This window comes from Spongiibacter sp., assembly GCF_984394615.1.
This window is the reverse complement of the sequence record NZ_CFHTQA010000002.1, coordinates 113,369-159,104: the sequence shown is the minus strand read 5'-3', so window position 1 is coordinate 159,104 and position 45,736 is coordinate 113,369. Positions and strand designations below refer to the sequence as shown.

The 45,736-nt window shown below is 56.7% G+C and carries 40 protein-coding genes (1 of these 40 only partly in view); 12 read left to right on the top strand and 28 right to left on the bottom strand.

Features of this window, described 5'->3' with window-relative positions; translation table 11 throughout:
* Both AC5DB9_RS01835 and AC5DB9_RS01830 read left to right on the top strand, forming a co-directional pair.
* Positions 1 to 490: Fic family protein (locus tag AC5DB9_RS01835; RefSeq protein WP_483151430.1), on the top strand; the 490-nt coding region annotated here is incomplete at its 5' end.
* Between the two features lie 157 nt (positions 491 to 647).
* Positions 648 to 1,550 (top strand): GIY-YIG nuclease family protein, encoded by a 903-nt coding sequence (locus AC5DB9_RS01830; protein ID WP_272991121.1) that lies wholly within the window; start codon positions 648 to 650, stop codon positions 1,548 to 1,550.
* A 361-nt stretch (positions 1,551 to 1,911) separates the two neighbouring features.
* Here the strand turns inward: AC5DB9_RS01830 and AC5DB9_RS01825 are convergent, their stop codons facing one another.
* From AC5DB9_RS01825 to AC5DB9_RS01725, 21 genes are all read right to left on the bottom strand, one after another.
* Entirely contained in the window at positions 1,912 to 3,006 is a 1,095-nt protein-coding gene (locus AC5DB9_RS01825) for a putative urea ABC transporter substrate-binding protein (RefSeq protein WP_272991122.1), read from the bottom strand.
* Between the two features lie 17 nt (positions 3,007 to 3,023).
* Positions 3,024 to 3,971, bottom strand: coding sequence for a hypothetical protein (locus tag AC5DB9_RS01820; protein WP_272991120.1), 948 nt, complete (start codon positions 3,969 to 3,971; stop codon positions 3,024 to 3,026).
* A 10-nt stretch (positions 3,972 to 3,981) separates the two neighbouring features.
* Positions 3,982 to 5,013: an isopenicillin N synthase family dioxygenase gene (locus AC5DB9_RS01815; protein WP_272991119.1), complete on the bottom strand. Its 1,032-nt coding sequence runs from the start codon at positions 5,011 to 5,013 to the stop codon at positions 3,982 to 3,984.
* A gap of 357 nt (positions 5,014 to 5,370) precedes the next feature.
* Entirely contained in the window at positions 5,371 to 5,544 is a 174-nt protein-coding gene (locus AC5DB9_RS01810; protein ID WP_272991117.1) for a hypothetical protein, read from the bottom strand.
* Positions 5,545 to 5,791: 247 nt separating this feature from the next.
* Complete coding sequence (locus AC5DB9_RS01805; protein ID WP_022959297.1) at positions 5,792 to 6,745, bottom strand: ketopantoate reductase family protein; 954 nt, start codon at positions 6,743 to 6,745, stop codon at positions 5,792 to 5,794.
* A gap of 2 nt (positions 6,746 to 6,747) precedes the next feature.
* Positions 6,748 to 7,386 (bottom strand): hypothetical protein, encoded by a 639-nt coding sequence (locus AC5DB9_RS01800; protein ID WP_272991116.1) that lies wholly within the window; start codon positions 7,384 to 7,386, stop codon positions 6,748 to 6,750.
* Between the two features lie 41 nt (positions 7,387 to 7,427).
* Positions 7,428 to 7,619, bottom strand: coding sequence for a 2-hydroxymuconate tautomerase (gene thmT, locus AC5DB9_RS01795; RefSeq protein WP_022959295.1), 192 nt, complete (start codon positions 7,617 to 7,619; stop codon positions 7,428 to 7,430).
* An 11-nt stretch (positions 7,620 to 7,630) separates the two neighbouring features.
* The gene (gene dmpH / locus AC5DB9_RS01790; protein WP_272991115.1) at positions 7,631 to 8,425 is read right to left on the bottom strand and encodes a 2-oxo-3-hexenedioate decarboxylase; all 795 of its coding nucleotides are present in this window, start codon (positions 8,423 to 8,425) and stop codon (positions 7,631 to 7,633) included.
* A gap of 5 nt (positions 8,426 to 8,430) precedes the next feature.
* On the bottom strand, positions 8,431 to 9,459 hold the full coding sequence (dmpG, locus tag AC5DB9_RS01785; protein WP_272991114.1) for a 4-hydroxy-2-oxovalerate aldolase: 1,029 nt from the start codon (positions 9,457 to 9,459) through the stop codon (positions 8,431 to 8,433).
* A 10-nt stretch (positions 9,460 to 9,469) separates the two neighbouring features.
* On the bottom strand, positions 9,470 to 10,405 hold the full coding sequence (locus AC5DB9_RS01780) for an acetaldehyde dehydrogenase (acetylating) (protein WP_272991112.1): 936 nt from the start codon (positions 10,403 to 10,405) through the stop codon (positions 9,470 to 9,472).
* Positions 10,406 to 10,434: 29 nt separating this feature from the next.
* On the bottom strand, positions 10,435 to 11,220 hold the full coding sequence (dmpE, locus tag AC5DB9_RS01775) for a 2-oxopent-4-enoate hydratase (RefSeq protein ID WP_022959291.1): 786 nt from the start codon (positions 11,218 to 11,220) through the stop codon (positions 10,435 to 10,437).
* Complete coding sequence (locus AC5DB9_RS01770) at positions 11,220 to 12,077, bottom strand: alpha/beta fold hydrolase (protein WP_272991111.1); 858 nt, start codon at positions 12,075 to 12,077, stop codon at positions 11,220 to 11,222. Before AC5DB9_RS01770 ends, dmpE begins: the two co-directional genes overlap by 1 nt.
* Positions 12,078 to 12,084: 7 nt before the next feature.
* Entirely contained in the window at positions 12,085 to 13,545 is a 1,461-nt protein-coding gene (locus tag AC5DB9_RS01765) for a 2-hydroxymuconic semialdehyde dehydrogenase (protein WP_272991109.1), read from the bottom strand.
* Between the two features lie 28 nt (positions 13,546 to 13,573).
* On the bottom strand, positions 13,574 to 14,497 hold the full coding sequence (locus AC5DB9_RS01760; protein ID WP_272991107.1) for a catechol 2,3-dioxygenase: 924 nt from the start codon (positions 14,495 to 14,497) through the stop codon (positions 13,574 to 13,576).
* A 5-nt stretch (positions 14,498 to 14,502) separates the two neighbouring features.
* A complete protein-coding gene (locus tag AC5DB9_RS01755) occupies positions 14,503 to 14,835 on the bottom strand; it encodes a 2Fe-2S iron-sulfur cluster-binding protein (RefSeq protein WP_022959287.1) in 333 nt (110 codons plus the stop codon).
* Between the two features lie 11 nt (positions 14,836 to 14,846).
* Entirely contained in the window at positions 14,847 to 15,908 is a 1,062-nt protein-coding gene (locus AC5DB9_RS01750) for an NADH:ubiquinone reductase (Na(+)-transporting) subunit F (RefSeq protein ID WP_272991103.1), read from the bottom strand.
* A 10-nt stretch (positions 15,909 to 15,918) separates the two neighbouring features.
* Positions 15,919 to 16,278 carry a phenol hydroxylase subunit P4 gene (locus AC5DB9_RS01745; protein WP_022959285.1) on the bottom strand — a complete coding sequence of 120 codons (360 nt, stop codon included), beginning with the start codon at positions 16,276 to 16,278 and terminating at the stop codon, positions 15,919 to 15,921.
* Positions 16,279 to 16,341: 63 nt separating this feature from the next.
* On the bottom strand, positions 16,342 to 17,889 hold the full coding sequence (locus AC5DB9_RS01740) for an aromatic/alkene/methane monooxygenase hydroxylase/oxygenase subunit alpha (protein ID WP_273009004.1): 1,548 nt from the start codon (positions 17,887 to 17,889) through the stop codon (positions 16,342 to 16,344).
* 14 nt (positions 17,890 to 17,903) lie between these two features.
* Positions 17,904 to 18,173, bottom strand: coding sequence for an MmoB/DmpM family protein (locus tag AC5DB9_RS01735; protein ID WP_022959283.1), 270 nt, complete (start codon positions 18,171 to 18,173; stop codon positions 17,904 to 17,906).
* On the bottom strand, positions 18,170 to 19,171 hold the full coding sequence (locus tag AC5DB9_RS01730; RefSeq protein ID WP_272991097.1) for an aromatic/alkene monooxygenase hydroxylase subunit beta: 1,002 nt from the start codon (positions 19,169 to 19,171) through the stop codon (positions 18,170 to 18,172). The genes AC5DB9_RS01735 and AC5DB9_RS01730 overlap by 4 nt, the downstream gene beginning before the upstream one ends.
* 38 nt (positions 19,172 to 19,209) lie before the next feature.
* A complete protein-coding gene (locus AC5DB9_RS01725) occupies positions 19,210 to 19,488 on the bottom strand; it encodes a phenol hydroxylase subunit (protein WP_272991095.1) in 279 nt (92 codons plus the stop codon).
* Between the two features lie 357 nt (positions 19,489 to 19,845).
* On the opposite strand from AC5DB9_RS01725, the gene AC5DB9_RS01720 reads away from it, so the two are divergent.
* From AC5DB9_RS01720 to AC5DB9_RS01690, 7 genes are all read left to right on the top strand, one after another.
* The gene (locus AC5DB9_RS01720) at positions 19,846 to 21,543 is read left to right on the top strand and encodes a sigma-54-dependent Fis family transcriptional regulator (RefSeq protein WP_272991093.1); all 1,698 of its coding nucleotides are present in this window, start codon (positions 19,846 to 19,848) and stop codon (positions 21,541 to 21,543) included.
* Between the two features lie 230 nt (positions 21,544 to 21,773).
* Positions 21,774 to 22,760 (top strand): WD40/YVTN/BNR-like repeat-containing protein, encoded by a 987-nt coding sequence (locus tag AC5DB9_RS01715; protein WP_272991091.1) that lies wholly within the window; start codon positions 21,774 to 21,776, stop codon positions 22,758 to 22,760.
* A gap of 15 nt (positions 22,761 to 22,775) precedes the next feature.
* Positions 22,776 to 25,211, top strand: a complete 2,436-nt coding sequence (locus tag AC5DB9_RS01710) for an efflux RND transporter permease subunit (RefSeq protein WP_272991089.1) — start codon at positions 22,776 to 22,778, stop codon at positions 25,209 to 25,211.
* 54 nt (positions 25,212 to 25,265) lie between these two features.
* Positions 25,266 to 27,194: a DUF1302 family protein gene (locus tag AC5DB9_RS01705; RefSeq protein ID WP_272991087.1), complete on the top strand. Its 1,929-nt coding sequence runs from the start codon at positions 25,266 to 25,268 to the stop codon at positions 27,192 to 27,194.
* A 19-nt stretch (positions 27,195 to 27,213) separates the two neighbouring features.
* The gene (locus tag AC5DB9_RS01700; protein WP_273009005.1) at positions 27,214 to 28,536 is read left to right on the top strand and encodes a DUF1329 domain-containing protein; all 1,323 of its coding nucleotides are present in this window, start codon (positions 27,214 to 27,216) and stop codon (positions 28,534 to 28,536) included.
* 160 nt (positions 28,537 to 28,696) lie between these two features.
* The gene (locus AC5DB9_RS01695; RefSeq protein ID WP_273009006.1) at positions 28,697 to 29,281 is read left to right on the top strand and encodes an antibiotic biosynthesis monooxygenase; all 585 of its coding nucleotides are present in this window, start codon (positions 28,697 to 28,699) and stop codon (positions 29,279 to 29,281) included.
* Positions 29,282 to 29,364: 83 nt separating this feature from the next.
* Complete coding sequence (locus AC5DB9_RS01690; RefSeq protein WP_272994527.1) at positions 29,365 to 30,393, top strand: helix-turn-helix domain-containing protein; 1,029 nt, start codon at positions 29,365 to 29,367, stop codon at positions 30,391 to 30,393.
* Between the two features lie 2 nt (positions 30,394 to 30,395).
* Here AC5DB9_RS01690 and AC5DB9_RS01685 read toward each other — a convergent pair whose 3' ends face one another.
* The 5 genes from AC5DB9_RS01685 to AC5DB9_RS01665 form a co-directional block, all read right to left on the bottom strand.
* Positions 30,396 to 31,334 carry an alpha/beta fold hydrolase gene (locus AC5DB9_RS01685; RefSeq protein ID WP_272994526.1) on the bottom strand — a complete coding sequence of 313 codons (939 nt, stop codon included), beginning with the start codon at positions 31,332 to 31,334 and terminating at the stop codon, positions 30,396 to 30,398.
* 25 nt (positions 31,335 to 31,359) lie between these two features.
* Positions 31,360 to 32,172 (bottom strand): SDR family NAD(P)-dependent oxidoreductase, encoded by an 813-nt coding sequence (locus AC5DB9_RS01680; RefSeq protein WP_272994525.1) that lies wholly within the window; start codon positions 32,170 to 32,172, stop codon positions 31,360 to 31,362.
* On the bottom strand, positions 32,169 to 33,680 hold the full coding sequence (locus tag AC5DB9_RS01675) for a flavin-containing monooxygenase (RefSeq protein ID WP_272994523.1): 1,512 nt from the start codon (positions 33,678 to 33,680) through the stop codon (positions 32,169 to 32,171). The genes AC5DB9_RS01680 and AC5DB9_RS01675 overlap by 4 nt, the downstream gene beginning before the upstream one ends.
* 139 nt (positions 33,681 to 33,819) lie before the next feature.
* Entirely contained in the window at positions 33,820 to 34,827 is a 1,008-nt protein-coding gene (locus AC5DB9_RS01670) for a TIGR03617 family F420-dependent LLM class oxidoreductase (protein ID WP_272994522.1), read from the bottom strand.
* A gap of 29 nt (positions 34,828 to 34,856) precedes the next feature.
* Positions 34,857 to 37,256 (bottom strand): PEP/pyruvate-binding domain-containing protein, encoded by a 2,400-nt coding sequence (locus tag AC5DB9_RS01665; RefSeq protein ID WP_272994521.1) that lies wholly within the window; start codon positions 37,254 to 37,256, stop codon positions 34,857 to 34,859.
* A 135-nt stretch (positions 37,257 to 37,391) separates the two neighbouring features.
* Here AC5DB9_RS01665 and AC5DB9_RS01660 point away from each other — a divergent pair, with 135 nt between their 5' ends.
* The 3 genes from AC5DB9_RS01660 to AC5DB9_RS01650 all read left to right on the top strand — a co-directional run bounded on the left by AC5DB9_RS01660 (position 37,392) and on the right by AC5DB9_RS01650 (position 44,249).
* Entirely contained in the window at positions 37,392 to 38,051 is a 660-nt protein-coding gene (locus AC5DB9_RS01660; RefSeq protein ID WP_022959268.1) for a TetR/AcrR family transcriptional regulator, read from the top strand.
* 77 nt (positions 38,052 to 38,128) lie between these two features.
* Positions 38,129 to 40,081, top strand: coding sequence for an NAD nucleotidase (gene nadN / locus AC5DB9_RS01655; RefSeq protein WP_272994520.1), 1,953 nt, complete (start codon positions 38,129 to 38,131; stop codon positions 40,079 to 40,081).
* Positions 40,082 to 40,628: 547 nt separating this feature from the next.
* The gene (locus AC5DB9_RS01650) at positions 40,629 to 44,249 is read left to right on the top strand and encodes a PAS domain-containing protein (RefSeq protein WP_272994518.1); all 3,621 of its coding nucleotides are present in this window, start codon (positions 40,629 to 40,631) and stop codon (positions 44,247 to 44,249) included.
* A 46-nt stretch (positions 44,250 to 44,295) separates the two neighbouring features.
* Here AC5DB9_RS01650 and AC5DB9_RS01645 read toward each other — a convergent pair whose 3' ends face one another.
* Both AC5DB9_RS01645 and AC5DB9_RS01640 read right to left on the bottom strand, forming a co-directional pair.
* Positions 44,296 to 44,709, bottom strand: coding sequence for a DUF6491 family protein (locus AC5DB9_RS01645; RefSeq protein WP_272994516.1), 414 nt, complete (start codon positions 44,707 to 44,709; stop codon positions 44,296 to 44,298).
* A gap of 62 nt (positions 44,710 to 44,771) precedes the next feature.
* Positions 44,772 to 45,736, bottom strand: partial view of a cytochrome P450 gene (locus tag AC5DB9_RS01640; protein ID WP_272994515.1) — the 3' portion only. The gene runs 283 nt beyond the window's last position; the window shows 965 of its 1,248 coding nt (coding positions 284–1,248); its start codon lies off the right edge, out of view; the stop codon is at positions 44,772 to 44,774.

Sequence of the window (45,736 nt, the reverse complement as noted above, 5' to 3'; positions counted from 1 at the left end):
TCATCAGCTAATTCTCTCAAGAAAGTTAGCCTCCGATAAACCCGGGGGGATTCACATCGTGCAGAACAAGGCCGATTACTACCGGCTACTGCTGGGGGTGACAAGGGAGCAGAACTGGGAAGAATGGATTCTGTACATGCTGGCTGCGGTAGAGCAGACCTCACAGTGGACGACAGCCAAAATTGGGGCCACTCGGGAGTTAATGGAGCACACCGGGCAGCACCTACAGGCCGAACTACCCAAGATTTACAGTCACGAGTTGGTACAAATCATCTTCCAACAGCCCTACTGCCGCATCCAGAACCTTGTGGAAGCAGGCATAGCCAAAAGGCAGACGGCTTCGGTCTATCTCAAACAGCTCTGTGATGTCGGGGTATTGGAAGAACGACAAGTGGGTAAGGAAAAGCTGTTTATTCACCCTAAACTGGTGCAGCTGTTAAGCCAGGACAGCAACGCAGTAACTGGGTATGAGGGCTCTAGGAACGCATAATTTTTGCGAGATAATTTTCAGCCCAGCAAGCCCCCCATATTACTCTGACGACCGGTATAGAAATAGGTGCGCTGCCAACAGACGAGCCCTCCTGCAGCACTTAATTACCAAGGTACACTAGCACGCGCTCTACACAAATAAGGATACAGGACACGACATGGACATAGGCAAGACGATCCGAATATACCTAGCGTCAGGCTCAGTTTCAGGCATACGTCACGCAGAGATCGTCAACTGGACAGGGCAAGCAATCTCATCGCCAAGGACTACGGTAAAAGCACTTAACGCATGGGAAGAAGCACACAAGCCAGGCGTGTATTTCCTGTTCGGTGATGATCCAGAGACTAGCCAGCCAGCCGTGTATATTGGGGAGGCTGAATCTGTATACGATCGCCTCTTGAATCATCTTGCCAATAAAGACTTCTGGAACGAGGTCACACTGATCACAAGCAAGGACGAAAACCTAACCAAGTCACACGTCAAGTATCTCGAGTCAAAGCTTATACGCCTTGCCAAGGCTGCAGGCCGCGAGCCACTTTTGAACAGCACGGAGCCCCAAGAGCCAACGCTACCCCGTGGCGACAGAGCCTCTATGGACGAGTTTGTTATCAATATAAGGACGCTCTTAGGGACACTAGGCCACAAAACGCTAGAACCACTGGGCACACCGTCCTTCAACACCACGACAGACGCCAAGCCTCCCTCCGCAACCGCCGAAGAAACTCAACAAAGTCAGTCGATGGAAGTACAACTAAAGGTCAACAACATATCAGCACATGGTCTTGTGACGAATGAAGGGCTTGTTGTGCTTGAGGGGTCCGAATTCTGCCAAGAAACTAAGCCCAGTTTATCAGAGGGATACCGAAAGCTTCGCCAACGACTGATCGACAACTCAGTCGTAGCCACCACACCCAACAGCACGCAATATAAATTCGTGAAGAGATATGTATTTTCAAGCCCCTCTCAAGCAGCAGCCGTCATTGTTGGAACATCAATCAACGGCAGATGGAATTGGAAGCTCGCCGATGGACGCTCTATCAAGGAATACGAGGAAGGGTAACCAATCCTGTCTCGACTCAGGCGGTAGTCTAGTGGCACGCCGTGGATATGATATTAAAATTAGAAGTTGTACAGCCTAGCAAGGCAGGCAATAAAGTCTACGCGAGCTTTTCAAGAAGACTGAAACCTAGTAGTGGAGTACGATTAAGGGACTTGAATGTAGTATTGAAACCCCTCGTACCGGTGGTTCGATTCCGCCTCTGGGCGCCACTCTTCTTCCCCCCAGTTTCTCATAACTCACGCCCCCTCAATCCGCCCGTATTTTGCTGCGACTTGCCGGCGCAATATCGCTTTCCCTGAGCCAAATAAAAAAGCCCCGAGAGCTTAACCCCCGAGGCTTGTGTTATTCGACGACGCAGGGCTTAAAGCTTGCCGTCAGCTGCCATTTTCACGTAGCTGGCATCGAAGTGCAGTTTGATATTGCTGTTGTCGCCCAGCACCGAGCCATCAGAAAAGCTCATACCCACCACGTCAGGGCTGGGACTGGCTTCACCGAGCAGGCCTTTGTCGAAGGAGAACTGACGGACTTTGTCCATCACCACGGGCAGTTCGTCGCTGCTGGCAAATTTGTAGGCATCAGCGGGACTGTAGAAGAGCATGGTGTCATCCAACTGGGCATCGTAGCCTGCCAGATCGGTACCCGCCTGCTCAGCCATGTAGCTGCGCGCGGCGATGGCCTCGGCGGAGTCGCCCTGCATCAGCGCAAGGGTTTCAAACCATGCGCCGACCAACGCTTTGCCGAAGGCCGGATTGGCTTTGAGGGTTTCGGTGTTGGCGGCCATCATGTCGATAATTTCGCCGGGGATTTGCTTGGAGGTAAAGACTTCAATCGCGTCTTCGGCATTGTCGAGGATAATACCGAGCTGCGGATTCCATACCGCAGCGGCGGTCACGTCGTCAGTCATGAAGGACGATACGGCGTCGGCATCCGAGGTGTTCACCACCGTTACGTCGCGCTCAGACATACCATTCATATCCAGTGCGCGGGCAAGGAAGTAATGGGAAACAGACAGTTCCACCAGATTTACCTGGCGGCCTTTGATATCGGCAATGCTCTTGGCGTCTTTCAGTACCAGGCCATCGTTGCCATTGGAGTAATCCCCCAGAATCAGGCCGGTGGTTTCCACGCCGAAGGCGGCCGGGATAGTCAGGGCGTCCATATTGGTCATGGCGCAGGCGTCAAATTTGCCGGCCGTAAACTGGTTGATGGATTCGATGTAGTCGTTCATCTGCACGACTTCAATTTCGATGCCGTATTTGTCGGCCCACTTTTTGATAATGCCTTTATCGGTGGCATAGGCCCAAGGCATCCAACCGGAATAAATCGACCAGGCAACCTTAAAGGACTTTTTCTCCTCGGCGTGGACAGCACCAACACCCATTGCACACACCATCAGGCACAGGGCGGCTGCCAGTCGCTTTCGACTGTTTTTCATTCGCGTAACAAACTTCTTCATCATTTGACCTCTCGGCATCAGTAACAGGGTTGGGTATAGCGACACAGGGTTTCTCGCTCGCGCTCAAACCACTGGTTTGCCTGTGCGCTTGTCTGAGTGAATTGTGGGAAGGCGCAGGTCGCCTCCAGAGTGTCGATGGCAAATCGCCGCTCCATGGTAGTGCCGTCTTTTTGCGTATAACGCTGTGTGAGCTCGCGACCATTGGCAGCCACTGAAAAGCCGTCCAACGACAACAGTGCCTGCCCTTGTCGCGCAGGGCAGGTGCTTAGCTCAACGGTATAGCCTTGAGCCGACGAGCCACTGGCGACGGAGGTTTCGAAATTGAACAGCTGCCCCAGCGCAGCGGCATCGCCCGCCGCCTGTTCAGCTTTCTCGCGCAGGGCATTGTCTTTTTCGGCGCGAATCGGATCGGGCCGCGCCAGCACCAGCGCTGCATAGTCGCCACAGATGATGAGACCACCATCGCGGGAATACCGTTCTCCCGTGCTCAGGCTTTTCTCTTCCAACAGCCGCAGGCCAATCAAGGGGCCGGGGTGACTGGGTTGGAGCCGCCAGTCCTCGACGTAAACATTGCTGGGGCAGAATTCCATCATGCAGTTGCCCACCCGTTTTAAATAGGCGGGCTCCTGCCAGCGGCCGTGAAGCTGCAAGGCCTTTTCGTTCTGCCATGACAGGGTTTCGCCATTCCATACACTGTCGGCCACCCAGCCTTCGTAGTTGCCCAAGGCGCGCAGCTCTGCCGCGCTGTAATCCTCCCAGGCTTTGGCCGCCACCTGCTCGGCGGCCTCCGGCAGGCGCAAGTCGATAGTGAAGTTGCGACTTTGCAACCAGCAGACGTGGGTGCGGGTATCCGTATCGCCATTGGCAAAGCTGATGCTGCGGCGCTTGAAATAGCCCAGCATCCAGTCGGGTACACCGCGTTCTGGGCGGTACTGATGATGTTGCAGAAGTTCAGCTAAATGCATGCTCCGCTCCCTATTGTCCGTGATAGCCGAAGCTATCCACGCTGCGCGCATTCTCGGGCAGGCAAATTTCGCCACTCGCCAGACGCTGCTTTAAATAGGAAAAGGTTTGAATGGTTTGAGCGTAGAGATGATCGCCGCATTTCAGGCTGCCGTAGTCGCGATCTTCCCGGCCTTTGGGGAGGGACGCAATCGGCGAAATCTCTGCGTCATAGTCGCAGGCGCAAAACAGCGGAAAGGAATAGCGCTCTTCCTGCACCTTCCGTACCCGGTGCGAGGTAGCCACGAACTGTCCGTTGCTTAGCACTTCGAGCATGTCGCCAATATTGATCACAAAGGCGTTGTCTTTCAGTGGCACATCAATCCACTCTCCCGCGCCATTCAGCACTTCCAGGCCGGGAGCCGTTGGCATGAGAATGGTGAAGCACTCGTAGTCGGTGTGCGCGCCAATGCCAGGGCGGTCGTGAACGACATTTTCGTTGTAGGGGTAGTGAATCATCCGCAACTGACTGGGCGGGTGATTCACCATGCGGCTCAACGCGTCTTCTTCGAGGTTCAGCGCCAGCGCAAAACCGCGGAACAAGGCATCCGCCACGTGGAGCGCCGCCTGATAATAGGCCTGCACGTCGTCCTTAAAGCTCGGCGCATCTGGCCATTGCGTGGGCCCCAGCATGGGACGACGACCGAGTTCGGCGCGGTAGTCGTAATTGATATCGTAGGCTTCTTTGCAATCGGCAACGCCATCACCGAAGCGCTCCTCACCTTCAGGTACGTAGCCGCTGTGGTTCTCCGACTGGCCGATGTAAAAGCGCATTTTGTCGTCCAGCGGCTGGGCAAAATAGGCCTTGGCCTGCTCGATCAAACGCATTTGCAGGGCGGGACTGACACCGTGGCCGGTGATGTATAAAAAGCCAACGTCGCGTGCCGCGCGGCTCAGCTCATTGGCCACCGCCAATCGGCACAACGGGTCATCACTGAAAAGACCGCCGATATCGACGGTGGGTAGCTGGGTAAAGGCAGAGTGTGGCGAGGATTTGTCTGACACTTTGGCAACCTCCTGAATAATGTTGAATATTCAAAATGTCGCCTGGTCGTCCAGACAAAGAAACGGCACTGACCGCTCCGGGTCGTCCCGGATACTTCTTGCCCTAGCTAGAGCAAGGCCTGTACCAACACCTGAAAATAAACCTAAGAGATTGAGCAGCAAGCAATTATTGGAAAGGCGCGAAAAGCCGGGAACAGTTCAATAGGTGCCATTGCAGTGCACGGGAATATAGCAGCGCACCACAAAAGGATCGTTTTCTACGGGCTGCGCTACGGAAAAACCTGCACCACGGCACCGGCCTGGCACAAAAAAGGGCGGCCTAGAGCCACCCTTATTGCTTGAGCGGATGGGACCAACTCAGCAGACTTTCACTCGACGATGGGTATTGGCCACAATCTTGACCTTACACTTTGCACCATTATCGAGCTCAGAAACCGCATTGGACTGACGGTTTTGCTGATCGGGTGTCGACGCACAGCCCACTGAAAGCACCGCCAGCAACAACACCGTCATCATGGAGAAAGAACGCATAACTACCTCATTTACTGATATAAGAAAACGTTCCGAACGCCCTGCTCTCGCCATCATGGGCCTATTGGGTTGTCGTCCGGCTGCGACAACACCCTGTCGACGCACCAAATAAGATCATATGTCCCAAAATATAACATCTGGCGCACTATATCTGAACAAAGCTCTTCCGAAACGATACGGTGTCAGCGTGGACGTCTCTACCCAGGATGCAACAACGAGCTTCTCCAATACCTAAGCAGCGGAGAAACTAGAGCGAAACATCAGCGTTACGCTGCCTAAGCAGAGACATTACAGTCGCGGTGTAGACAGGCTCCTGCCCCAGCACTCGGCAGCGCTCGACCACTGCACCGCAGATGGCGTCTATCTCCAGCGGTCGCTGTTTTTCAACGTCCACCAGCATAGAGGTTTTGATAGCGTTAAACCGGCTGATAAGTTCAAACATCTCGTCGCGGTCACAGGCAGTAAGGTTAACGCCGTCGGCAGCGGAGGCTATAACCACTTCATCCATCATACCCAGCACAATACGGCTAAATTCGGCGTGATGAGTAAGCTGACGAGTATCCAGCCCTGTAAGGGCAGAAAGGGGGTTTACGCCGTTGTTAATAATCAATTTACGCCACAATGCGTGGCGAATGTCGCCACTTATATCAGCGGGGATTCCCGCGACATCAAAGGCGCTCTTCATCCTACCCAGCAGCGGCATGCGACGGTCTGCCACATTGGTATAGTGCGGCCAACAGCCCATCACCACCCTGGCCTCCCCCTCGGCGCTGATCACACCAGGGGCGACAATATGCCCACCGATTTTCACTGCAAGGCCGCCCAGTGTGCGTTCATTGCCGAGCTGTGCAGCAATAACCCCCTCATTGTCCACACCATTTTGCAGCGATAGTACCGGCACTGCCGCATTTGCCAGCCAGCCGTCAAGCGCCGCCATGACCGCCGCCGTGGCGCCCGCCTTGATCGCCAGCACAATGACGTCGAAATCCTCGGCACGGTATGCCCGAATCAATGTGGACTGATCCACTGCCAGCAGCCCTTGATGCAGCTCACCGCCTTCCCACTTCAGCCTGAGTCCGCGCGCCTGTATCGCAGCGAGATGTTCGCCACGTGCAGTTACCATCACCTGATCACCTGCGGCAGCGAGCCGGGCGGCGTAGTATCCACCAATCCCCCCCGCTCCCAGAATCAACCAGCGCATCACTAAAACCAGCCGCAGCCGTTAAAGGCTCGCTGACTGTCGGCGGGGGCACTGCCGAAAAGATGCGAGGGCGCCAAACGACCGGATATGCCGACCGCTATGTATATGAGATCGCGAACCAGATCGCCGGGCAACGACGTGCACTTCCCTGACGGCATTTTTAGCCCCTTCAATCGCTGCAAAGCCGACTGCACATCCCGATGCCCTGTCAGGTTTTCGCGACTGCCCTGACGGTCGAGACAGACAACGGCTACACCGTCCTCCACCCCTTGGGCAATATGCTCACCCAATCTTATGTATTCCTCAGCAGGTCTCCCCGGTGGCAAGCGCAATTCCATCACTGACACCTGCCTTTTTGGAAGCAGAGAACCGGCCAGCAAGGTCAGGCTCGAGGAGATGTATCTGTCCATCTCCACATCAATACCTGCCGCTGCGCACTTGGTTTTAAGCCGCGATGCATAGGGCCCGCCCTCGCCGCCATGGCAGATTTTGACGGAATATCCCAAATCACTTTGCGAAACGAAGAGCAACGCTTCAACCTCGCCAAGCGGTGCAAAGACCTGATGAAGCGGCGAGCGGCCATTGCTGCTCAGCAGAACTTCCATGCTGGATGACAGGTAAATCACCGGCACTCTCTGCATACGCCGCTCGCCCTTCTGGTTTTAGTGTTACGGAGCGCCGTTCAGCGCCCCAGTTGCTTGGCCGACTGCCCGGCGATCCCGAAGTGTTGCTTGGGCATTTCGGTAATCATCACGCGGATGCGCTCCACCGGCGCGTCCAGCGAGCGCGACATGGCCTCTGTCACTTCGCGGATCAGCGTTTCCTTTTGCTCATCGCTGCGACCTTCAATAATGTAAAGCTGTGCTATTGGCATACCCGCTCTCCTTATTCAAAACGTGCCGAGACTGAACCCAGCCCCTGATAACGCACGCAAATATTATCGCCCGCTTCAACAGCAATCGCTGCGGTAATTCCGCCGGTCATAATGAAGCTGCCCGCGGGAATATGCTCGCCGCGCTCGGCCAGCAGGTTTGCCAGCATGGCAACGCTGGATGCAGGGTGCCCCAGCACAGCAGCACCGGCACCAACTTCAACAATTTCACCGTTTTTCTCAACGACCACACCGAGGGTTTTCAGATCGACATCTGCCACATCGGCCATCTGCCCGCCGGTAATGAAGCGCGTTGACGAGGCGTTATCGGCCACCACGCTGACCAAATCGAACTTGAAGTTCTCGTAGCGCGAGTCGATCACTTCCACAGCGGGAATCACGAAGTCGGTGGCCGCCAGTACGTCGCCGATGTGACAACCCGGCCCTTCCAGCGGCGCCTTGGTGACAAAGGCAATCTCCGCCTCAATTTTCGGGTGAATCAGTTCTTTGGTGTTCACCACACCGCCGTCGGGCACGCTGAAGTAGTCGGCCAGAAAACCGTAAATTGGCGTTTCCACACCCATCTGCGCCATTTTGGCCCAGGAGGTCAGGCCCATTTTCAGGCCGATAACCTTGTTGCCACGCGCTTCTTTGCGACGGCGGATTTCCCACTGTACGTCGTAGGCATCCTCGAAATTCATCTCTGGATACTGATTGGTCACTTTGCTGATGTCATGGGCCTGCAACTCGGCATTCTCGATGTGCTCTGCAAGCGCCATCATTTGCTCGTTAGTCAGTGTTCTTGTCATTTGAATTAACCCTCTTGCGCGGCGAGGAGGTCCAGCGCCACATCCACAATCATGTCTTCCTGACCACCCACCATCCGGCGGCGGCCAAGCTCAACCAAAATATCCACAGTCTTCAGACCGTATTTCTTCGCCGCCACTTCCGAGTGACGCAGGAAGCTGGAGTAAACCCCCGCATAGCCCAGGGCCAGCGTTTCGCGGTCTACCCGTACCGGGCGGTCCTGCAGGGGACGCACAATGTCGTCGGCCGCATCCATCAGGGCGTAGATGTCGGTGCCGTGTTCCCAGCCCATTTTGTCGAAGGCGGCAATGCACACTTCCAGCGGGGCATTACCGGCACCCGCACCCATGCCCGCCAGGCTGGCATCCACCCGGTCGCAGCCTTCTTCTACCGCAACAATGGAGTTGGCCACGCCCAGCGCGAGGTTGTGGTGGGCGTGAATGCCGGTCAGGGTGTCGGGCTTGAGGACGTCTTTGAGGGCGCGGAAGCGGGCGCGGATGTCGTTCATGTTCATGGCACCCCCGGAGTCCACGACGTAGAGGCAGGTCGCGCCGTAGTCTTCCATCAGCTTGGCCTGCTGCGCCAAGCCCTGCGGGGTTTGCATGTGGCTCATCATCAGGAAGCCGACGGTGTCCATGTCCAGTTTGCGGGCGTGTTCAATGTGCTGGCGGGAGACATCGGCTTCGGTGCAGTGGGTGGCGACCCGCACGATGCGGGCACCGGCGTTGTAGGCGGCGTCGAGGTCGTGAACGGTGCCGATGCCGGGCAGCAGCAGGGTGGCGATCTGGGCGTGTTCAACCACTTCGGCCACGGCTTCAATCCACTCCAGGTCGGTGTGGGCGCCAAAGCCGTAGTTGAAGCTGGAGCCTTGCAGGCCGTCGCCGTGGGCCACTTCGATGCTATCGACCTTGGCCTGGTCGAGGGCGCGGGCGATGTCCTGCACATTTTTCAGGGAGTATTGGTGGCGAATGGCGTGGCTGCCGTCGCGCAGGGTCACGTCGGAGATATACAGCTTTTTGCCGGGAGTAAATGTCATGGTGTGCTCCTCAGTTGACCAGCGATTCGGCGATGCGCTCAGCGGTACCCATTGCCGCCGAGGTCATGATGTCGAGGTTGCCTGCGTAGGCAGGCAGGTAGTGGGCGGCGCCTTCCACTTCAAGGAAGATGGAGGTTTTCAGGCCACTGAAGCGGCCGAGGCCGGGCACGTTCATGGGCTGGTCGACGGGAATGTCGTCAAACTGGACTTTCTGTTTGAGGCGATAGCCGGGGACATAGCTGTTCACCGCCGCGACCATGGCTTCCACGGAGGCTTCCACTTCGGCTTTGTCGGCGGCCTCGGAGAGCACGTACACAGTGTCGCGCATCAGCAGCGGTGGCTCGGCGGGATTGAGAATGATGATGGCCTTGCCTTTTTGGGCGCCGCCCACCACTTCAATGGCCTTGGAGGTGGTTTCGGTAAATTCGTCGATGTTGGCGCGGGTGCCCGGCCCGGCCGACTTGCTGGAGATGGAGGCCACAATCTCGGCGTAGTGGACCTTGGCAATGCGCGATACCGCGGCCACCATCGGAATGGTGGCCTGGCCGCCACACGTCACCATGTTGACGTTACCCTCACCCAGATGTTGTTCCAGGTTAACCACCGGCACGCAGTAGGGGCCGATAGCTGCCGGGGTCAGGTCGATGATTTTAAGATTCGGTTTGCGGCTGCGCAGAAACACTTCGTTGTGCATGTGCGCCTTGGCCGAGGTGGCATCAAACACGATGTCGATGTCGGCAAACGTCGGCATGTTCACCAGTCCCTCCACCCCTTCGTGGGTGGTGGCCACGCCCATGCGGGCGGCGCGGGCCAGGCCGTCGGAGTCGGGGTCGATACCGACCATCGCGCCCATTTCCAGGAACTGCCCCTTGCGCAGAATCTTGATCATCAGGTCGGTGCCGATGTTGCCCGAGCCGATGATTGCGGCTTTGAGTTTCTTGCTCATAATACGTCCTCGATAGATTGCCAGCGGCCTTACACAAACCGCACGGAGGCGCTGCCGATACCACCAATGTCCACCCGCAGGCTGTCACCCGCCTGCACCGGCTCCAGAGGCACCAGCGAACCTGACAGAATCACTTCGCCAGCCTTGAGGGAAATACCGAATTCGCCCAGCGTGTTTGCCAGCCAGGCCACACAGTTCACCGGCGAGCCCAGCGCGGCACCGCCAGCGCCGGTGCTGATGAGCGCACCGTTCTTTTCCACCACCATGCCGCAGGTAACAAGATCAACCTTGCGTGGCGATACCGCTTCGTCGCCCAGCACAAACAAGCCGCATGAGGCGTTGTCGGCCACAGTGTCCTGAATGGCAATATTCCAGTCCTTGATGCGGGAATCGACAATCTCGAAGCAAGGCATCACGCACTCGGTAGCCGCCAGTACATCGGCGTTAGTCACGCCCGGTCCGCTCAGGTCTTTCTTCAGGATGAAGGCAATTTCGCCCTCGGCACGCGGCGCGATAAGACGCTCGCTGATCGGCATCACTTCACCGCTGTTAAACACCATGTCGTCAGTCAGATAGCCAAAATCCGGCTGATGTACGTTCAGCATGGTTTGCACCGCCTTGCTGGTGACACCGATTTTTTTGCCGATGACCCGTGCGCCCGCCGCTTGACGTCGCTCCAGCATACGCAGGGAAATGTGGTAAGCATCTTCAATGCTGATGTCTTCACCACGGCTGGTCAGAGGTGAGACCGCTTCACGGGCGAGCATCGCCTCGTAGAGTTCATCACCGAGTAACTGAATTTTTGACGGCTCCATCAAGCCCCTCCTGTCGCCGTGTTATCGGCTTCGTTAAGAAAATCATTCACCAGCCGCGCAAAGCGGTCGGCGTGTTCGATCTGAGTCCAGTGTCCGCAGCGCCCGAACACATGCAGCTGAGCGCGGTCAATCAGTTCGGCCAGCCGCAGCGAGGCGCTGAGCGGAATCACCTCATCCTCGCGTCCGTGCAGAATCAGCGTGTCGTGGGGCAGTGCGCGAATGGCCTCTTCCGGGCTGCCGAGCGCATCCACCCAGCGTTGGCGCGGCGCTGGAAACATCGCCGCAAAAGACTCCTGAAAGCCGGGGCGAATACTGGCCTGATAACGCAGCTCAGCCAGCTCGTCAGTTACCAGACTGCGATCATAGGCAAACACGTCGAGCAGCTTGCGCATGGCCTCCAGCGACGGTTCATAACCCCATACGGCATCCAGTCCGGCGGTAAGCGGAAAGCTCACCCCCACCGACCCCATCAGCACCAGTCGGCGCACCCGCTGCGGGTGCGCAATAGCCAGTGCCAGTGCCAGTCCACCACCAAAGGAATTACCGATCAGATCCACCTGTTCCAGTCCCAGCGTATCCATTACGCCGATGGCATGGTCCACCCAGCGCTGGCGGTTGTAGACGCCATCTGCCGGGCGCTCGCTGTAACCAAAGCCGAGCATGTCGGGGGCAATAACGCGGCGCGATGTTGCCAGCGACGGCATGACCAGTCGCCAGTTGGCCCAGGCGGTAACGCCGGGGCCGGAGCCGTGAATCAGCATCACAGGAAAGCCTTCGCCCACATCATGCAGATTGGTGCGATAACCCGCCGCGCTGATTTCCCGGCCCATTTCAGGGCTTTCTATGGCAGCACTCATAGGTACCTCACAACTTGATGCACACGTTTTTCATTTCGGTGTAGAACTCCAGCGAGTGAACCCCACCCTCGCGGCCGATCCCCGACTGCTTGCTGCCACCGAACGGTGTGCGCAGGTCGCGCAGGAACCAGCTGTTCACCCAGACGATGCCCGCTTCAACCTGTCCGGCAACGCGGTGGGCGCGGCTGACGTTCTCTGTCCAGATTGCCGATGCCAGACCGTAGGGCAGGCTGTTCGCCAGGGCGATGGCCTCTTCTTCGGTGTCGAAGGGGCGAACGTGGCAGCAGGGGCCGAATATTTCTTCGGTGACAACGGCGGAGTCATCCGGCAGGCCTGTCCAGATCGTCGGCTGCACCCAGGCGCCTCCCGCCAACGCGGCGGGCATATCCGGCACGCCACCACCCGTAACGACCGTAGCGCCGTCTTCTACCGCTTTCTGGTAGTAAGACATCACCTTGTCGCGGTGTTTGTGGCTGACCAGCGGGCCGAGGTTGGCAGCCGCGTCCTCCGGCGGGCCAATTTTCAGCCCCTCCGCCGCCGCTTTCAGCCGGGTGACAAACTCGTCAAAAATGGCGCGCTCAACATAGACGCGCTCGGTGCCCAGACACACCTGGCCGCAGTTGGCAAAGGCGGAGCGCATCGTACCTTCGATGGCCTTGTCCATATCGCAGTCGGCAAATACCAGCCCGGCGTTTTTACCACCCAGCTCCAGCGAAATATCGCGAATGCCTCTGGAAGCCGATTTCATAATGACTTCGCCGGTGGTGGTTTCGCCGGTAAAGGTAAACCCATCCACATCCGGGTGCTCGGTTAGAAACGCGCCCGCCGAATCGCCGCCAAAGCCGTGAACCACGTTGTACACGCCTGCGGGCACACCAGCTTCGTTCATCACCTCACCCAACAGCGCGGTGGTGGTGGGGGTTTCCTCCGAGGGCTTCACAACCACGGTGTTACCGCAGGCCAGTGCCGGACCGACCTTCCAGGTCATCAGCAGCAGCGGCAGGTTCCAGGGACTGATCACACCGATCACGCCCTTGGGACGACGCACGGCATAGTTGAGCGCGCCGGTGCCGTCGGGGGTCGCCATCTCGAAGGACTCTGTCGGCACGTTCTTCACCATGTCGGCAAACACTTTGAAGTTGGCTGCGCCGCGGGGAATATCGATATGGCTGGCCATCGATCGGGGTTTGCCGGTATCGCGGCACTCGGCCTCCAGAAACTCCTCGAAGCGGGCGTTAATGCCGTCGGCCACCTTGTGCAGAATCCGGATGCGTTCATCCAGAGTCATTCGCCCCCAGGGGCCGTGCAGGGCCGCGCGGGCCGCTTTCACAGCGGCATCCACTTCCTCGCGCCCGGCCTCGTGAACCCGGCTGATCAGCTCGCCGTTGGCCGGGTTCACATTGTCGAACAGCTGCCCGCTGGCGGAGCCGACATACTGTCCGTTGATGAAATGCTTAACGTCATTCATTACTGAATAATCCTGTGCTGGTTCTTGATCAGGTGAGTACGGTCAGGAATCGCTCGTTCAACTGGCGGTCGTGATAGAAGATCGCCTTGCCCAGTTGCTCCGCCTGCCAGGTGGTGGGCTTGTGATCGGGGTAGATGTAGTCACCGCCGCAGAACACTTCGTTGCGGTTGCCCGAAGAGTCGAAGAAGTAAATGGTTTTGCCGTGGGTCAGGCCGTGGCGGGTGGGGCCGATATCAATCGAGGTATCGGTCATGGTAATCAGATCAGCCGCGCGCAGAATGTCTTCCCAGGTTTCGAGGAAGAACGACGCATGGTGGAACATGCCTTTTTCCTCGTGGTGGATAAACGCCACATCGTGCGCCTTGGTAGACAGGGTCAGGAACTGGGCAATGCGGTTGCCATCCGGTTCCAGTACCTGCTCGGCCAGATAAAAGCCCAGTACGTCCACAAACAGATCGTAGGTGGCCTGCAACTCGGGGCCATACAGCAGGCAGTGGTCAAAACGCAACGCTTTCATGCCTTTCAAACCACGCGGCCAGGCCTCGGGGTTGATCTCGCTCACGCCCCACTTACCCAGATATTTCTTCTCACAGAACAGCTCAAAGCTGTGGCCTGAGGGCGATACAAAACGCACCCGGCGCCCGCAGTCTTTCAAGTCGCCTGCCGGCACCTGTTCCAGTTCGACACCATAGGCTTCGAGGTCGCGCTCCAGTTGCTGCAGGCTGGCTTCGTCTACCACCTTGAAGCCCATAAAATCCATGCCCGGTTCGTCAGCCGGACGCAGGACTACCGAAAACTTGTCTACTTCAGTCCAGGCTTTCAGATACACCCGGCCCTGTTCGTCGCGGTCGGTCTCGATCAGCCCCAACAACTCCGTGTAGTGTTTGACTGCCGCATCCATATCAAGGACGCGAATTTGAACGTGCCCAGGGCGCATTACACCTTTTTTCATATCAGTTACCTCAACGCTTTTATTGTTGTGTGTTTCTCAAAGGACGCCGCCGCTTGGGGACGGCACTCAATAATCAGATCAGTCAGCGGGTAGACGCGGCAGGCCAGCACTTCGCCCTGCTCCACAGCCTCGGGAGGAGCGTGAACCCGACTCATTTTTCCGCACTCGAACTGGCCCTCCAGCACCTTGACCTTGCAGAAGCCACAGCCACCGCCCCGACAACCTACCGGCACGCAGCGCATACCGTTTTGCTCCATTGCCTTGAGCACGCTCTGCGCCGCCTCGCAGTCAAAGCTCTGGCCGCTGCACTGTTCTAAAACGCGAAATACTCTGCCCATGACGGCTCCCGCTATATCTTCTTGAACAGGGCTGAACGCTGGGCTTCACCCGCGCCATCAGCGGCGGTCAGGAAGCGCTCCATGAAAATGTCGCGCTCGAACAACCGCCCCTGCATCAGCGCGGTAATCGCGGCATCAATCATGGGCGGCGGGCCACAGAGGTAAGCTTTATGACCGGCAAAGCGGCCATCGAAATGCGCCTTGGCGGCCTCGTGAACAAAGCCTCGCTGCCCATCCCAATCGTCGCCGTCAGCCACATCGCTAAGAGCGGGCACATAGGTGAAGTTGTCGTGGTCGCGCGCCAGGGTTTCAAACAGCTCGCGGTTGTAGAGTTCGGCGAGATTACGCGCGCCCTGGAACAGGGTGATATGACGGCTGTCGCCCTGCTCCAGCAGATCGAGAATCATCGACTGGGGGCTCGACAGCCCCGAGCCACCGGCAATGAAAATCAGGTCGCCGTCCTGCGAGTTGCGGACAAAGAACTGGCCGTAGGGGCCGGACAGTTTCAGCTCCTCGCCCACCTGCAGCTGCTGGTGGATGTAGCCGGTGGCCGCACCGCCCTCAACCAGCCGCACATGCAGCTCAACCTCGTCGGCGCGCCCCGGAGGATTCGCCAGCGAGAAAGCACGAGGCCCCTCGACACCCGGCAGTTCGATATTGATGTACTGACCGGCCTGAAACGTCATTGGCCGGTCCAGCTTGAGATGAATACCCTTGATGGTGGGCGACAGCTCGACAATGTTCGTCACGGTCGCCACGTAATCTTCAACCGGGTGGCCTTCAAAATCGGGGTCAACGTCAATGTCGGCCTCGATTACCACGTCGCTTTCCACCGTGGCACAGCAGACCAGCACCTTGCCTTCGTCGCGTTCAACATCCATCAGCGCGAAAGGCGAGGCCTCGCCTACGTCAACATCGCCTTCCAGCACTTGTACCTTGCAGGTAGCGCAGGTGCCGTGGCCGCAGGCAAAGGGCAGCCACACACCCTGGCGAAGGGCCGCCTGCAGTATGGTCTGGCCCTCTTCCACCTCAATCTGTTCGCCAATCGGCTCTATGGTTACGGTATGAGTCATAGCAGTGCCCTCAGGAAGCCGAACCGTCGATGCCGTTCAGGCCCTGGGTGCGCACCGTCAGCATACTTTTATGATCAATACCGCTGTCTTTCAGACTCGCGGTCGCATCCGGCACAAAGGCTTCGTCATTCAGCAGCCAGTCAGCGGCCAGAAAATCCGCCTTTGCCGAATCGGGGTGCGCCGCAACGGCGGGCTTGAGTACGGTTTCGACAAACTCACCAAAGCTCATGTCCGGCGCCACCAAAAAAGCAAAGGGCGCGCAGAACAGCAGATGGTTGGGCCAGTACACATAGAGCAGCTGCATACCGTGGAAATTTTCGACCTTATCCTTGGGTTCAAACTTGTAGTCGTATAAGGCTTTAACAGTCATCGGTGTCACCTTGTTATTGTGGGTCGTGGAGCCGCCCGGTCAGCTCGCCGGGCGGCGTGCGGATCAAGCCGCGTCCTGTTTGTCTCCGCTGTGTTTGGCGGCGGGCGATTTGCCCTGAATCTCCAGCCAGCGGCGGTGATCAGGCGAATCGACATACTCCAAATTGTCGGTGCCCGGTTTGATGTGGTAGTACTCCGAAACCACCGTGCCGACGTCGGCACCGCCGCAGTTGCCCTGATAAATCTGGTGTACCGGCAACCAGGCCTGCACGTATTTCTCCGGCTCGTTTTTGAAAATGTCGCAGCAACCTTCCGAGCAGAAGTGGTAGCGCTCGCCCTCGTATTGCCACTGGCGATGGCTGAAAGCGGTGGGGTCGTCTTTCTCGGTAAAGATGACGGGGATCTGGCAGACCTGACACAGTTGCGGCAAGGTGTTGTTGTAGAAACGGCGCCCCTCGGCATGCTCGTTTCTCAAATACTCGAAACGCGGGCGGTAGTACTTGTCGAAGGTGTCGGGATACTTCTCTGACAGCCAAGCCATTTCCTCTTCGTCGGGCATCCAAGTGTGAAAGTTGGTGGCATGACTGTACTGGTAGAAAGTCGACCAAGTCTGGTGGCTGACGTGGTGCTTGGCGTCGTTGGCAACATCCTGATACTTGGGCGGACGAATGCCGTAGCGCTCAAGGTCTTTGAACAGGGCGCCACCGTTTTGCTCGTAGTACACCTCCCAGGCCTCCGCCCAGGACATCACTTTGTTCGGCAGCATGTAGTCCATCATCATGCCGACCAGACTCAGCAGGCGGAATCCGCGCCAGAACCACTTGTCGATCCACTGCTGAATAATCGGCACGTTGTCTTCGTGCTGCTCAAGAATGAACTTGATAACTTCCAGTCCCAGCGTCATGTGACGCGCCTCATCCGACTGGGCAGAGAAGCCGAAGGTAACGGTTGCCATGTCGCCGTTGTAGGCCGCACCCGACATAAAGGGCACAAACAGCAGGTTGGTCAGCACATATTCGAAGGAGAAAGAAATCGCCGTCAGGAACTCGAAGGGACCTGCGGAACGGGCATCGTCAAAGAAAGACTTGGGCACCGACAGGAACCACACGCGGTCGTGCATGTGCGCGCCGTCGTGCAGGCCGTTAAAGTGCTTGTTGTAGTGACTCATGGCGTGCTGCTGAGTTTGTGAGTGGCGCAGCTCGTCGATGGCCTGCATCTGACAGGCAACTCGGGCACCGGCGCCGCTGAACTGACGTCCCACCTTTGCATAACCCTGAAAAGCGGCGTGCTCAAGGGGCGATACCCCGCTGAGGAACAGTTTCAGCGCGTTTACATAACGGGCATCGGAAATATTCTGGTGGCCGTTGTTCTGGGCAAAGGCGTCAAAAATGGCGTACAGCTTTTTCTCTTTTTCCGCCTGGTATTTCCAGTAGGCATCCATCGTCAGGCGGAACGGGTCTTCCCACTGCGACCAGTCGGTTATTTTGATCCCTTCAAACTGTTCTTCGGGGAAAATATCTTCTTTCTTCTGGTAGGACGGCTCCCAGGCCATGTCCCGCGTCAGGTACTGGTATTTGTCTTTAAGATTCAGTTTCTTCTGCTTGATGCTCATTATTCTTCTCCCGATCAATTCCACTGCAAAATAAAGTGGTCGTCGTCTTCGTCCACGTTTCCGCCGATACTGATGACATCCACCAGCATTTCCTGCACATCCCAGTCGCGGCCGAGTTTTTCTTCCATCGTCTCGCGGTTAATCACCAGTCGTTTTTCCGCCTGAATACGGATCATGGCGGGCTGGTACTGCACCTCGGCGTGGGGGTTGTCCTCAACCACGGCATCCACCAGATAACGGGCGTTGTCGTTGTCCTGAAAGGCAATAAATACGAGCTGGCTCATGCGGAAACTCCCTGGCTGTTGAGACCGAATTTACTGAGGCGCGCCGCAAGCTGGGCGCGGGTTTCGTCCAGTGCCTCAAGGCCGGAAGTGGCTTCGGCAAGAGGGGTGAGGGCCTGGTAGATTTGCGGTTCCCACTGATTGATCCAGGCTTGCAGCTGCTCGCGGTTGGCATCGCTTTCGCCAGCAACCGCCTTGACCATAGCGTTAGTCCAGCGCAGCGAATCCTTGTACCAGTCGCGCATAAACTCGGTGAGCATCGACACATCTTCCGCGCCCTGCTCGCCCAGCCACTGATCCATCTTGTCGTACACCAGCGGGTAGAGCAGGCCGTCGATCAGCACGTTCTGCACCAGCGTCAGCTCAAACCAGTCGTGAACCACCAGCGTGTCTTCCACCAGCTTGCGCAAGGGCTGCCACAGCGCGTCATCCATCCAGAAGGTTTTGGATTCATCCAGACCGGCGCCGGTGCTGCCGTCAATCAGCAGCGCAATGCGCGACAAGTACTGGCCAATCCCCAGCCGGTCCATCGCCTGATACATGTGCAGCTGCGCTACAGTGGTGGCGGTAGCATCACCGGCTACCATGCTGTTATTCATATTCGCGCCCAGCTCAACGTGGCGCAGAGGCACCAGCAAACGCAGCAGTTGCTGTTGGGTCGCATCCGGCAGGCGGCCCAGCAGATTGCGCTTGTCGCAGAAGGCAAAGCTGCTTTCTGCCGCTTCCTGCATTTTGGCGCGATTGCCTACATAAGCGCCGTAGTAGAACTGCCGCGGATCAGACACGGCGTACCAGTCGTCCATGCGAATCGCGGTACGCTCAGGATCGTTGAGAGTGTGCTCAGCATCCCACAGCGGGCGGTAGTGGAAGTTGGTCTTTGCTTCGAGGTCATAACTGGCTTCCTGATAGCGGGTAGCCGGTTTGTCGCCAAAACGCCGGGCGATGTGCGCGTAGGTTTGACGGATCGGTTCCATCGAGTGGGTTTTAATTTCAATACTCATGCTAAATCCCGTTATTGGTTTTATGGTGTTCAGCCTGCTTAGGGCTTGGTTTGTTGAGGCTTAATAACGCTTGCTTTTTCACCGAAGCGCCACTTGATCATGTCTTCATCAATCTGGCGGATGGTGTCGGAATCCATGTGCACGACGTTGTTACACCGGCAGAAATCCTCGAAGGCGTCTTTGGGCAATACCAACTCGACAAACAACTCGGGGTGGCCAATCGCGAAATCAAATTCAATGAATTTTTCGCCGGGATCACTGCGCAATCGGATATATCGTGTGAGCTGATCGAACGTGGGTTGATTGCCTGAATTCATTGTCTGCCTCGTTTTATTTATTGGCGGCTGACGGTCTTAGAGCAACGGCTGTGCCACAAGCAAAACATGCGCAACAAATCTCAATAACGCATTGTTTTTTATTAATTTATTTGAAATAAGGAAAAATTCAGGCCGATAAATAGTTCAGCTCTAATCGCCGATTTTTTATCAAATGATTAATTTTTTTGGGGCGAATGAGCATTTGCTCACTTCCATTGACCACTGCCCGAGGGAATAAAATTTCATCATATGGTTGAATTTTTCATCGCAATCAGTGTTAGATGGCGCGCAAGCGTGCTGTCGCTAAAAATCATTACTGACAGCTCCCCATAAAATTAAAATAACGGGGTTTACGGCATGGCCATTAGTTACAAACCTCAGCTTCGTATTGAAGATTTCCGAGATCTCACGGAACAGATTCGTTTCCAAAGCGCGGAAGGCAAAATATGGTTAAGTGAGCAACGCATGCTGCTGATGGACCTCAGTGCACTCGCCGCCTTTCGCCGAGAACTGGTAAACACCATGGGAATCGAGCGTGCAAAAGGCTTTTTCCTCCGGCTCGGTTATCAATCCGGACTGAGAGATTCCGAGCTGGCCCGCAAGCTTCGCCCCCACTGCAGCGAACTGGATATTTTCTTGGCCGGCCCACAGCTGCACAGCCTGAAAGGCATGGTTAAAGCCGTACCGTTGGAAATTGAAATCGACCAGGAAAACGGCAATTTCTATGGCGAAGTCGAGTGGATTGATTCTTTCGAGGTAGAAATCTGCCAGACCGAACTGGGGAAGATGAGCGAGCCCGCCTGCTGGGCACTGCTCGGTTATGCCTGCGCTTATACCTCGTCGTTCATGGGCCGCGAGGTGATTTTTCGGGAGGTCAGTTGTCGCGGCTGCGGCGATGAGCGCTGCGTGATTGTCGGTAAACCCGCCGAGCAATGGGACGACGCCGAGGATTTTTCCCGCTACTTCAAAGCCGACCCCATCGTCGAAGAGCTCTACAACCTTCAGGCGCAAGTCAATTCCCTGCGAAGTAGCCTTGAAAAGCAGGAAGGCCAGTACTATGGCATCGGCCAAAGTCCGTCTTACAACAAAGTCTGCAAGATGATCGACAAGGCCGCTCAGGGCCGGGTATCGGTGTTACTGCTGGGTGAAACCGGGGTCGGTAAAGAAGTGATTGCGCGAAGTGTTCACTTGCGCAGCGAACGCGCAGAAAAGCCCTTTATTGCCGTAAACTGCGCCGCCATTCCACCCGACCTCATCGAAGCGGAGCTGTTCGGCGTGGAAAAAGGTGCTTACACGGGCGCCAACCAGTCACGCGCCGGACGCTTTGAACGCGCTAACGGCGGCACGATTTTTCTCGACGAGGTGGTGGAGTTAACTGCCCGAGCCCAGGCAACGCTGCTGCGTGTATTACAGGAAGGTGAGCTGGAGCGCGTCGGTGATTCCCAGACCCGCAAAATTGATGTGCGCATCATTGCCGCAACCAATGAATCGCTGGAAGAAGCCGTGAACGAGGGGCGCTTTCGAGCCGACCTATTTTACCGACTGAATGTGTTCCCGGTGAAAATTCCACCGCTTCGCGAACGACTGGAAGACCTGCCACTGCTGGTTGAGCATTTCCTCAACAAGTTTCACTCCGAGTATGACAAGCGCACGATGGGCCTGTCGGACAAGGCGCTGGATTTATGTATGCGCTACCCCTGGCCCGGCAATATCCGCGAGCTGGAAAACGTGATTGAGCGCGGCGTGATTCTCACCGACAACAACGACACCATCAGTCAGGATTATCTGTTCGCGGCACCGCCCGCCGAGAGCCTGGACGGCCCCGCCCAGCGGCTGGACGACGGCGGCAATATTTCCTCTGCCGCCGACGGCAGCACCGGGCACTGGTCTACCGATATTCTCGACAGCCAGATCAGCCTCGACGACGTGGAAGCCACGCTGATTCAAAAGGCCATGCAGCAGGCTAACAACAATGTATCCGGGGCCGCCCGGCTACTGGGGCTGACCCGCCCGGCCCTCGCCTATCGCCTGAAAAAACTCGGCCTGGAGGCCTGACTCCCTCTCTCCGGCAGGACAGTTGAGCATTTCGACAACTGCCCTGCGGAAACTTCACCATATCATTAAAAATTGCCAAAACCCTCCCGCTTACAACCGCGCGCAACGCTCGGCTTGCATCCAATATTCTCCTTATATTTCAGTGCGTTAAAAAAATAAAACCGTTATGGCATAGGCATTGCTCAAACCGCCCTGCCGAGACTTTCAAATAACAATGACGGTACACATTCATGACGCACTTTTTTACGCAGGCCCTGCGCCCGCGGTATTCCGTATCATCACTGCTGGCACTGACAGGCCTGCTGATCACTGGCTGCGAAGCCCCTCTGGAGCTGGAGGCGGTTCATGAGCAGGCCAGCCAACCTCTGCAACGCACTGACTTCTATCAGGCAATGGCCGACAACGGCGAGCTGACCCTGCTGGCGGGCAACAATGGCACGCTGCTCGCCAGCCGCGACAGCGGCAACAGCTGGCAGCGGCAGGCACTGAACACCAGCGAGAGCTTTATCGACCTCGCCAGTTGCCCCGACAACAGCTTCATTGCACTGAGCTTTGACAACCACCTGTGGCACGGCGACGGCCAGACCTGGCAGTCCCATGAATTGCCCAGCGGCGAGCAGATGATGACGGTTGCCTGCGCCGACAACGGCTGGTGGGTGGCGGGCAGTTTCAGCACGCTCCAGCACTCCGGCGACCAGGGAGCGTCCTGGCAGGAATCGAGTCTGGATGAAGACGCCATTATCACCAACCTGCAGTTTCTCGACGCGCAGAACGCGGTAGCTACCGCCGAGTACGGCATGGTGATCACCAGCCGCAATGGCGGAGAGAACTGGGCGGTGTCGGGCTATCTTCCCGATGAGTTCTATCCCCACGCCAGCCACTTCACCTCTGCCAGCGAAGGCTGGGTCGGCGGGCTGAACGGGTTCATTTACCACACTGCCGATGGCGGCGAGTCCTGGCAGCGACAGCACACCGACACCCAGGCCCCCATTTTCAATTTTATCTACAGCCCCCGCGGCCTGCTGGCACTGGGCGACAACGCCACCGTGCTGGCACTGAGCAATACCCGCTGGTCTTCCCTGAACACTCCCAGCATTCCGCTTTATCTGCGTGCAGCGACCACTCAGGGCGACACGCTGATTGCCGCTGGCGGGCGTGGCTTGCTGTTGCGCATCGCCCTGAACGACAGCGCAACTCCCGATACCAATAATAAGTAATCAAGGAACACTATCATGGCTGGACTGCACCGTTTTACGCACGCCCTGCACCTTCTGGAACTGTGGATTTTCAACAACCCCCGCAAGGTGCTGACGCTGATTGCCCTGCTCACGTTATTTTTCGCCCTGCGCATTCCGGGGCTGAAAATCTACACCGATTTCGCCGACCTGCTTCCCCAGCAGCACCCGTATATTCATCTGCACAACAGCATCAAGGACGACTTTGGCGGCGCCAACGTATTGGTGGTGGGCATTGAGTTCGACGAGGGCGACATCTTTACCAACGAACGGCTGGCGCTGATCGACCGCGTTACCCAGGCCGTCGATAACCTGCCCGGCGTCAACCACAATCTGGTGTCCAGCGTCACGCATCGCAACTCGCGCAAAATCTGGCTGACGGAAGTCGGCAGCATCAACTCACAGCCCTACTTCGACGCCACCAAAGGCCCTTACGACGCCGAGGCACTGGCGGGCATGAAGGCCGATGTGAGCGCCAATCCGCGTGTATTTGGCCCTTTGGTGGCTCCCGACTTAAAGATGGCACTGGTCAAGGCCCAGCTGATTGAAGGCCAGCTCGACTACGAAAAGACCTTTATCCAACTGCGCGACCTGCGCGACGAGGTGACAGCCGACGGCATTACCCTGTACGCCACCGGCCAGCCAGTGCTGGTGGGCTGGGCCTACACCTATATGGATCAGATTCTGCAAATTTTCGCCTTCACGGTACTGACCATGCTGGCGCTGCTGATCTTCCACTTCCGCAAGGCCTACGGCGTACTGATCCCACTGGGCGGCGTACTGATTTCCACTGTGTGGGGGCTGGGGATTATCAGCCTGCTGGGCTACAACCTCGACCCGCTGGGGCTGGTTATTCCCTTTCTGATTGCGGCGCGGGCCATGAGCCATGGCGTTCAACTGGTCGAACGCTACTATGCCGAGGCGGCGAGTTCGGGCAACGGTCCCGCCGCGGCCAAGGCCACCTTTGACAGTCTGTTCCGCCCAGGCTCGCTGGGTGTGGTGTCTGACGCCATCGGCCTTCTGCTGATTGCGGTTGGCTCTATTCCTCTCAACACCCACCTCGGCATCTACGCCTCTATGTGGGCGATCACCGTGGTGTTCAGCGTGCTGATCGGCGTACCGCTGCTGCTGTCGATTCTGCCCACCCCGCGCGAACCACGCCTGAAGGAAACCATTCTCCGCCATATTGGCGCCAGTAGCTCGCGCATTGTCAGCCGCCCCGGCAGCGCCCGCACCTTGCTATTGATTGCCGCCGCCGCCGTGGTATTGGGCATGGCCGCCGCCTCCAATGTGCAGATCGGCGACTCCGAACCCGGCTCGCCAATTCTGTATCCCGACCACGATTACAACATTTCCTCCCGCGTGGTGAACGAGCGCTTCCCTGGTTCGGAAGAGCTGTACGTGGTGGCGGAAACCGACGAAAAAGGCGGCTTGAAACGCCCCGAGGTGTTGAAAGCCCTGGCGGCCTTTCAGGCCCACATGCTCACCGATCCCGGCGTGGGCGGCGCCAAGGGGTTGCCGGATTTGATCCAGCAGGTGAACCGCCTGATGCACAACAACGACCCGCGCTGGTATCAGATTCCCCACGACGAGCGCTATGTGGGCGGCCTGATGTTCACCTACATGGCCTCCAGTCCCATTCCCGGCGCTCTGGATGAGTTTAATAACACCGACGATCAGGTGGCGAATCTGGTGTTCTACTACAAGGATCGCCAAGGCGAGACCATTCGCCGCGCCATTCACATGGCCAAGCAGTGGATAGATGAGCACGGCGATGAGGTGGAGGGCCTGACCATCAAACTGGCGGGCGGCACCCTGGGCGTGGCAGCGGCCATGAACGAGTCTGCCTACCAGACCAATCTGATCGTGCTGCCGCTGGTATTCCTGCTGATTTTCGCCTTTGTCACCCTGTTCTATACCTCCTGGCACGCCGGGCTGATGATGCTGCTGGCGATGCTGTTTGCCACCACCCTCACCTACGCCTACATGGGTCTGTCAGGACTGAATATCGACATCAATACGGTGCCGGTTATCGCGGTGGGGATCGGCGTGGGCATCGATTACTCGATCTACATGATGGACAGAATCCGCGAGGAAATGGCGAAGTGCCGCGACCTAGCCCACTCGGTACAGCAGGCCATCTCCACCACCGGCATGGCGATCAGCTTTACTGCGCTGACGCTGATGGCGGGCATCGTAATGTGGGTCATTTTCTCTGACCTGCGCTTCCAGTCCGACTCGGCCCTGCTGCTCTGCGTGATGATCGTAATCAACGGCATTACCGCCATGCTGCTAGTGCCCTCCTGGGTGCTGCGCTTCCAACCTCGCTTCATCACCGCTGTGTACGCCGATGACGACGGCGTGCTCCACGCCGGCTCACCGTCTAGTTCTGGCAATACCGTAGAAAACGCCCTGGGCGTTTCTCAAACCTGAGTGGCGCCGGATGCGAAGCACCTGGCACCTATTTTTCCAAAACGAGGATCTGCTATGAAAAAAACAATAAAAGGCCTGCGATTCTGGTGTGCTGCATTCAGCGGCGTCGCCGGCATGTCGATGACAGGGGGAGCCGCGCTGGCTGATGACAGCACGCGCGTTGCTGGCTTCTATGAAAACGCCACCTTTGTGCGTGATGGCATCGGGCTGTCGAAGTTTCGCAACACCGTACAGCTCGAAGCCGAGAAGCTGTTTGGCGACGTGGGCAGCTTCAGTAATGTCAGCGTTAATGCCACTTTCCGTGGTAGCTACGACGGCGTGTACGACCTTAACGACGACGAATACGGCAAGAACGCGGGCGGTCCGATTCGGCTCCAAGATGCCGCACAGGGCTATGTCGATCACGGCGATGGTCTGTCCACCTCCAACACACCACTGCCGCCCGGTGCAACGCTGGAATTCAACAACAACCGCAACCCAAACGACGGCATGATGGTGCTGGGTGAGAACCTGCACGGCCAGAACCACGGCGTGGCCTTCGGTGTGCCGGTACGCCCCTGCGATGTCGATAGCCGCGGCTGTATCGACGACTACCTGGATAAGGACCGGGACGAACTGCGCTATCAGGAATTCAACGACCGCTTCGACTTTATCCGCGAACTGTATGTCGATTTCGACCTGAATTTCAGCAACGGTGACATCCTCAGTACCCGGCTGGGTAAACAACAGGTGATCTGGGGCCGCACCGATCTGTTCCGAGTGCTGGATGTAATCAACCCGGTGGACTACTCGCGCAATAATATTTACGACGAACTGGAAGATATCCGCATTCCCATGTGGATACTGAAAACCGATTACCGCATGGGGCCCACTGAGGTCTTCGACGGTCTGGCCTTTGACGATCTGAACATCCAACTGGTGTGGAACTTCGACCAGTTCCGTCCCCACGACATCGGTCAATGCGGCCAACCCAACGTCATCCTCGACGCGGGCTGTTTCTTCCGCGGTATGAATAACTTGTGGGAAAACGGCGGCACTGTGGCCAACTTTGCCGGGGCCAACCCCAGCGGCGGACTCGCCACCGATTTCGGCCCTGGTCAGATCGGTATTCGCAAGGCCCATATGCCGAGCTGGAGCCTGTCCAATACCCAGGTCGGCCTGAAGTTTGAGGGGGTCTACGGCGATCTCGGCTTCTCGCTAAATGCATTGAATTTCCGCTCGCAACTGCCTTCGTTGCGCGGCGGCATTCCTGCTGAGAACGGCTTCACCGGACAGACCGACGTGTGGCCGTCGCTAATCGCCTTTGATATCTACTTCCCCCGTGTGACGCTGCTTGGCGGCTCGCTGGATTATTATCTGCAGGGTGTCGATACGGTTATTCGCGCGGAAGTCGCGCACACCAGCGGCGAGGAGTTTGCCAACACCCTGCGCAGCGAGCTGTATTCAGAGTCCGATGTTCTGCGCTATGTATTGGGCGCCGATAAGAACATTTTTATTCCCTTCCTGAACGCTCGCCGCGCCTTCCTGTTCTCAGGGCAAATTTTCGGCCAGCACATTCTCGACCATGAAAGTGAGCACCGCCTATACGGCGAAGCGGGAATCCCAGACTGGGAAGCCAACTGGACAGCCACCCTGCTGATCAAGGGCTGGTGGATGAACGATCGGCTCAGCCCACAGATTATCGCCGCCCACGACTTCCGAGCAGGCTCTTCAACCATCGCCCCCAGCATCGAGTGGCTGGTCAACGATCAGGTCCGTATCACCGCAGGCTTCAACGTGAAAATCGGCGCAGGCGCGCAGAAATTTGACGACTGCCGCACCTGTAATCCTTGGGCACCATTCACCGAAGCCTATCCCGGTCAGCCCGCGGGCGAAACCGCAGGCTTGGGCGGCTATGAGCCCCTCGGTCGCTTCCGCGCAGGCCCGATTGGCATGGCACAGGAAGAAGACGAATTCCAACTGACCCTTCGCTACAGCTTCTAATAACGAGAGAGGACACATCATGTTTAGCTACCAACGCCTCAAACGCACTCTGCTCGCCAGCTGCGCCGCCTGTCTGCTGACTGGACAAGCACTGGCCGATGACGCCGTCATCGATAATTCCTTTCACCCCTACCAGGCAAAACTACCGAGTTACCCCGGCCTAACGTCTGGCATGGTTATCAATAAAGAGAATGTCGCCCAGTTCAAGGACATTATCGACCCGGCTTTCCTGCGCTTTATTGAAGAGGGCTGGACCACCATTACCGTTGGAGACACTACCTCGTTCGATTTGCACAGCAGCTATATCGACGCTACCCGCAACTCGCTGGGCAAGGTCTCGTTGGGTGAAAAAGTCGGTGAAATCAGTGGCTGGCATGCGGGTCGTCCCTTCCCGCAGGAACCCAGCGCCGACGACCCGCGCGCGGGCGAAAAACTGGCCTGGAACTACAAATATGGCTACAACTGGGGAGACAGCGCCGCCATTTATCCGTTCTATTGGAAGTACCGCGACATGAATACCGCGGCGGTTGAACGCACCATCAAGTTCAACTTCCACTTCCTCAACTTTAAGGGCCGCGTCAACCAGGAACCGACACCAGAGATTACACCCAACCCGTCCGACCTGTTCCGGGCCATCTACGTGCAGGTGCTTGACCCCTACGACGTGCGCAACACCCAGTTGCTGATCCACCGCGCAGCCGATGACCTCAAGCGGGATAACTCCTGGCTATACCTGGGCTTCCAGCGTCGAGTTCGCCGTCTGGCGACCGGTCAGGTGACAGACGCCTTCCTCGGTTCCGATTTGATGATTGAGGATTTCGAGGGCTATAACGGCCGTATCTCAGACATGAACTGGCAGTACAAAGGCACCCGCTACATGCTGATGCCCTTCTACAACCACAACGCGCTGCAACTCGACAGCAAAACCCATCAGGACGAAGACGGCTATCAGGTTGTCGCCTTCAGCGGCAAGGGCGGCTGCTTCCCGGACATTACCTGGCAACTTCGTAAAGTTTATGAAGTAGAAGCCACACCGGTCGATGAAGGCCACCCGTTGTCCAAGCGCGTGCACTTCATGGATGCCCAGACATTTACTATTCCGCGAACCGTGTCCTACGACCGCAAGGGCAGCCTGTGGAAGACCTTCACCATCGGTCAGGCTCACCCTGATCACCACCTGCCCCAAAACAAGGGCAGCGGTGTGTCTATTGACGACAGCTTCAGCATGATTGATGTCCAAGCCAGTCATTGCACCACTGGGCAGTTCAAAGGTCAGGTCGACCCTGAGCTGTCTCCCGCCAGTATGTTCAGCGTTCAGCACCTGCGCGCAACGGGCAGCTAAGTGGAAACCAGCCACTGCCTTCCGGGACGTTGCTCAGTGGCTGAAGCGGGATGATTGTCGGTTCACCCCAGTGACCGACCCCGCAGAGAGTAGCAGTGCTCTCGCTCTTTGGGGCTACTCCCCGTAGCCCCCTTTTTGTTTTCTGACAGAGGTAAGCGTCATGGCGACACAGGGACAGGCTTCCCCCGATTATCCCCTTACAGTGGTGATTTCGCGCCAGGTAAAAAGCGGTAAAGAAACGGAATTCGAAGCCCTGAGCGCAGAGATGACCACGCGCGCCAGTCACTTTCCCGGCTACCTCGGCGCAACCATGTTTCGACCTGCCTCTGCCGACGACCCGGAGTACCGCATCGTCTTCAAATTCGCCGGCCAGGCCGCCCTCTCCGACTGGGAGCAATCACCCGAACGCCTGGAAGTGCTGCAACAAATAGAACAGCTGCTCATTACACCCAGCGAGCGGGAAACCGTCTCTGGGATCGTGAGCTGGTTTACCCTGCCCGGCCATAACCCTGTACAACCACCGCCGCGCTACAAAATGACGCTCGTTAGCTGGCTAGCGCTCTACCCCGCCGTAACCATCATCTTCTTTTTATTCGGCGACTGGCTGGCGGCAATGCCACTGGCAATACGAACATTGCTAGTGACGGCCTCGGTGATGCTACTGATGAGCTATGTACTGATGCCAAGAATGACACGCTGGTTTTCACGCTGGCTGTATCCTACCTCGCGCAGCCGCAGTCGCTGAGTACGGCCGCCGCTGTATTCAGCGTTGAGAATTCACTAGTATTAGCCGGGCGATCTCTCCTCGAACTCCACAGACGGCCGGTCATGCCCCAAAAGCTCGCAAAGCACTGGACTTCAATCGGCTATTTCAGGCCGATCTTTGACTATTTACGCGCCGCCGGGCAGCCGCGAGCGCCCTACCTGAAATTGCTGGGGCTGAGCGAAGCGGATTTGTCCAACCCCGACGTCCGCATCGACAACAGTCTGTTACACCCGCTGTTCCAAATGGCCGAGCAAGAGTGCGGCGATCCGAATATTGGCCTGCATGCCGGCCTGACGATGCAGGTCCAGCATATTGGTATTGTCGGGCTGCTGGCGATGAGCTGTCAGTATGCGCGGGAAATTTTCGAGCTGCATGCGCGCTACCAGAGCCTGATCGGCGATGGTTTCGTGTTCAACTATTATCTGATCGACGATGCCTTCTGCGTGGACGCCGCCGTTGCCACGGGTCACCCGCCGCTGGGCCGACAGGAATATGAATACAGCCTGGCGGGACTCTATCGACTTCAGTCTCAGTTGATTGGCGGCGACAGCGCATTTCAACGCATCGAACTGCCCTTCGAGCGACCACCGGCAGGCAGTGCCATTGAATCGCTGTTGGACGCACCGGTGAGTTACGGCCACGACCGTATTCGGATTTTTCTGGCAAAGTCGGTTTATGACGCGGAGCTGCTTGGCGCCGACCCACATATTAAGCAGCTACTGGAAACACAGGCCCATCAGCGTCTGCTGCAACTGCGCGGAGAACAGGCCAGCAGCGACCCCATGCTAGCCCGAATTCGGGAGCTGATCGCCGAGCGGCTGGCCTATGGCACCGCCTCGCTGGAGAGTATTGCCGACGCCATGCAGGTGTCGGTGCGCACGCTGCAACGGCAGCTAGACCAGCACGACACCCGCTTCACCCAGCTGCTGGACGACACCCGCCAGGACCTCGCCCGGCGGTATATCAGCAATGCGGAACTAAGCCTGCTGGAAATTGCCATGATGCTTGGTTTTGCCGAGCAAAGCAGTTTTAACCGGGCGTTCAAACGCTGGTTTGGTGAGTCACCCGGCGCCTATCGACGGAACAGCTAGGCCTATTCAGGCAAGGTATCGAGAAAGGTCTGGTAGATTGCCGCCGTTTCTTCAGGTGCCTCGACCATCGGCATATGGCCAATCTCCGGCATCAAGCGAACATACAAATTCGGCACCTGCTCGCGCCACACACTGACCGCGCTGACATCAATCAGGCGATCCTGCTCGCCCCAAATCAACAGGCTCGGCACCTGCATCTCAGACAAGCGCGCAGTGAGACGCGGCTCACCATGAATGTCTTTAAAAATCTGTGCATAACGCTCGCGGCGATCCATATACGTCTGCGCAGTGGCATCCAATACCATCTTGGGCAAATATGGCGGCTTGGCCATGGTCATCGGGTAGAAGTGCGCAAAGTCCTCCGCAGACGCAATCTCGAAGGGGTTTTTGCCCTGCTCCAACAGGCGCTCCATATCGCTGCGCTCCGGAGAGATGACGCCCGCAGGATCAACCATCGTCGCCGACAACGTGCGCTCCGGGAACGCCAGAGCAAAGTAGGCGGCGATGTAGCCTCCCATGGAATTCCCGATAATGTGGATACGCTCAATATCCAGCTTATCCATCAGTGCCACGATGCGTTCCGCCTGAGCCTGCTGACTGTAGTCCCAAGTTGGGTCGAAAGCGGCGTCGCCGTGACCGGCGAGATCGGGAATGATGACATCGTAACTGTCGACGAAGAACCGGGCGAACCGCGGCCAGACGGTTTTATCCGCGGTATAACCATGCACCATCACAATGGCCTGACCACCTTCCGTTCCGCCACGATAATAGGGAATGGACAGTTCGCCGATATCCTGTTGATGCGCTTCCAGGCCGTAAAGCTTGTTCTCAAGTGAGATGCCCGCAGCAAACACAAGCCCGCCCACCTTGGGATAACTTACGGCGGCGGCAATAAGGCCCGCAGCCAACACCGCGACCAGCAGCCAGAGAGTTTTTTTCATCGAATGACTCCGTATTGTCATTATTTTACGAGGGGTAATGAGCGCCATCGAGTACATCGCGCATTTTTCGCCACAGTATCCAATTCCTTAACTTGAGCGGCAACAGGCCACTGGCAAGGCGAATACTGAAGGCTTGATTCCCGAACACAATGCGCGGACGTTTGCCCAGGACCGCACGAATCACCACCTCGACAATGTCCTCTGGTGCTGTCGTGAGGAACTTCCGATTGAATGCCTGCCCCTCGCGTTTTTTGACAATATTGGTGGCGATGCCCCCTGGGTGCACCAGATAGGCATCGACGGGGCTATCCTGCAGTTCCACCATCAGCGCCTCGGTGTAGCCGCGCACCGCAAACTTGCTGGCGCAGTAATCACTATTGCTTGGTGTACCAATCAGGCCGAAAACACTCGATACATTGATCACCGCACCCTCGCCATTGGCAAAAAGCTGCGGCAGAAACAGGCGCGTTCCATTGACTACACCGTAAAAGTTCACCGCCATTACACGTTCGATTTCGCTCTTGCTTATCGCCCAGATAGGTTTGACGGCGCCCTCAATACCGGCGTTATTAATGATCACATGGGCATTTCCCAAGGACTGTTTAACCGCCGCCGCGAACGCGGCAAACGCGGTCTCGTCGGCAACATCAAATGCCTGGTGAAAGCAATCTGATCTTGCAGGCTCGGGCAGCAAGGCAACGCTCTGCCCAAGTGCTTCGCGGTCATAATCGTTAAGCGCCAACTTCGCACCCAGTCGGGCAAAGGCCATGGCATACGCTCGCCCCATCCCCGACCCTGCGCCAGTGATCACCACAACTTTGTTCTTGAATGTTTTCATGATTCCGCGCCTCCCGCTGCAGGCGTTACCAGAGCTGCCTTGGGCGCGGGCGCGTCTGAAAAACGGTGATGCCGACGCTTGAACGCGTTCGCCATGCGCCGGTACGTAAAGGAAAAGCCGGGGAACATTGCGATCACGTGCCCACTCTTGCTTTGATACCAGCTATTGCAGCCACCGGACTTCCACACCGTTTTCTCCATCTCGCGGTGAATCATCTCCGTGTACTCCACTTCGGCTTCCTCGGTCACCTCAACCGTCTGGTGCCCGCCCTTCAGTACCTGCTTGATGGCTTTCGCGACATAGTTCAGCTGTGCCTCGATGATAAAAATCGCCGAGGTATGACCAATACCCGTATTGGGTCCGGTCATAATAAAAAGGTTGGGGAAGCCCGGCAGGCTGGTGCCCAAATATGCACGCGGATACGCCTCCCACTGATCGGCCAAAGAACGGCCATCGCGCCCCTCTACTGGATAGGAGATTACGCCGTCGGTGGCGCAGTAGCCTGTGGCGTAGACAATCAGGTCCACATCCAGCTGCTTCCCCTGCGTTGTGCGAATCCCCGTCTCGTTGATTTCGGCAATACCGTCGTCCTTGGTATGCACGCTGACATGCGGCTGGTCCAGTGCCGGGTAGAGTGTGCTCGACAAAATAATTCGCTTGCAGCCGATGGTGTAATCCGGCGTCAGCGCTTTTTGCAGTGCCGGATCGCCAATCGTCTTTTTGATGAAGTTCTCGGCCTTGCGTTGGGCAACGAGCTTCAACATGGTTTTGGAGTATTTGAAGCCGATAACACGGTACTCCAGCGACCAATAGATCAAGCTGCGCAGCAGTTTGTACATCGGCTTAACGCCCAACAGATAGCGCTGGAAGCGAGAAAAGCGACGGTCCGGCCTGGGCAGAACCCAGTGCGGGGTTCGCTGGAACACATGCATTTCTGCCACATCATTCGCCATCGCCGGGATCACCTGTGCCGCACTGGCGCCACTGCCGATAATCGCCACACGCTTGCCTTTGTAATCGTAGTCCCAGTCCCAGTTATTGGTGTGAAAGGCCGCGCCCTGAAAGCGCTCGCGCCCGCTAAAATCCGGGGTAAACGGTGTACTCAGGGGGCCTGAGGCATTGATCAGAAACTGCGCGCGAAACTCACCATTATTGGTCGATACGACCCACTGCTGCCGACTCTCGTCCCAGTGCACCCGTTCAACATTGGTCGCAGTGCGGGTTTTCTCACGCAGACCGTTCTTGTCGATAACGTGGTTGGTGTAGGTCTGCAGCTCGGCCTGTTCGGCAAACATCTGCGACCACTGATAGGGCTCGGCCTCAATCGAGTACAGCGGCGATTGCACATCGACCGCAGCACCGGGGTAGGTATTCTGGCACCAGGTGCCGCCCATGAAGTCGCGACGTTCCAGAATAAGGTAGTCGTCGATGCCCAGTGTCTTGAGCTTCATGGCAGCACACTGGCCACCAAAGCCACTGCCGATGATCAATACCGTGTGTGTACTCATGGAGATTCCTCAAACGCGAACGGACGCATAGTGAGGCTATTCTTTCAGCGCAGCATCGCCGCGTATTGACATGGTGTGTCAATTTTAAACTTGATGTGACATGGCCGCCACGCACCAGCGGAGGCCATGACTCAGTGAATTAGGACTTCAATGACGCGACGATCCCCGTCCACATGGCATCACTCGCCGCATAGGGCGCGTAGATTGCCAGTCGGTCCGCATACTCGCCATAGCGCGCCTTGAGTTTTGCGGCGATGTCACCGGGCTCTCCCCGCACACAGAAGGCGTCGAGAAACTCATCGTCAATGTAGTCGCCGAGCTGGTCCCATTTTCCCTCTTTGGAAAGCGCATTGAGTTTGGGTTGCAGCTCGCCCAGCCCCACCGCTTCCATCGGCGGTCGATAGGCCGGGGTGGAGGCGTAAAAGCCCAGCAATCCTTTTACGCTGTTTTCAGCGGCACGGTATTCCTCTTCACTTTCACCAGTGATGACAATGGCATTGACCTGCAGAAGGAAGTCATCGATGGATCGCCCCGCTTTGTCGAGGCCACGGCGCACGGCAGGCAATGCGCGCTCTTCCAGGAACGGCAGGCTATTGAACGGGTGTACGATCAGACCGTCGGCGACCTCGCCCGCCACTTCGGTCATTTTCGGCCCCAGTGCGCCGAGCATAATGGGCGGCGGCCCGTAGGGGTTGGGACCGGGGTTAAACATCGGGGTCATCAGTGTATGGCGGTAAAACTTACCCTGAAAGTCGAGTTTGCTGCCGTTCTGCCAGCAGTCAAAAAAGGCTTTGACGGCCTGAATGTACTCGCGCATCCGCGACGCGGGTGGATCAAATTCCAGCCCAAAGCGCTTCTCGATATGGGCTTTGATCTGCGAACCGATACCCAGCATAAACTTGCCCTTCGAGAAGGTCTGCAGGTCCCAGGCCTGATAGGCGATGTGAGAAGGGTTTCTGGGAAAGGCGACGGCGATACCGGTGGCAATATCCAGCGAGGGTGCATGCTCGCTGGCCAACGCCAGGGGCAGAAACGGGTCCCAGCTCCCCTCAAGGGTGTAGACCCCATCGTAGCCGATAGCGGCCAGCCGTTTGGCTTCGGCGGCGGCACCGCCCAGCGTCGCATAAAATGGACCATCGATTTTCATAGCAAGTTCTCTTCGTGTATGACGGGGTATCAGCTCAGCACCGTGACGACACCAGTTTCCGCATCGAGCCGCACACGGTCGCCTGTGCGAATGTGTTTCGTCCCCAAGCGAGTATTAACGATGGCGGGCAGACCGTATTCCCGCGCAATCACTGCACCATGGGATACCGCACTTCCGACGTCGGTAATGAGGCCGGAGATCAGGCTGAAATACGGGGTCCAACCCACATCAGTGATTGGCGCGACCAGGATTTCACCGGGCTGGAGCGCCGCAGCTTCCGATACGCTGAAGGCGACCCGGGCCCGACCTTCCACCACCCCTCGGGATACCGGCCTCCCCACAAGCTCGCCCTCGCTATTGGCCAACTGGCCGCGAAGATCAATCGGCTGCGGAGTGCCCACGCAGATCTCATCAAACTCCAGTCGGTCCTGAAATGACAGCGCCAGCCGCCGCTGCTTCGCTCGCTCGCACCAAGCCGCCTGACTCGGCGCCGACGCATCGCTGCGCACAAAATCCACCAGCTCTTCGTGCAGAAAAAAGAACACCAGATCCGCGTCATCGAGCCGCCCTTCCGCGACCAACTGTTCCCCCAGTGCGCGATAGCTGCGTTTGAAGCGATTGGCAATATCCACCAGCAGAGATTTTGTGGCCTCGCGTCGACGAACAGCATTGTGCGCCTTGGGCACAATCCAGCGCAGCGCCCGACTGAGCTCGTGGAGGTTGACCGCGTCCGGACGGGGCGCTGCCTCGCGCCCCTGAAGACGCGCATTGACCGACGCCTGCATGGTGGCGATCAAGGTTTCGGGATCATCCGCCCAGCACCGCTCGCGCATGCACAACTCCCGGTAGGCGCGATGACCGTGGCGCTCAAGAAAGGCGCGATACGCTGCGGTAATGGCATCCGGCGCCTCGTCCTGAAGCCAGAGCAAGGCGTCTTCGCAACGACAGTCGACAAACTTCGTCAGGGCATCGGGATGAGCCGCAATCTCATCGACCAGAGCATCGAGCTGATCGACCAGTACGGCCGACTCCACACCTTTGGCCCCGGCCATCAGCCGCGCGCCTTCAGCCTCTTCTTCCGGACTGCTCTCCTGACCGCCGGAGATGATGGCCTGCAAGATATTGCTGGCGAAGCCCGACGTGGCAGAGGATTGCAGATGTACCGCCATCGCCTCAACGTAAAATGCCTGCGCCTGATCGAGGGCCTCCGCCAGCTCAATACTGCTGCCACGAACGGGAAGACTGAAGCCCGCCGCGCGTTGCTTGAAGGCGTCAATGACGGCATCGGCACGCCGTAAATAACGCAGCAGGCGGAACATGCCACCAAGCCGAATCAGACCATTGCGTTTCGGCGGCTCTTTAAGCTCTTCAACAATGCGACCGCAAATACTCAGCCCCATGGATTTCACATCGGTCCCCAGCACGGTGGAAACCGTGGCTGCCGAGCCACTGAGGTTCAAAAACATTTTGCCACTGCACATTGCGACCTGCGTCCACTCGTCGGTAATTGCGGGACGACCGGCATAGCTGACATGCATATGCTGCATGCCTTTTTCGATGCTGCGACCGGTAGTGGAGAATGTCAGCGGGCAACTGGCCCCCGGCATCATCTCGCCGATATTGCATCGGGTCACCACATCCTCATCAGCCAGTGGCGTATTCAACTCGTTAAGGTCAGAGCCCAGCGTCGTGATGGGGCGAGCCTGCAGCCACTTGAGTTGCCCCTCATCGTCGAACGCCCACTCCATATCGAGAGGCTGACCGGCGGCAGCAACCGCCGCGCGCGCCTGTTCGACCAATTGCTGACGCTGCGGCGGCGAAAGTATTGGCGCCTCGCCCACCAAGTCCTCAAAGCAAAGCGTATCTTCGAGGTCGTACTCATAGTGATCGGGCGTTTGATCCCCGCTCACCAACGCCTCGCCCAATCCCTCGACCGCGTCGATAACCAGTCGGTCGTGTCGACCGGAGACTGGGTCTGCGCTGAACAACACACCCGCCGAGCGGGCCTCCACCATCTGCTGTACCACCACGCACATCTGGGTTTCCGGCAGGGCTTTCTGCTGCTGATAGGCCTGCGCCCGAGCACTGTGCAACGAGGCGACACAGCGCTCGATTGCGTCCTTGAGCGCATCTTCACCCTGCACATTCAGCACGGTTTCGTAGAGCCCGGCGAAGGAGCTTTCGCTGCCGTCCTCGCCCAACGCCGAGGAGCGAACTGCAACCTTAGCCGCTCCCAGCTCGCGATATCGCGCGATGGCGGATTCTTCGTAGCCACCTTCCTGTGCATTGATAATGACAAAGGCGCGAGGCACCGACAGTCCCCAGGTAATCAGCCTGGACAGTCCCTCAGCCTTACCGCCGACCGGATCACGGGCAGGCTCTATGTCTTCGATCCAACGCACACTGGCAGACGTTTTTATTGTTGTCATACGCCACAGTTTCCTGCTGAACGGAAAAACTATACGATCGTATAGCCAGAGTATAAAGTCAACCGGCGCCGCCACGAGCGATGATCGCGGTATACTTCAACGACAATCCGACACAGGGCCCCGAGCATTTCATCGATGAGCCACTCAGACGCAGCCATACCCAGTACGACCGACGACAGCCGGGCATCAAAGCGCCGCCAAATCCTGGCCGCTGCCGCCGAGCTGTTTGCTCAACAGGGTTACGATGGCACCTCGATTGGCGCTGTTGCCGAGGCTGCCAAGGTACAAAAATCGCTGGTTCAATATCACTTTGAAAACAAGAAGTCGCTCTGGCAGGAGAGCATTCGCTACATCTGGCAAGAGCGCGACGACGCCCTGCCCCGCTATCTGGATGAAAACGACAGCAGCGTCGAGCCCGACGAACTCATCTGGCAGCTTTGCCGACGTGTACTGCGCTTCACCTTTGACCACCCGCAATGGGTCAAGCTGATGTTTCAGGAAGCCTCCACCCCCGGCCCCCGGCTCGACTGGATGGTGGCGCATTTTTTCAGAAGCGACTTTCAGCGTGGCACGGCGATCATTGAGCTTGGGCAACAACAGGGCCTGCTCCCCAAAGGCAATGTGATTGATCTTCTCCACATTCTGTCCGGCGCGTTGATCTACCTCGTGAATGTCGCGCCCATTACCGAGCGCGTATTGGGGGTCAGCCCCGAGAGTGACGAATACATTGACCACCACGTGCGCTCATTGATGGCGCTGTTGCAGACCGCCACGGCGTCCGCCACAAAACCGTAACCGGGCTGTCACCGGGATTTCCCACAAACTTCTTACGCTGCAGGTTTTGAATCTCACACTGCGTTAGGAGTTTGATCATGCGCCTGAAAAAGCTGGCATTTGCCACTCTACTTGGTACCGCTCTTATCAGCGGCTGTTCTCTCGACGGCGACGATGGCGAACGCGGCCCAGCCGGGCCCCAGGGTGAACAAGGCCCGGCCGGTGAGCTTGGCGGTCGCGCCATTGATCTGACCATTCTGCACATGAACGACCACCACTCCCATATCGAGTCCGACAGTTTCGACTTTGATGTCTCGTCGCTGGGGCTGTCGGCACAAAATGACGCAGGAGAAACCCCGGCAGAGATTTCGGTTAACTATGGCGGTTTCCCGATGCTGGTCTCGCTCTTCAATACCCTGTCGAATCAAAGCAGCAATGTGATCAAACTCCACGCCGGCGATGCGGTAACGGGCACGCTGTTCTACACCCTGTTCAAAGGCGTGGCTGACGCCGCCGTAATGAACCAGATCTGCTTCGACGCCTTTGCACTGGGCAACCACGAGTTTGACGACGGCGACAGTGGTCTGGCGTATTTTCTCGATGTACTGAATTCCACTGCCTGTCAGACACCGGCGCTGGCCGCCAACGTCAGCCCGGCACCGACGTCTGCCATCAACAGTGGCTATATCCAGCCGTACACGCTGGTGAAACGCGAAGGCGAGACCATCGGCATTATCGGCATCGACATCGCCGGCAAAACCAAAAACTCTTCCCAGCCCGATGACGGCACCGAGTTCCTCGACGAAGCCACCACCGCGCAGCAGTACATCGACGAGCTGACGGCAATGGGCGTAAACAAGATTATTCTGCTGACCCACTACCAGTATCAAAGCGACTTGGCCCTGGCAGCGCAGTTAAGCGGCGTCGATGTGATTGTCGGCGGCGACTCGCATTCACTGCTCGGCGGGGACGGCTTCGACGCACTGGGCTTTAACCCGGTTGGCGACTACCCAACACAGGTCAGCAATAAAGATGGCGACCCGGTGTGTGTGGTGCAGGCTTGGGAATACGCTCATCTGATGGGCAAGCTGGACGTAAGCTTCGACGAAGACGGCGTGGTCACCAGCTGTGCCGGTCAGCCGTATATGCCCATCAGTAATCAGTTTGCGTACAGCTACAGCGATAGCGAAACCCGCCCGCTCGACAGCGGCGACAACTATCTTCTTACTCAAGCACTAACCGCCTACCCGGAACTGGTGATGACCTTACCTGACGCCACCACTCAGGCGTTGGTTGATGACTTTGCCGCGGAAACGGAAGTGCTGAAGCAAACCGTGATTGGCAGTGTCAGCGATGACCTGTGTCTGGAGCGTTTCCCCGGCCAAGGCCGCTCCAGCCTTTGCGACGTTTCTGCGACATCGGCCATGGGTTCCGATATTTCCAATATCGTCGCCAAGGCATTTATGACCGTCACACCCACCGCTGACATTGGCATTCAAAACGGTGGCGGCGTTCGCGTTGATGTGGCGGCAGGCGACTTCACCATCGCCGATGCCTATACGCTGCTCCCCTTCTCGAACACGCTGGTCACGCTGGAGATGAGTGGCCAACAGATTGTCGATGTATTGGAAGATGCGCTGTCCAACGCACTCGACAACGGCGGCTCTACCGGGTCTTACCCCTACGCCTCCGGTCTTCGCTACGCCGTTGATGCCTCGGCGGCAAAAGGCAGTCGTATCAGCAACATCGAAGTGAACCCCCGTGTTGCTGGCAGTTGGAGTACGCTGGATCTGGCGGCGACTTACACCGTGGTTACCAACGACTTTATCGCCTCAGGACAGGACGGTTACGACGCCTTTGGCCCGATCTATGATGCGGGAAACTTTGTCGATACGTTCACTGAATACGCGCAGGGCTTCGTCAGCTTTATGGAACGGCTGAGTGACGATGGCGCCGCCCTCGGTAAACTGCCTGCCAGTGAGTACTCCACTCAGTCGTATATCGGCCGCGACGGTTGCGATCACAGCAGCGGCAGTTGCAGCGGTTACTGAGTTCGTTATAACCAAAAGAAAAAGGCGGCCTCTGGCCGCCTTTTTTGCTACTGCGTTACGCGGAGTTATTCCTCCGTTTTCTCCACCTTGTTGAGCTTGTACTGACGCTAAATCGGATATGAATAACGTGCCCAACCGTACAGGCGCATTGACCAAAATTGCGCGCAAAGCCCGCCAATTTTGGCCCGTAAAACCGGCTGGCACTGACTATCGCCGCAGCGCACGCCTGCACTTCATACTCCACGTCACTCTGTAAAAGTGATTTTTCCACTCGACCGTCCTTTCCGCTCTGCTGAAGGCGCGTGTCATTGTTAGACCCGAGAAGGCGCCATCTACCCCGTTACTGCGGACTCAGCAATGGCTGTGCTAGTCCAGCAATTCAGTGACATAGGGGCTTTTCCGAATGCACGATAGGCAGTTACTGCCGTCACACTTAAACAGCGGATTTTTGTGTACCAATTATGGAGCAGGCCCCAATGGCTTATTCGATAAGGAGCTATAGAGCTAAACAATACGCGCTCAGATCAACAAACATGAATCACTCTCAATGATACCTGCCAAGCTTCCCTACGATGAAGATCAGCGGCTGCTGGCACTTCTCGAAACGCAATTGCTGGACTCAGAGCCAGAAGAGCGTTTCGACAGATTGACGCGTATGGCGAAAACCATTTTCGATGTCCCCTACGTACTCATCTCCCTGATTGATTGCGACCGCCAATGGTTCAAATCAAATCAAGGACTTGATGCCAAAGAAACTGAGCGCGCTATCAGTTTTTGCGGCCACGCTATACTAAGCGATACGGTGTTGGAAATTGAAAATGCATTGGAAGATGAACGCTTCCACGACAATCCGCTGGTTACGAATGCCCCGAACATCCGTTTTTATGCAGGCGCCCCCATCTATGCCAATGCAGAATATCGCATCGGCACGCTCTGCCTTATTGATGACCATCCCCGCCGACTCAGCGAAAAAGAGAAAGCCCTTTTGGTCGACTTAGCCTCCTGCGTCAGCAACGAGGTCAGTAGCCAATCCGAGCGCTTGTTAAGAGAAGAACGCGAGATTTTTTCCAGCGGCCCGGTATTCTCCTTACTCCGATCTCCCGACGCCTCGCGGTCGGTTCACTACGCTTCTAGCAACGCCCATGAGATTCTCGGTTACACCACCGATCAACTCTGTGGCAAAAAATTCAGTTTCAACGCAATTATTCACCCCGATGATTTGCCACGCATGATGTCCGAAAGTAATCATCATATTGAAAACGGCATTAATAGCTTTGCCCTAAGCTATCGAGTGCGTTTAGCAAGCGGTTGCTATCGCTGGCTTTATGATTTTTCCCGTGTTCTGAGAGACCGAAACGGAAAGCCTCACGGCATTCGAAGCTACCTATTTGATCAGACAGCTCAACGCGATAGCGAATCGGCGCTGTATCGTGAGCAACAGCGCCTTAGTGACATTATTGAGGGGACTCGCATCGGCACTTGGGAGTGGAATGTGCAAACCGGCGAAACAGCATTCAATGAACGTTGGGCCGAGATCGTTGGCTACACGCTGGACGAGCTGCACCCCATTAGCATTCAAACGTGGCTTGACCTTGCTCATCCCGATGATTTGAAAGCCTCTGAGAGATATTTGCAAGCCTGTTTTAACAAGGAAGCCGAGTACTACGATATTGAAGCGCGAATGCGCCATAAAGATGGCCACTGGGTGTGGGTCCATGATCGAGGGAAAGTGGTTTCGTGGACGGAAGACGGCCAGCCGTTAACCATGTCGGGCACTCACGCAGATATCACCGAAAAAAAACTGGCCGAGCAATCTATAGAAGAGTACGCGGCATTTCAGGCCTTGATTTTTGAAAATTTCCCTGCCTATATTTTCGTCAAAGACCGGGAGTTGCGCATTGTTGCTGCCAATGAACAGTTTTTGAATATCTATCCCGAAGAACATCGAAATTCTATTATAGGCACAACAACTGTCGAGGAATTCGACGAACAGGAGGCAGCGGAATTCCTGGCTGAAGACCGAAAAGCCCTTGCCACTGGATATTCTGAGGTTGAAGAAACCTTGAGCTTCCCTGATGGGATTCGCAGAACACTACTGACAAAAAAAATCCGCTTTGAGAAAGCAAACGGCGAACCCTACCTACTTGGCGTAGCGATAGACATTAGCAAACGCATCGAGGAAGAAAAGCAGAAGCAGGCATTGAGTGACCGCTTAAGTTTGGCAACTCGCGCCGCGAAAATTGGAATCTGGTCGTGGGATATCGAGAATCATCTCTTTGACTGGGATTCTCAAATGTACCGTCTCTACGGGGTAAGCCCCAGTAACTTCACGACCGATTATGAATCCTGGCGCTCACTCATTCACCCTGACGATGTCGCCCCCACGGAGTCATTGATTAAGTTGGCGATCAAAGGCACTACGGGATTTGATACCAGCTTTCGCATTATTCGTCCCGACAACAGCATTGTACATATTCAAACCTCCGCCTACGTAGAACGCGACGACGTGGGCAAAGCACTGCGAATGATCGGCACGAACTGGGATATTACTGAACAAAAAGCGGCGGAGCAGCATCAGAAAGACGCACGGGTGGCCGCCGAGGAAGCCGCACGGATGAAGAGCGATTTTCTTGCCAATATGAGCCACGAAATCCGCACTCCGATAAATGGCATCTTAGGCATGATATACCTAGCCGCCAAATCATCCCACGAACCTGAGCAACAGCGTCATCTTCGCCTTGCAGAAGACAGCGCCACATCGCTACTGGGCATTATTAATGACATTTTGGATTTCTCAAAAATTGAAGCCGGCCACTTGGGGATCGAGTCCATTGAGTTCGACCTCCGGCGCCTACTCAGTGACCTCGCCACTACGCAAGCCCTAGCTGCGCAGGAGAAAGGGTTAGAGCTATGTTTGGATACCGCGTCAATCGCACATGACAAGCTGATCGGCGACCCTTTGCGGATTCAGCAAGTACTAAACAACCTCATTAACAACGCCGTAAAGTTCACTCAAAAAGGCAGCGTTCGCATTGTGGCAGAGACGCAACAAAGCGACGCGGGCAGCATAATGTTCCGTTGCAACATTCGGGACACGGGCATTGGCCTATCACCACAAACCAGCGCAAAGCTCTTTCAGCCATTCACGCAAGCCGACAGTTCAACAACGCGGCAGTATGGCGGCACTGGCCTGGGCTTGTCGATTGTTAAACGCCTGTGCAATGCCATGGGCGGAGAGATAAACGTGACGAGTGAAGAAGGAGTCGGTAGCGAGTTTGTGTTCCAACTACCATTAGAGCTGCCTAAAGACGTTAGCACTCAAAAAAGTACCTCGCCCCAACATGCGGTGGCAATCGCAATTATTGAAATTGACTCAGCATTCGAGAAAGCTCTCGAAGGTTTACTTGAGAAACCTTTATATGCATTACGACGTTTCACTAGCCTTGACGATGCAAGCGATGGGCTCGAGCAGGGATACCGCCCAGACATTTTTTTTGTCGATCAACGCATAGTCAACAATGAATCAGCGCGGACGCAGTCCAAGCTCAGGCAGCTGAAATACTCAAATTGCCAGCTCGTACTGTTTTCGCCACACACAGAAGTAACTGAGCAGAGTGGTTCTCTCGACGCACTGTTCGACGAAAAGCTTCCCCTGCCAACCACTGTAGAAGCACTGGAGGCTGTCATCAGTCGACACCGCCTAATGGTGTCAGAGGGGACGATGGCCGATGCAACTAGTCGCCCTGCCTCCGCCGCTGTACCAACGCCGATGCAGTCTGCTATCGGCAAGCGGATTATGGTCATCGAAGACAATTTCATCAATCGCGAGGTGACCGGAACGCTTCTCCGCGACGCAGGCTATGATGTCGCCACTGCTGACAATGGCCGTATTGCTCTCGAGTTGTTAATAACCAGTGAGCCCAACGACGCATTCGATCTGCTATTAATGGACTGCCAAATGCCAGAAATGGACGGCTACGAAGCCAGCGAAGCAATTCGTACAGGGTATGCAGGAGAACACTACCGAGACATTCCCATTGTGGCTCTGACCGCTGACGTAGTAGATAGCACTGAGGAAAAATGTAGAGCCGCAGGAATGAACAGTTATCTAAGCAAGCCCATCCATGAAAAAAAGCTGCTGCAAGAATTGCTTAATTTTTTCTCCTAATGCATTCCGCTCACCATAACTACTTTACACGCCTACTTGGCAATATCTAACAACGGGTAGTCGCGCTACAGCTTTCAGCTTTTACACGCTCAAGTTGGTGCAGACTTTCAATCGGGCATTTCCTCGGTCCGATGGAGGTTTTAACCACGAGCTGATCAAAGGGCGTGACATCATCGGTCGTTGTGGTAAACCCAATGTGTTCGGCGCCACGAAGATCCGTGCAGTCCATAGTCAACGTCACCAGATAATTGTCGCGAGGTCCCGCGCCAAAAATCACGTGTCGATCGTCTACATAATTCCAGCCATTGATGCGGTAGTTCTTGATACGCTCAACTCGCTCGGCCACCGCGTAGCCGCGTTTACTCAGAATATCCTCAGTAGTCTGCTCTGGAGACGAGGCGCAGGCTGCCAGCAGCAGGCCTGCGCTCAACGCCGCTATCATTACCATTCGCTGTTTCATTACCATGCTCTCCTGCTTGCTCTACTCGTTTCGAGTCAGCATTCGCGCAGCGGTTCCCCACGTCACTCCTCCGGGTCAAAGCGAATAGGCATCGCTTTTATGGTGTTGATGAAGAAGGAGCGCATGTAGCGTACCTCGCCAGCAAATTCGGGATTGCGCAACCGGGGAATCAACTCCTCAAAAATCACCTTCAGCTCCATTCGCGCCAGGTTCATCCCCAAGCAGAAGTGCTCGCCAATACCGAAGGAGCGAATCTCCCGCCGCATGCTCGGCATGCGCTTGGCACGGTGAATATCAAAGCGCAGCGCATCATCGCCAAACACGTCTTCATCATGGTTGACCGCGTGATAGTGCAGCACCACCTTGTCGCCTTTCTTGATGTGATGCCCATTCCACTCAACATCCTGCGTGGCCGTGCGACGCATGGCGATAAATGCGGTGTTGTAGCGCAACATTTCTTCGATGGCGTCGGGAATATCTTCCGGGTGGTCGACCAAATGCTGCAGTTGGTCAGGATGCTCAATCAGCAGTCGCATACCGTGAGAGGTCGCCGTGCGCGTGCTTTCATTGCCGCCCACCATAATCAGGATGAACATCCAGGCAAACATTTCTTCGGTAACTGGCTCACCATCCACCTCGCCATTGAGCAGCGCCTGCACCACCGGACTGGTGGGGTTCTCGCGCTGCTTGGCAGCCAGTTCCGCCGCGTAGGCAATCACCTCGAAGCTGGCGGCATTGGCCTCGTCGCGCGTCGTTGCCACATCGGGATCATCGGCGAAGGTCATGGTATTGGTCCAGTCGAAGAACTGCTTTCTGTCTTCCTGCGGCACACCCAGCAATTCGAGAATCGCCATCAGCGGCAGCTCGGCGGCGACCTCTTCCACAAATTCGCAGCGTCCTTTTTTCGCCACACGATCAACAATCTGACGCGCCCCCTTTCTCAACCAGCTCTCCATATCCGCCACCGCCTTAGGCGTGAAGGCGTCACGAAGGATCTTGCGATACTTCATATGCTTGGGCGGATCCA

What these genes read in the sequence shown, in the direction of transcription:
- AC5DB9_RS01650 (WP_272994518.1), top strand. Translation starts at nt 40,629, where the DNA reads ATGATACCTGCCAAGCTTCCCTACGATGAAGATCAGCGGCTGCTGGCA.
- AC5DB9_RS01690 (WP_272994527.1), top strand. Translation starts at nt 29,365, where the DNA reads ATGCCCCAAAAGCTCGCAAAGCACTGGACTTCAATCGGCTATTTCAGG.
- AC5DB9_RS01800 (WP_272991116.1), bottom strand. Translation starts at nt 7,386, where the DNA reads ATGCAGAGAGTGCCGGTGATTTACCTGTCATCCAGCATGGAAGTTCTG.
- dmpE (WP_022959291.1), bottom strand. Translation starts at nt 11,220, where the DNA reads ATGGAGCCGTCAAAAATTCAGTTACTCGGTGATGAACTCTACGAGGCG.
- AC5DB9_RS01740 (WP_273009004.1), bottom strand. Translation starts at nt 17,889, where the DNA reads ATGAGCATCAAGCAGAAGAAACTGAATCTTAAAGACAAATACCAGTAC.
- AC5DB9_RS01805 (WP_022959297.1), bottom strand. Translation starts at nt 6,745, where the DNA reads ATGCGCTGGTTGATTCTGGGAGCGGGGGGGATTGGTGGATACTACGCC.
- AC5DB9_RS01715 (WP_272991091.1), top strand. Translation starts at nt 21,774, where the DNA reads ATGACGCACTTTTTTACGCAGGCCCTGCGCCCGCGGTATTCCGTATCA.
- nadN (WP_272994520.1), top strand. Translation starts at nt 38,129, where the DNA reads ATGCGCCTGAAAAAGCTGGCATTTGCCACTCTACTTGGTACCGCTCTT.
- AC5DB9_RS01665 (WP_272994521.1), bottom strand. Translation starts at nt 37,256, where the DNA reads ATGACAACAATAAAAACGTCTGCCAGTGTGCGTTGGATCGAAGACATA.
- AC5DB9_RS01780 (WP_272991112.1), bottom strand. Translation starts at nt 10,405, where the DNA reads ATGAGCAAGAAACTCAAAGCCGCAATCATCGGCTCGGGCAACATCGGC.
- AC5DB9_RS01730 (WP_272991097.1), bottom strand. Translation starts at nt 19,171, where the DNA reads ATGAGTATTGAAATTAAAACCCACTCGATGGAACCGATCCGTCAAACC.
- AC5DB9_RS01675 (WP_272994523.1), bottom strand. Translation starts at nt 33,680, where the DNA reads ATGAGTACACACACGGTATTGATCATCGGCAGTGGCTTTGGTGGCCAG.
- AC5DB9_RS01755 (WP_022959287.1), bottom strand. Translation starts at nt 14,835, where the DNA reads ATGGGCAGAGTATTTCGCGTTTTAGAACAGTGCAGCGGCCAGAGCTTT.
- AC5DB9_RS01820 (WP_272991120.1), bottom strand. Translation starts at nt 3,971, where the DNA reads ATGCATTTAGCTGAACTTCTGCAACATCATCAGTACCGCCCAGAACGC.
- AC5DB9_RS01830 (WP_272991121.1), top strand. Translation starts at nt 648, where the DNA reads ATGGACATAGGCAAGACGATCCGAATATACCTAGCGTCAGGCTCAGTT.
- AC5DB9_RS01695 (WP_273009006.1), top strand. Translation starts at nt 28,697, where the DNA reads ATGGCGACACAGGGACAGGCTTCCCCCGATTATCCCCTTACAGTGGTG.
- AC5DB9_RS01745 (WP_022959285.1), bottom strand. Translation starts at nt 16,278, where the DNA reads ATGACTGTTAAAGCCTTATACGACTACAAGTTTGAACCCAAGGATAAG.
- AC5DB9_RS01670 (WP_272994522.1), bottom strand. Translation starts at nt 34,827, where the DNA reads ATGAAAATCGATGGTCCATTTTATGCGACGCTGGGCGGTGCCGCCGCC.
- AC5DB9_RS01720 (WP_272991093.1), top strand. Translation starts at nt 19,846, where the DNA reads ATGGCCATTAGTTACAAACCTCAGCTTCGTATTGAAGATTTCCGAGAT.
- AC5DB9_RS01725 (WP_272991095.1), bottom strand. Translation starts at nt 19,488, where the DNA reads ATGAATTCAGGCAATCAACCCACGTTCGATCAGCTCACACGATATATC.
- AC5DB9_RS01770 (WP_272991111.1), bottom strand. Translation starts at nt 12,077, where the DNA reads ATGAGTGCTGCCATAGAAAGCCCTGAAATGGGCCGGGAAATCAGCGCG.
- AC5DB9_RS01685 (WP_272994526.1), bottom strand. Translation starts at nt 31,334, where the DNA reads ATGAAAAAAACTCTCTGGCTGCTGGTCGCGGTGTTGGCTGCGGGCCTT.
- AC5DB9_RS01750 (WP_272991103.1), bottom strand. Translation starts at nt 15,908, where the DNA reads ATGACTCATACCGTAACCATAGAGCCGATTGGCGAACAGATTGAGGTG.
- AC5DB9_RS01760 (WP_272991107.1), bottom strand. Translation starts at nt 14,497, where the DNA reads ATGAAAAAAGGTGTAATGCGCCCTGGGCACGTTCAAATTCGCGTCCTT.
- thmT (WP_022959295.1), bottom strand. Translation starts at nt 7,619, where the DNA reads ATGCCAATAGCACAGCTTTACATTATTGAAGGTCGCAGCGATGAGCAA.
- AC5DB9_RS01705 (WP_272991087.1), top strand. Translation starts at nt 25,266, where the DNA reads ATGAAAAAAACAATAAAAGGCCTGCGATTCTGGTGTGCTGCATTCAGC.
- AC5DB9_RS01810 (WP_272991117.1), bottom strand. Translation starts at nt 5,544, where the DNA reads ATGCGTTCTTTCTCCATGATGACGGTGTTGTTGCTGGCGGTGCTTTCA.
- AC5DB9_RS01680 (WP_272994525.1), bottom strand. Translation starts at nt 32,172, where the DNA reads ATGAAAACATTCAAGAACAAAGTTGTGGTGATCACTGGCGCAGGGTCG.
- AC5DB9_RS01700 (WP_273009005.1), top strand. Translation starts at nt 27,214, where the DNA reads ATGTTTAGCTACCAACGCCTCAAACGCACTCTGCTCGCCAGCTGCGCC.
- dmpH (WP_272991115.1), bottom strand. Translation starts at nt 8,425, where the DNA reads ATGACAAGAACACTGACTAACGAGCAAATGATGGCGCTTGCAGAGCAC.
- AC5DB9_RS01765 (WP_272991109.1), bottom strand. Translation starts at nt 13,545, where the DNA reads ATGAATGACGTTAAGCATTTCATCAACGGACAGTATGTCGGCTCCGCC.
- AC5DB9_RS01645 (WP_272994516.1), bottom strand. Translation starts at nt 44,709, where the DNA reads ATGAAACAGCGAATGGTAATGATAGCGGCGTTGAGCGCAGGCCTGCTG.
- AC5DB9_RS01710 (WP_272991089.1), top strand. Translation starts at nt 22,776, where the DNA reads ATGGCTGGACTGCACCGTTTTACGCACGCCCTGCACCTTCTGGAACTG.
- AC5DB9_RS01735 (WP_022959283.1), bottom strand. Translation starts at nt 18,173, where the DNA reads ATGAGCCAGCTCGTATTTATTGCCTTTCAGGACAACGACAACGCCCGT.
- dmpG (WP_272991114.1), bottom strand. Translation starts at nt 9,459, where the DNA reads ATGACATTTACTCCCGGCAAAAAGCTGTATATCTCCGACGTGACCCTG.
- AC5DB9_RS01660 (WP_022959268.1), top strand. Translation starts at nt 37,392, where the DNA reads ATGAGCCACTCAGACGCAGCCATACCCAGTACGACCGACGACAGCCGG.
- AC5DB9_RS01825 (WP_272991122.1), bottom strand. Translation starts at nt 3,006, where the DNA reads ATGAAGAAGTTTGTTACGCGAATGAAAAACAGTCGAAAGCGACTGGCA.